The organism is Polaromonas sp. (assembly GCF_043778355.1).
GTDB lineage: Bacteria > Pseudomonadota > Gammaproteobacteria > Burkholderiales > Burkholderiaceae_C > Polaromonas.
In genome coordinates this window covers 1-57671 of record NZ_JAYWHI010000042.1, presented here as the reverse complement: position 1 = coordinate 57671, position 57671 = coordinate 1, and the positions used below count along the sequence as shown (strand labels likewise).

General features: G+C 62.6%; 50 protein-coding genes (1 of these 50 running past the window's edge). 10 read left to right on the top strand and 40 right to left on the bottom strand.

The window, feature by feature from the left end; genetic code table 11:
* The 14 genes from hflX to ACH2CW_RS07465 form a co-directional block, all read right to left on the bottom strand.
* Positions 1-772, bottom strand: partial view of a GTPase HflX gene (gene hflX, locus ACH2CW_RS07530; protein WP_395056705.1) — the 5' portion only. 410 nt of this gene lie to the left of the window's left edge; the window shows 772 of its 1182 coding nt (coding positions 1-772); its start codon is at positions 770-772; its stop codon lies off the left edge, out of view.
* Positions 769-1038 carry an RNA chaperone Hfq gene (gene hfq / locus ACH2CW_RS07525; protein WP_296924448.1) on the bottom strand — a complete coding sequence of 90 codons (270 nt, stop codon included), beginning with the start codon at positions 1036-1038 and terminating at the stop codon, positions 769-771. The genes hflX and hfq overlap by 4 nt, the downstream gene beginning before the upstream one ends.
* A 51-nt stretch (positions 1039-1089) precedes the next feature.
* Positions 1090-2433, bottom strand: coding sequence for a ribosome biogenesis GTPase Der (gene der, locus ACH2CW_RS07520; protein WP_395056688.1), 1344 nt, complete (start codon positions 2431-2433; stop codon positions 1090-1092).
* 34 nt (positions 2434-2467) lie between these two features.
* Positions 2468-3634 carry an outer membrane protein assembly factor BamB gene (gene bamB / locus ACH2CW_RS07515; RefSeq protein ID WP_395056686.1) on the bottom strand — a complete coding sequence of 389 codons (1167 nt, stop codon included), beginning with the start codon at positions 3632-3634 and terminating at the stop codon, positions 2468-2470.
* Positions 3631-4341 carry a YfgM family protein gene (locus tag ACH2CW_RS07510; protein WP_395056684.1) on the bottom strand — a complete coding sequence of 237 codons (711 nt, stop codon included), beginning with the start codon at positions 4339-4341 and terminating at the stop codon, positions 3631-3633. Before ACH2CW_RS07510 ends, bamB begins: the two co-directional genes overlap by 4 nt.
* 91 nt (positions 4342-4432) lie before the next feature.
* Positions 4433-5740, bottom strand: a complete 1308-nt coding sequence (hisS, locus tag ACH2CW_RS07505) for a histidine--tRNA ligase (RefSeq protein ID WP_395056682.1) — start codon at positions 5738-5740, stop codon at positions 4433-4435.
* A gap of 8 nt (positions 5741-5748) precedes the next feature.
* Positions 5749-7020, bottom strand: a complete 1272-nt coding sequence (ispG, locus tag ACH2CW_RS07500; protein WP_395056680.1) for a flavodoxin-dependent (E)-4-hydroxy-3-methylbut-2-enyl-diphosphate synthase — start codon at positions 7018-7020, stop codon at positions 5749-5751.
* On the bottom strand, positions 7020-8015 hold the full coding sequence (locus ACH2CW_RS07495) for a helix-turn-helix domain-containing protein (protein WP_395056678.1): 996 nt from the start codon (positions 8013-8015) through the stop codon (positions 7020-7022). The genes ispG and ACH2CW_RS07495 overlap by 1 nt, the downstream gene beginning before the upstream one ends.
* Entirely contained in the window at positions 8008-8817 is an 810-nt protein-coding gene (gene pilW / locus ACH2CW_RS07490; protein WP_395056676.1) for a type IV pilus biogenesis/stability protein PilW, read from the bottom strand. The genes ACH2CW_RS07495 and pilW overlap by 8 nt, the downstream gene beginning before the upstream one ends.
* Positions 8814-9959, bottom strand: coding sequence for a 23S rRNA (adenine(2503)-C(2))-methyltransferase RlmN (gene rlmN, locus ACH2CW_RS07485; protein WP_395056674.1), 1146 nt, complete (start codon positions 9957-9959; stop codon positions 8814-8816). The genes pilW and rlmN overlap by 4 nt, the downstream gene beginning before the upstream one ends.
* A 109-nt stretch (positions 9960-10068) precedes the next feature.
* Entirely contained in the window at positions 10069-10494 is a 426-nt protein-coding gene (ndk, locus tag ACH2CW_RS07480) for a nucleoside-diphosphate kinase (protein WP_305560126.1), read from the bottom strand.
* Positions 10495-10607: 113 nt separating this feature from the next.
* Positions 10608-12242: a pseudouridine synthase gene (locus ACH2CW_RS07475; RefSeq protein WP_395056672.1), complete on the bottom strand. Its 1635-nt coding sequence runs from the start codon at positions 12240-12242 to the stop codon at positions 10608-10610.
* A gap of 11 nt (positions 12243-12253) precedes the next feature.
* Positions 12254-13003 carry an SMC-Scp complex subunit ScpB gene (gene scpB, locus ACH2CW_RS07470; protein WP_395056670.1) on the bottom strand — a complete coding sequence of 250 codons (750 nt, stop codon included), beginning with the start codon at positions 13001-13003 and terminating at the stop codon, positions 12254-12256.
* A 102-nt stretch (positions 13004-13105) separates the two neighbouring features.
* The gene (locus ACH2CW_RS07465; RefSeq protein ID WP_395056668.1) at positions 13106-14140 is read right to left on the bottom strand and encodes an RluA family pseudouridine synthase; all 1035 of its coding nucleotides are present in this window, start codon (positions 14138-14140) and stop codon (positions 13106-13108) included.
* Between the two features lie 17 nt (positions 14141-14157).
* On the opposite strand from ACH2CW_RS07465, the gene ACH2CW_RS07460 reads away from it, so the two are divergent.
* Complete coding sequence (locus tag ACH2CW_RS07460; protein WP_395056666.1) at positions 14158-14982, top strand: outer membrane protein assembly factor BamD; 825 nt, start codon at positions 14158-14160, stop codon at positions 14980-14982.
* Here the strand turns inward: ACH2CW_RS07460 and ACH2CW_RS07455 are convergent.
* Both ACH2CW_RS07455 and ACH2CW_RS07450 read right to left on the bottom strand, forming a co-directional pair.
* Complete coding sequence (locus tag ACH2CW_RS07455; protein WP_395056664.1) at positions 14945-16951, bottom strand: ATP-dependent DNA helicase; 2007 nt, start codon at positions 16949-16951, stop codon at positions 14945-14947. The two genes, ACH2CW_RS07460 and ACH2CW_RS07455, sit on opposite strands and share 38 nt — an antisense overlap.
* Positions 16951-17154, bottom strand: coding sequence for a DUF465 domain-containing protein (locus ACH2CW_RS07450; RefSeq protein WP_395056662.1), 204 nt, complete (start codon positions 17152-17154; stop codon positions 16951-16953). The genes ACH2CW_RS07455 and ACH2CW_RS07450 overlap by 1 nt, the downstream gene beginning before the upstream one ends.
* 82 nt (positions 17155-17236) lie before the next feature.
* Between ACH2CW_RS07450 and ACH2CW_RS07445 the strand changes: the two genes are divergently transcribed.
* Positions 17237-17995 carry a PP2C family protein-serine/threonine phosphatase gene (locus ACH2CW_RS07445; protein WP_395056703.1) on the top strand — a complete coding sequence of 253 codons (759 nt, stop codon included), beginning with the start codon at positions 17237-17239 and terminating at the stop codon, positions 17993-17995.
* Between the two features lie 13 nt (positions 17996-18008).
* On the opposite strand, the gene ACH2CW_RS07440 is transcribed toward ACH2CW_RS07445, so the two are convergent.
* The 13 genes from ACH2CW_RS07440 to ACH2CW_RS07380 all read right to left on the bottom strand — a co-directional run bounded on the left by ACH2CW_RS07440 (position 18009) and on the right by ACH2CW_RS07380 (position 32866).
* The gene (locus ACH2CW_RS07440; RefSeq protein ID WP_395056660.1) at positions 18009-18653 is read right to left on the bottom strand and encodes a hypothetical protein; all 645 of its coding nucleotides are present in this window, start codon (positions 18651-18653) and stop codon (positions 18009-18011) included.
* Positions 18650-19747 carry a cell division protein ZapE gene (zapE, locus tag ACH2CW_RS07435; protein ID WP_395056658.1) on the bottom strand — a complete coding sequence of 366 codons (1098 nt, stop codon included), beginning with the start codon at positions 19745-19747 and terminating at the stop codon, positions 18650-18652. Before zapE ends, ACH2CW_RS07440 begins: the two co-directional genes overlap by 4 nt.
* Before the next feature lie 20 nt (positions 19748-19767).
* A complete protein-coding gene (gene lpdA, locus ACH2CW_RS07430; protein ID WP_395056656.1) occupies positions 19768-21195 on the bottom strand; it encodes a dihydrolipoyl dehydrogenase in 1428 nt (475 codons plus the stop codon).
* Between the two features lie 10 nt (positions 21196-21205).
* Entirely contained in the window at positions 21206-22483 is a 1278-nt protein-coding gene (gene odhB, locus ACH2CW_RS07425; RefSeq protein ID WP_395056654.1) for a 2-oxoglutarate dehydrogenase complex dihydrolipoyllysine-residue succinyltransferase, read from the bottom strand.
* A 64-nt stretch (positions 22484-22547) separates the two neighbouring features.
* On the bottom strand, positions 22548-25427 hold the full coding sequence (locus ACH2CW_RS07420) for a 2-oxoglutarate dehydrogenase E1 component (RefSeq protein WP_395056652.1): 2880 nt from the start codon (positions 25425-25427) through the stop codon (positions 22548-22550).
* A gap of 236 nt (positions 25428-25663) precedes the next feature.
* A complete protein-coding gene (gene soxB / locus ACH2CW_RS07415) occupies positions 25664-27379 on the bottom strand; it encodes a thiosulfohydrolase SoxB (protein ID WP_395056650.1) in 1716 nt (571 codons plus the stop codon).
* Positions 27380-27498: 119 nt separating this feature from the next.
* Complete coding sequence (gene soxX, locus ACH2CW_RS07410) at positions 27499-28143, bottom strand: sulfur oxidation c-type cytochrome SoxX (protein WP_395056648.1); 645 nt, start codon at positions 28141-28143, stop codon at positions 27499-27501.
* Between the two features lie 18 nt (positions 28144-28161).
* On the bottom strand, positions 28162-28959 hold the full coding sequence (soxA, locus tag ACH2CW_RS07405) for a sulfur oxidation c-type cytochrome SoxA (RefSeq protein ID WP_395056646.1): 798 nt from the start codon (positions 28957-28959) through the stop codon (positions 28162-28164).
* 41 nt (positions 28960-29000) lie between these two features.
* Positions 29001-29312: a thiosulfate oxidation carrier complex protein SoxZ gene (soxZ, locus tag ACH2CW_RS07400; RefSeq protein WP_395056644.1), complete on the bottom strand. Its 312-nt coding sequence runs from the start codon at positions 29310-29312 to the stop codon at positions 29001-29003.
* 151 nt (positions 29313-29463) lie between these two features.
* Positions 29464-29931, bottom strand: coding sequence for a thiosulfate oxidation carrier protein SoxY (gene soxY, locus ACH2CW_RS07395; RefSeq protein WP_395056642.1), 468 nt, complete (start codon positions 29929-29931; stop codon positions 29464-29466).
* 124 nt (positions 29932-30055) lie between these two features.
* Entirely contained in the window at positions 30056-31174 is a 1119-nt protein-coding gene (locus tag ACH2CW_RS07390) for a c-type cytochrome (RefSeq protein ID WP_395056640.1), read from the bottom strand.
* Complete coding sequence (soxC, locus tag ACH2CW_RS07385; protein ID WP_395056638.1) at positions 31158-32489, bottom strand: sulfite dehydrogenase; 1332 nt, start codon at positions 32487-32489, stop codon at positions 31158-31160. The genes ACH2CW_RS07390 and soxC overlap by 17 nt, the downstream gene beginning before the upstream one ends.
* The gene (locus ACH2CW_RS07380; RefSeq protein ID WP_395056636.1) at positions 32483-32866 is read right to left on the bottom strand and encodes an ArsR/SmtB family transcription factor; all 384 of its coding nucleotides are present in this window, start codon (positions 32864-32866) and stop codon (positions 32483-32485) included. Before ACH2CW_RS07380 ends, soxC begins: the two co-directional genes overlap by 7 nt.
* Before the next feature lie 380 nt (positions 32867-33246).
* Between ACH2CW_RS07380 and ACH2CW_RS07375 the strand changes: the two genes are divergently transcribed.
* Positions 33247-34464 (top strand): surface lipoprotein assembly modifier, encoded by a 1218-nt coding sequence (locus tag ACH2CW_RS07375; RefSeq protein WP_395056634.1) that lies wholly within the window; start codon positions 33247-33249, stop codon positions 34462-34464.
* Positions 34465-34502: 38 nt separating this feature from the next.
* A complete protein-coding gene (locus ACH2CW_RS07370) occupies positions 34503-35906 on the top strand; it encodes a FecR domain-containing protein (RefSeq protein ID WP_395056632.1) in 1404 nt (467 codons plus the stop codon).
* A gap of 15 nt (positions 35907-35921) precedes the next feature.
* On the opposite strand, the gene ACH2CW_RS07365 is transcribed toward ACH2CW_RS07370, so the two are convergent.
* Positions 35922-36917: a glycosyltransferase family 4 protein gene (locus ACH2CW_RS07365; protein WP_395056630.1), complete on the bottom strand. Its 996-nt coding sequence runs from the start codon at positions 36915-36917 to the stop codon at positions 35922-35924.
* A 148-nt stretch (positions 36918-37065) separates the two neighbouring features.
* Here ACH2CW_RS07365 and ACH2CW_RS07360 point away from each other — a divergent pair, with 148 nt between their 5' ends.
* The gene (locus ACH2CW_RS07360) at positions 37066-39066 is read left to right on the top strand and encodes a tetratricopeptide repeat protein (protein ID WP_395056628.1); all 2001 of its coding nucleotides are present in this window, start codon (positions 37066-37068) and stop codon (positions 39064-39066) included.
* Positions 39067-39154: 88 nt separating this feature from the next.
* Here the strand turns inward: ACH2CW_RS07360 and ACH2CW_RS07355 are convergent, their stop codons facing one another.
* The 5 genes from ACH2CW_RS07355 to ACH2CW_RS07335 form a co-directional block, all read right to left on the bottom strand.
* Complete coding sequence (locus ACH2CW_RS07355; protein WP_395056626.1) at positions 39155-41101, bottom strand: propionate--CoA ligase; 1947 nt, start codon at positions 41099-41101, stop codon at positions 39155-39157.
* Position 41102: 1 nt separating this feature from the next.
* Positions 41103-42080, bottom strand: coding sequence for an MDR family oxidoreductase (locus tag ACH2CW_RS07350; protein WP_395056624.1), 978 nt, complete (start codon positions 42078-42080; stop codon positions 41103-41105).
* A gap of 234 nt (positions 42081-42314) precedes the next feature.
* Complete coding sequence (locus ACH2CW_RS07345; RefSeq protein WP_395056622.1) at positions 42315-46538, bottom strand: ATP-binding protein; 4224 nt, start codon at positions 46536-46538, stop codon at positions 42315-42317.
* A 118-nt stretch (positions 46539-46656) separates the two neighbouring features.
* Complete coding sequence (locus tag ACH2CW_RS07340; protein ID WP_395056620.1) at positions 46657-47301, bottom strand: isochorismatase family protein; 645 nt, start codon at positions 47299-47301, stop codon at positions 46657-46659.
* Between the two features lie 43 nt (positions 47302-47344).
* The gene (locus ACH2CW_RS07335) at positions 47345-47968 is read right to left on the bottom strand and encodes a TetR/AcrR family transcriptional regulator (RefSeq protein WP_395056618.1); all 624 of its coding nucleotides are present in this window, start codon (positions 47966-47968) and stop codon (positions 47345-47347) included.
* Positions 47969-48072: 104 nt separating this feature from the next.
* Between ACH2CW_RS07335 and ACH2CW_RS07330 the strand changes: the two genes are divergently transcribed.
* The gene (locus ACH2CW_RS07330; RefSeq protein WP_395056616.1) at positions 48073-49713 is read left to right on the top strand and encodes a 4-hydroxyphenylacetate 3-hydroxylase family protein; all 1641 of its coding nucleotides are present in this window, start codon (positions 48073-48075) and stop codon (positions 49711-49713) included.
* 164 nt (positions 49714-49877) lie between these two features.
* On the opposite strand, the gene ACH2CW_RS07325 is transcribed toward ACH2CW_RS07330, so the two are convergent.
* Positions 49878-50342: a DUF2721 domain-containing protein gene (locus tag ACH2CW_RS07325; RefSeq protein WP_395056614.1), complete on the bottom strand. Its 465-nt coding sequence runs from the start codon at positions 50340-50342 to the stop codon at positions 49878-49880.
* Positions 50343-50668: 326 nt separating this feature from the next.
* Between ACH2CW_RS07325 and ACH2CW_RS07320 the strand changes: the two genes are divergently transcribed.
* Positions 50669-51382 carry a hypothetical protein gene (locus ACH2CW_RS07320; protein WP_395056612.1) on the top strand — a complete coding sequence of 238 codons (714 nt, stop codon included), beginning with the start codon at positions 50669-50671 and terminating at the stop codon, positions 51380-51382.
* A gap of 136 nt (positions 51383-51518) precedes the next feature.
* Positions 51519-52406 carry a DMT family transporter gene (locus tag ACH2CW_RS07315; RefSeq protein WP_395056610.1) on the top strand — a complete coding sequence of 296 codons (888 nt, stop codon included), beginning with the start codon at positions 51519-51521 and terminating at the stop codon, positions 52404-52406.
* A gap of 3 nt (positions 52407-52409) precedes the next feature.
* Here the strand turns inward: ACH2CW_RS07315 and ACH2CW_RS07310 are convergent, their stop codons facing one another.
* The 3 genes from ACH2CW_RS07310 to ACH2CW_RS07300 form a co-directional block, all read right to left on the bottom strand.
* Positions 52410-52868, bottom strand: coding sequence for an Lrp/AsnC family transcriptional regulator (locus ACH2CW_RS07310; RefSeq protein ID WP_395056608.1), 459 nt, complete (start codon positions 52866-52868; stop codon positions 52410-52412).
* Between the two features lie 433 nt (positions 52869-53301).
* The gene (locus tag ACH2CW_RS07305) at positions 53302-54579 is read right to left on the bottom strand and encodes an Hsp70 family protein (RefSeq protein WP_395056606.1); all 1278 of its coding nucleotides are present in this window, start codon (positions 54577-54579) and stop codon (positions 53302-53304) included.
* Positions 54576-55109: a hypothetical protein gene (locus ACH2CW_RS07300; RefSeq protein ID WP_395056603.1), complete on the bottom strand. Its 534-nt coding sequence runs from the start codon at positions 55107-55109 to the stop codon at positions 54576-54578. The genes ACH2CW_RS07305 and ACH2CW_RS07300 overlap by 4 nt, the downstream gene beginning before the upstream one ends.
* Before the next feature lie 181 nt (positions 55110-55290).
* Between ACH2CW_RS07300 and ACH2CW_RS07295 the strand changes: the two genes are divergently transcribed.
* Together ACH2CW_RS07295 and ACH2CW_RS07290 are read left to right on the top strand one after the other, a co-directional pair.
* Positions 55291-56268: a tripartite tricarboxylate transporter substrate binding protein gene (locus ACH2CW_RS07295; RefSeq protein WP_395056601.1), complete on the top strand. Its 978-nt coding sequence runs from the start codon at positions 55291-55293 to the stop codon at positions 56266-56268.
* Positions 56269-56444: 176 nt separating this feature from the next.
* On the top strand, positions 56445-57044 hold the full coding sequence (locus ACH2CW_RS07290) for a thioredoxin fold domain-containing protein (RefSeq protein WP_395056599.1): 600 nt from the start codon (positions 56445-56447) through the stop codon (positions 57042-57044).
* A 68-nt stretch (positions 57045-57112) separates the two neighbouring features.
* Here ACH2CW_RS07290 and ACH2CW_RS07285 read toward each other — a convergent pair.
* On the bottom strand, positions 57113-57671 hold a 559-nt coding region (locus tag ACH2CW_RS07285; RefSeq protein WP_395056597.1), incomplete at its 5' end, for an NAD(P)-dependent oxidoreductase.

Genomic DNA, 57671 nt, shown 5'->3' with positions numbered 1-57671 from the left:
CGGTATCGGACAGCGAGACGGAACGCGCGGCATCGCCAAGGTAGAGCTGGCGCGTGGTGGTGTCCAGCGTGGCAAACAGCTGGTCGGCTGCGTAGGCACGGGCCTTGACCAGGGCGTTGAACAGTGTGGACTTGCCCGCATTGGTGTAACCCACCAGCGAGACCGTGAAGGCATTTCTCCGCTCGCGTTGCCGGCGCTGGGTTTGTCGCTGCTTCTTGACCTTGGTGAGGCGTTCCTTGGTGCGCTTGATGGACTCGCCGATCATGCGTTTGTCGAGCTCGATCTGCTTTTCGCCCGGACCGCCGCGCACACCCGCTCCGCCGGTTTGTCGCTCCAGGTGGGACCAGCGCCGCACCAGACGCGTTGACAGGTATTGCAGGCGGGCAAGCTCCACCTGCAACTTGCCCTCATGGCTACGCGCACGCTGGCCAAAAATCTCAAGAATCAGCAAGGTGCGATCGTTGACCGGCAGGGCCAGCACCCGCTCGAGGTTGCGCTGCTGGGCGGGGCTCAGGGACTGGTCAAAAAGGATTTCACTGGCCCCGGTTTCCAGAGCCAGCATCTTGATTTCGTCGGCCTTGCCGCTACCGATAAACAGCGCCGCGTCGGGCGCTCGGCGCTTGCATACCACGCGCGCGACCGGCTGCAGGCCGGCAGTCTGGGCCAGCAGGCCCAGCTCTTCCAGGCCGGCATCAAAATTAGGACCGCCCAGATCAACCCCGACCAGAATGGCCAGGGGGGGCGATGTAGCCGGGGTGTCCAGAGGCCTCAGCTGGCTGGACTTTCCGGAGCTTCGGCCGCCGCGAAATTGACGGCCCGACCGGGGACAATCGTCGAGATGGCGTGTTTGTAGACCATCTGGGTGACGGTATTGCGCAACAGCACAACGTACTGATCGAAAGATTCGATCTGGCCCTGAAGCTTGATTCCGTTGACGAGGTAAATCGACACTGGCACATGCTCACGGCGTAAAGTGTTGAGGAACGGGTCCTGCAACAGCTGACCTTTGTTATTGCTCACGATATTTTCCGTGTTCAAGAGTTGGTAGAACTTCACCTTACCACACGCTATTGGGCCGCATGCAGGCGCTCACGCTGAATCTTTGTCAGCAAAAGGGTTGCTCGACGATTTCATCTGGATCCGCAGCGGCGTGCCTACCAGTTCGAACTCCTTGCGGAAGCGTCCTTCCAGGAAGCGCTTGTAGGCATCCGTCACATGCTCCAGCGAATTGCCATGGACGATGATGATGGGGGGGTTCATGCCGCCCTGGTGGGCGTAGCGCAGCTTGGGGCGGAACATGCCGGCGCGCTGCGGGCTCTGGAACTGCACTGCCTCCAGCAGCAGGCGAGTCAGCACCGGGGTCGACATCTTGCGGTTGGCCGAGGCATGGGCCTGGACGATGGATTTCCAGACCGGACCGAGCCCCTGCCGCTTGATGGCGGAAATATTGTGGATCGATGCGAATTTCAGGAAGGCCAGGCGTGTCTCGACGGAACGCTCCAGTGTTTCGCGCTGGTAGCTGTCCACCGCATCCCACTTGTTGACCGCCAGTACCACGGCGCGACCGCTTTCAAGGATATAGCCGGCAATGTGGGCGTCCTGGTCAGTCACGCCCTGGGTCGCGTCCAGCAAAAGCAGCACCACATTGGCGCTTTCAATAGCTTGCAGGGTCTTGACCACGGAAAACTTCTCGATCGCCTCAAAAACCTTGCCCTTGCGGCGCAGTCCGGCGGTGTCAATCAGTTCAAATTTCTGACCGGCTTTTTCAAACGGCACCGAAATCGCGTCGCGTGTCGTGCCCGGCTGGTCGAAGGCCACCAGGCGTTCCTCACCGAGCCAGGTGTTGATCAGTGTCGATTTGCCGACATTGGGCCGGCCAGCGACCGCGAGCTTGATCACCGTTGGGTCGGCGGGTTCGCCCTCCTCGTCCGGATCCGGCAGGTTCAGGGGTGCGAGCGCCATCTCCACGAGCGTGCGCATGCCCTGGCCGTGAGAAGCGGACACGGCAAGGACCTCGCCCAGGCCGAGTTCGAAAAACTCGGACAATTGAACGCCCTCGGTCATTCCTTCGGCCTTGTTGGCCGTCAGCACCGTCGGTTTTCCGAGCTTGCGCAGATACCGGGCAATTTCGTGGTCCTGGGCGTTCACACCCGCGCGTGCGTCGACCACAAACACGACAACGTCAGCTTCCGCCACCGCCTGGCGAGTCTGCTTGGCCATTTCCTTGTAGATGCCATCGACGGCCTTGGGCTCGAAGCCGCCGGTATCGATGACGATGAATTCCTGCGAACCCAGGCGGCCATTGCCGTAGTGGCGGTCGCGCGTCAGGCCGGCATAGTCGGCCACAATCGCGTCGCGCGACTTGGTCAGTCGGTTAAAAATTGTCGATTTGCCCACATTGGGGCGACCGACCAGGGCGAGAACAGGTTTCATCAATACGTTTCACAGCCTATCAGGCTGGTTGGAATCACTCGGGCGCAAAGCCGTACACATTGCCGGACCGCGTCACCGCGACCAGCGTGTTGGCGGCCAACACAGGAGCAGCCACCACAGGCGAGCCGTCGGTGGTGAGTCGGTTCATCAGGGCGCCATCGGCGCGTGATAACAAGTGGATAAAACCGGCGGAGTCGCCAATCGCGATGGAGCGTCCCACCACCACCGGTGAGGTCAGGCTGCGGTAGCGCAGGCGGTCCGTGTTCCAGGCGCTTTCGCCATCAGCGCGGCGCCAGGCCAGCACCCTGCCGTCGGCCTCGGTACCAAACACCAGGCTGTCATCGCCGTCCACGCCCTGCGCGCCGTTGGCCGGTTTGCTCCACAACAGCGTGCCGCGTTCCGCATCGACGCAGCCAACGCTGGCCTGGAAGGCCCGAGCGCACACGGTGTTGGCGTTGCGGCTCACTGTGCCCACGAGGTCCACCAGGCGTTCGACGTCATTGATGCCGCGCGGCGACGCGATGGGCGCCTCCCAGCGAATGCTGCCATTGAGCGGGTTGAGCCCGGTCAGCCGGCCAGCCAGGCCCACCACCAGCGTATCGCCGACGGCCAGCATGACGCCCGACTGGCGCAGCACCAGCGGCTCACTGGGTCGTTGCTGGGTCCAGAGCTTGCGTCCGGTCTGGCCGTCAAAGGCGTTGACTGACCGGTCGGCGGCCAGCACAAACACCCGTCCACCAGCGACAAAAGGCGAACTGAAAGCCTGCGCCGCCAGTTTTTGGCGCCATACTTCGCGGCCGCCGGCAAGGGCTACCACGTCGTTGGCGCGTGTGACCACAGCGGCGAGCTTGCCATCGCTGCCGACACCGGCAGCAATCGGCGTGCCGATATTGGTGCGCCAGAGATCGCGCCCGGTGCGCGCGTCGAGCGAAGCGACCGTGCCATCTGCGCTGGCAACCACCACCGCGTCACCCGTCACCTCGACTTCGAGCGGAAACCCGACTTCACCAATACGCGCGGTCCAGGCTTGACGAACCGGCACCAACGCAACCACCGGCTGAAGTGCTGCGGGTTGCGGCTTTTTGACCGAACTGCCGAATAATCCGCTGAACATTGAACAGCCGGACAAAAGCGCTATAAAAACAATAGCTGCTGACGCTTTGCCAGAAAGGGCCAGAGGCCTAAAGGACTTTAAAATCACGGCTTGACCTCCGGGGCGGATGCGGGAGAAGCTGCAGCGGCTGCTGCAGGGACGGGCAATGCTGCTGACGGATTGATGCCGAGCGCATTGAGTTTGACTTCGACCAGCCGCCGGTACTCGGTGCGCTCGTCCATGCCTTTCCAGGCTTTTTCGTATTCAGTTCTGGCTTCGCTTTTCTTGCCTTGCGCAGCGAAGATGTCGCCACGCCGGTCTGCCACCAGCGCCGTGAAATCCTTGGGAAAGGTGCCCGACAACTGCTGCAGCGCTTCATCATGGGCTTTGGCTTCAAGCAGCACGCCAGCCAGTCGCAGCTTGGCAATCGCCTGGTAACCCTCATCGGCACTTTTGCCGGCCACCCAGGTCAGGGCGGCTTTGGCGCCATCGATATTGCCCTTGTCGTAATAGGTCTTGGCCGCGAGCAGCCCCGCCTGTTGCGCAAAAGCCGTGCCGCCAAACTTGTCTTTCATATCGGCCAGCGAGCGATCCAGGCGGCTTGCGTCCCCGGAGCTAGCCGCGCGCTCCACCTCGTCATACATGACGGCGGCCTGTGCCTGCTGGCTGCGCTGCCAGTACTGGTAACCGTTCCATGCGGCAAAGCTGCCGAAAATCGCGATCAAACCCCAGGTGATCAGGTTGCCGTATTGCTTCCAGAAGTGCTTGAGTTCGTCAAGTTGCTCCTGTTCTTCCAAATCGAGATGTTTTGCCATAAAACGCTTCTTGTTCTGTCCGGTAGATGTGTGGATGCCTCATGCCATATGCACAAGCACAGGGATTTGTGCTGATTGTAGGGGGCTGCCGTCAGCCGCCCCGGCGAAGACTGTGCGCCCAGGACGCAATATCGTCCAGCGGCTGCAGCGTTTGGACCTGCGCGGCATCGGCCTTTTCACCGCGCAAGAGCTTGACGGCCACGCGCCCCTCGGCCAGTTCATTCTGGCCAAAAATCAGGGCAAACCGCGCGCCGCTGCCATCAGCCTTTTTGAACTGCGACTTCATGCTGCCCACACCGTCAGCGCCGCTGGCGTGCATCTGTACATTGATACCAGCAATGCGCAGGGTTTCACAGGCCGCCATCGCGGTGGGCATGACCTCTGCCGATGGCACGATGGCATAGACGTCGGGCGCAGCCTCGGGCGGCAGCACACCGACCGCCTCGAGCAGCAGCAGCATGCGCTCCACGCCCATGCCCCAGCCGACCGCCGGCGTCGGCTTGCCACCCAACTGCTCGAACAGGCCGTCGTAGCGGCCGCCGCCACAGACCGTGCCTTGCGAACCGAGCTTGTCGGTGATCCACTCGAACACGGTGAGGTTGTAGTAATCCATGCCGCGCACTAGGCGCGGGTTGATCCGGTAGACCAGCCCCGCCGCGTCGAGTACCGCGCGCACCGCGTTCAGGTGTGCGAGCGAGGCCTCCCCGAGAAAGTCCATCAGCTTCGGTGCCGCTTCGACCACCGCCTGCATGGCGGGGTTTTTGGTGTCAAGGATGCGCAGCGGATTGCTGTGCAGCCTGCGCGTGGCTTCTTCATCCAGCACCTCCGCATGCGCCTCGAAGTGCGCGATCAACGCGGCGCGATGGGCCATGCGCTCGTTCGGCTGGCCCAGGCTGTTGAGTTCGAGCCGCACATGCGCCATCGGGATGCCCAGATCGCGCAGCAAGGCGCGGCACATCAGGATCTGCTCGGCGTCCACATCGGGGCCGGCAAACCCCAGTGCCTCAACGTCAATCTGGTGAAACTGGCGGTAACGCCCTTTCTGCGGCCGCTCATGACGAAACAGCGACACCGCCGACCACACGCGCATGGGCCCGTTGTACAAGGCGTTGTGCTCGATCATCGCGCGCACAATGCCGGCAGTGGCTTCGGGCCGCAGTGAGAGCCTGTCACCATTCATGGCGTCGACAAAGGAATACATCTCCTTTTCGACGATGTCGGTCACCTCGCCAAGACCGCGCACGAACAGCGCCGTCGGCTCGACGATAGGCGTGCGCACGTTGGCGTAGCCATAACGCGCCATCAGCGCGCGCACCCTGGCTTCGAACCACTCCCAACGCGCCGAATCGGGCGGCAATATGTCGTTCATGCCTTTGACGGCAGTCAGTTTTTCAGCCATGGAGTTTTTTAAGCGACCTGGGCAATCTGCGTGCCAAAGCGCTTTTCAATATAGTTTTCGACAATGACCCGGAATTCCTGCGCAATACGGTCACCGCGCAGGGTCACACTTTTTTCGCCGTCGATGTAGACCGGCGCCGCCGGTGCCTCTCCGGACCCCGGCAGGCTAATGCCGATGTCGGCATGTTTGCTTTCGCCGGGACCGTTGACGATACAGCCCATCACGGCAACCTTGAGCTTTTCAACACCCGGATATTGTTCGCGCCAGACCGGCATCTGGGCGCGCAGGAAGTCGTCAATTTCCTTGGTCAGTTCCTGGAAGGTGGTGCTGGTCGTGCGGCCGCAACCGGGACAAGCCGTGACGCTGGGCACAAAGCTGCGCAGGCCCAGCGATTGCAGGATTTCAGAAGCGACAACCACCTCCTGGGTGCGTGCTTCACCGGGCTGGGGCGTCAGCGACACGCGGATGGTGTCGCCAATGCCCTCCTGCAGCAGCACGGCCAGGGCCACACTGGAGGCTACCGTGCCCTTGGTACCCATGCCGGCTTCAGTCAGGCCCAGGTGCAAGGCGTAACGCGAGCGTTTTGACAGTTCGCGGTACACCGAAATCAAGTCCTGCACACCGCTGACCTTGCACGACAGGATGATCTGGTTTTTGTCCATGCCCAATTGTTCGGCCAGCACGGCGGAATCAATGGCCGAGGTGATCAGGGCCTCGTACATCACCTGTTTGGCGTCCCAGGGTTGTGGGCGGCGGCTGTTCTCGTCCATCAGGCTGGCCAGCAACTCCTGGTCGAGACTGCCCCAGTTGACCCCGATACGCACCGGTTTGTTCCAGCGCACAGCCGCCTCGATCATTTGGCCAAACTGCCGATCGTGTTTGTCGCCCTTGCCCACATTTCCGGGATTGATGCGGTACTTGGACAGGGCCTCGGCACAGGCAGGAAAATCGGTCAGCAGACGGTGGCCGTTGTAGTGAAAGTCGCCGACCAAGGGCACGTCAATGCCCATGCGATCCAGCTGCTCACGCACATAAGGCACGGCCTGGGCGGCTTCGGGCGTGTTGACGGTGATGCGAACCATCTCGGAGCCAGCCAGCGCGAGTTCCTTGACCTGGATGGCAGTGGCTATGGCATCAACCGTGTCAGTGTTGGTCATGGACTGCACACGCACCGGCGCATCACCGCCCACCGTGACCACGCGCGAACCCCAGACGACCCGTGCCTGGGCGGACACACGTGCCTTGGGCGCAGCCGAGTCGATCGGTAAACAGGCAGCCATTATTTCACCTCGAACCGTGCGACATTGTCTTTGGCGACCGCGCCGAGATCGAAGGCCCGGCCGCGCACCTGGACCTGCGTGGCATCAACCCGGCCGACCACAGCAGCCAGCGGCAAAACACCTGAGGCGCCAGCCACCTCACCGGCGGCCAGAGTGCGGCGCAACACCACCACACCTTTGGCATCAGTGACTTCCACCCAGGATTCACCTTTGGCCGTGAACACGATGAGACCCCCGGCCACCGTCGCGGAGGATGTGGTTGTTTGGACACTTGTGGCGGCTGGAGCGTCGGCGGGGCTTGCAGCCGGCAGAAGAAGCGCAGATCCTGCCGACAAACCGGGCGCCGTCGCCGGCGTGGCAGACATGACACCTGTAGGAGCAGCCGTCACAACCGGACTTTCGGATGACGCGGGGCTGGGGCTTTCCTGTACCTGCGCAGGAGATGCCGAAACACTGGCCGACGTCGCTTGGGGGGTGGACGCAGCGGGGCCCGCCAGCGGCTGGGCCGCCATCTCCTGCTGCTGGACCGCGGGCAAAAAGATCATGACCAACGCACCCAGCAACAGCAGCAGCCCGGCAAGAACCGCCGGCCGTGATACCTGCGCCCACAAAGAGGGACCCGGTCCATCACTTGGAGAGCGAAATGGCGTGTTGATGCTGGTTTTCTGGTGATCAAGGCGCGGCTTACCGGTTTGCGGCAGCAGCGCCAGCACGGGGGCCGCATCCAGTTTGAGTGTGCGGCAAACGCTGGAGGCCAGGGCACGCACAAAAACCGCATCAGGCAACAAGTCCAGCCGGTCGGACTCCAGCGCTTCAAGTTTTTTCACCGGCACCTTCAGCGCGACGGCCAAAGCCGCAATGTGCAGGCCAGCCGCCTCGCGCGCCTGCCTGAGCAGGGTTCCTGCGCTAAGGGGCGTTGCTGTCGACTCGCCTCGCGCCGACTCCTCCATCGGCACCGCAGCATTACCGGGTCCCTGCCCATCAAAATCACTCATTGAAGGCCCCTTTGTCATAAGCGGCTGCCTCGCGCGACGCACCGAAGCGTTTTCTCAATTGATCAGCCAACTGGAGCATGGCCTCCCGATCTCCCAGCCCGCGCTCTACCTTGATACCGAGCCAGAGGGTTTCCGCGTTCGCCAGATTGCTGTTGTTCAGGCGGCGAATGTAAAACTGCGCACGTGTGAGGTCGCCCCGCTGAAACAGCAGGTTGGCCAGGTTGTAGCCAGTCAGGGGATTACCGGCGTCAAGCTCGTAGGAGCGCAACAAACTTCGCTCGGCTTGCGCCGTCTGCCCCGCGCGAATTTGGCAAACACCGAGTGTCATCAGTGATTTAGGCTGTCCACCGTAACCAGGCGCGGCAATCGCGCGTTCAAACATGGCCGAAGACTCACCGTATTTTGCTTGCTGGCAAAGCAGCCAGCCATAGTTGTGCAGCACATCGCCATCGCGCGGATTGAGCGCCAGGGCGCGGCGAAAACTTTCATCGGCCAGCACGTTGTCGTTCAGCCGCATGTAAACCAGGCCGCGCAGGTTGTGGGCATCGGCAAAGGTCGGGTCGGCTGCCAGCGCCTGCTTGAGTTCGTCAAGCGCGACATTGGTCTGGCCTTGCTGAAAATAATTGGCGGCAAGTTCCAGGCGAATGCGCGCGCGCCTGCGCCCATCGGTTTCGTCCGATTCGGTCATGATCTCGGCACGCCCGCCAGCGCCCGAAGCGGCACCCGGACTGGCGCCACAGCCAGCCATCAGCACCGCCACCCAGAAGGCGGAAAGCCAGATCACGCTACGGACAAGCTTCATACACCGACCTCCCTGGAGACTACCTTGATGCCCTTGAGCATACCCTGCCGCTGTGATGCCATGCGTTGTTGCACGCCGGTGCGATCCTGCACGTCGCCGGCCAACTGGCCACACGCAGCATCAATGTCGTCACCACGCGTCTTGCGTACCGTGGTCACGATGCCCGCTTCGATCAGAATCTTCGCAAAAGCCATCACCTGCGGCATGCTGGAGCGCTTGAGTCCAGAAGCCGGGAAGGGATTGAACGGAATCAGGTTGAACTTGCACGACAGACCACTCACCGCATGTTTTTGCATCAGGGCCACCAGTTGCTGCGCGTGTTCGGCCTGGTCATTGACGCCATCGAGCATGCAGTATTCAAAAGTGATGAAGTCGCGGGGTGCGGCGCTCTGGTAGCGACTGCAGGCATCAAGCAGCTCCGCAATCGGGTATTTTCTATTGAGCGGCACGAGGTTGCTGCGCAGGACATCTTCCGGCGCGTGCAAGGACACCGCCAGCGCCACCGGGCAATCCTGGGCGAGGCGATCCATCATGGGCACCACGCCCGACGTCGACACAGTCACACGCCGGCGCGACAGGCCGTAGGCATGGTCATCCAGCATGACGCGCAATGCCGGAAGCAACTGTGAATAATTCTGCAGCGGCTCGCCCATGCCCATCATCACGACGTTGGAAACAACCCGATCACTTCTGCCCAGATGCTGGCGCAGGAAGTGCTCGGCGAACCAGAGCTGGCCAATGATTTCGGCGGTGGTGAGGTTGCGACTGAAGCCCTGGTGTCCCGTCGAGCAGAAGCGGCAGCCGACGGCACACCCAGCCTGCGAGGAAATACACAGAGTGCCGCGGTCGGACTCGGGAATAAAAACCGTCTCGATCACGTCGCCGGCACCGACGTCGAACAGCCATTTGATGGTGCCGTCCGCCGAATCATGGCGTGACACCACCTTCAGGCTCTGGATGTGGGCGGAAGCGGGAAGTTTTTCACGCAGCGATTTCGCCAGATCGGTCATCTGGTCAAAATTTGCTGCGCCTTTCTGGTGAATCCAGCGGAAAAGCTGGGTGGCGCGGAAGCGTTTTTCTCCGAGGCCTTCGCAAAAGGCCGCCAGCCCTTCCAGATCGTAATCAAGCAGGTTGGCGGTCATGGCGTGAAAGCGCGGGCGTCAACCACGCGCCGCGAAGGGCCGCCCCGCGCAAGCGACGGCCCCATCGGGGGGCAGCGTCGTACACGTAGCGACAAGCGTGGGGGCCATATCAGCGCGAATAGATGTTCATGCCCGCGAAGAAGAAGCTGATCTCCACCTGGGCAGTTTCAACGGCGTCAGAGCCATGCACGGCGTTGGCATCGATGCTGTCGGCAAAGTCGGCGCGGATGGTTCCAGCAGCGGCTTTCTTCGGGTCTGTCGCACCCATCAGGTCACGGTGTTTCAGGATGGCGTTTTCGCCTTCGAGCGCGGAAATCATGACCGGACCGGAAATCATGAAGGTCACCAGATCCTTGAAGAACGGACGCTCTTTGTGCACGGCATAAAACGCTTCAGCCTCACCGCGCGACAGGTGCGCCATGCGGGCAGCAACAACTTTCAGGCCCGCGGCCTCAAAACGTGCGTAGATTTGACCAATGACATTTTTTGCCACTGCATCGGGCTTGATGATGGAGAGAGTGCGTTCGATCGCCATGAGATTTCCTTAACCTTGATTTTCTTGGGGATTTATTCAAATCGAATAAAGCCTCTGATTTTAACCCGCCGTCAATCGCCCTGTTGGACAAATGCGTGCATGCGGAGGGGGATTCAGCGGTTTCCGCCCCGGTTTCCACCGCCATTGCCCCGGTTCCCGCCGCCCCGGTTTCCACCGCCTCCGCCACTGCCCCCTGTGCCGCCGCGCCGCTGGCCGGTCCCGCCACCAGCAGGACCATTGCCCCCGCCGCGCCGCGGGCCCTGGGCCTGGCGCTGACGGGTAAAGGTTTCGGCACCGATGTAGCCGAAAGACGTTTTCATCGGGTCGGGCTGTGCACCACCGGGCCCCTTGTCGGCACGGTCGCCGCGGCCACCGCCGTCATCGCGGCGACGTTGGCCCTGGCCTGGATTGCCACCGAAGTTTCCCGGCGGGCCGGAACGCGGGGCAGACCCGCCGTTGCCCCCACCCGGACCGCGGCCCTTGCCGCCGCCGCCACGGCGCCGGTTGGCGTCACGCGGCGCGTCGTTGCGGGGCATGGGCGGCTGAAACTCATGGGGTCCGGTCTCCTCGCCATCGTCCTGGCCCGACGCAGCTTGTTGCTCCGGCGGCCGGGCCGCTCCAGCGTCCGTGCGCCCTCGCCCACCGCGCGACCTGTCGTTGCGGCGTGGACCGCGTGCGGGGCGGGACTCACCCGTGCCGTCTTCAGCCTCAGCCTGCGTTTTAGGCCCGCGCGGGTCGGCGCGTGACTCCGAACGCCCGACCGCACTGGTCAGGGCCCAGATGTCGCGTTCGTCGAGCTCCACAAAAGCTCCGCGCTTGAGACCGCGCGGCAGCACCACGGCGCCGTAACGGATGCGGATCAGGCGGCTGACAGCATGGCCTACAGCCTCGAACATGCGGCGGACCTCGCGGTTGCGCCCTTCGGAAATCGTCACGCGGTACCAGCAGTTGGCACCCTCGCCGCCACCGGCTTCGATGGTGCTGAACTGGGCCAGACCGTCGTCGAGCTGCACGCCGTCAAGCAGGCGTCTTTTCTCTTCATTGTTCAGGGCACCCAGCACCCGGACCGCATACTCGCGCTCCAGACCAAAGCGCGGATGCATGAGTTTGTTGGCGAGCTCGCCGGAACTGGTCAGCAGCAGCAAACCTTCGGTGTTCAAGTCCAGTCGGCCGACCGACTGCCACTTGCCCTGGAACAGCTTGGGCAGCTTGCGAAACACCGTCGGCCGGTTTTGCGGATCGTCGTGGGATACCACCTCGCCAGAGGGCTTGTGGTAGGCGATCACACGCGGCGGCGGCGGATCGATCCGCACCCGGATGGGCTTGCCATTGACCTTGACCGTGTCGCCGAACTGGATGCGCTGGCCGATGTGGGCCGGTTCGCCATTGACAGAAATCCGCCCTTCCAGGATCAGTTGCTCCATTTCGAGCCGCGAACCCAGGCCAGCCTGAGCCAGCACCTTGTGCAATTTGGGCGTTTCCGGCTGGGGCAGCAATACGCGTTTAGCCAACTCCACTGCGACATCTTCCTCGTCAGCGTCGAATTGACCAGTGACCACGTCGTCGAAGCGGTTCGCTGGTGCGCTTGAGGGCGGGGCCTGGCGAGACGGCCTGGTCTCGTCTGCAGCGATTTCATTCGCTATCAAATCAGGAGCTTCCTGCGCTTGCTGGTTATGGGCGGGAGCCTTGTTTGGCTCTTCAATCTGGGGGGCCGGAACGGCCGGAGCCGGATTGTCGTTGGGGTTCATGCGGTGGTCATTCAGGCGTGGGAATCTGGAGAGGCCAGGCCGGCAGGCGGGGCTTCCTGCAAGCTGTCAAAGTCTGCCGGCTCGGCAGGGCTGGCTCCGGCCAACGCCGCCTCTGTTTCGCTGGGGAGCGCGGTTTCGGAGTCGCCATCACTCAGGACATGCGTCGGCGCATCCAATGCCAGTACATCGTCGCCAGCGGGCGATCCCGCCAGGCCGAATTCGATTTGCTCCAGCATGGACGCCTGGCCGGCCGCGTTGTCCATGGCCGGAAGCTGGTCCAGCGATTCAACGCCGAGGTCGTCCAGAAACTGCCGCGTTGTCGCATACAGGCCGGGGCGCCCCACGGTCTCGCGGTGTCCGATCACTTCCACCCATCCGCGGTCCTCAAGTTGCTTGAGGAGCAGGCTGTTGATGGTCACCCCGCGGATGTCCTCCATGTCACCGCGCGTCACCGGCTGGCGGTAGGCAATGATGGCCAGCGTCTCCAGAGTGGCACGGGTGTAGCGCGGCGGCTTTTCGGGATGCAGACGGTCGAGGAACTCACGCATCTCGGGCCGGCTCTGAAATCGCCAGCCGGTAGCCACATGCACCAGCTCCACGCCGCGCCCGGACCAATCGTTTTGCAGGTCCTCAAGCAACAACTTCAGCGTGTCCGCGGTGAGCGCCCCGTTGAACAAAACACCCATGTCGCGAACAGGCAGTGGCTGTTGCGCGCAAATCAGTGCCGTTTCGAGGACGCGCTTCGCATCCGTCGTATTCATGGTCTTGGTTCCGAAAGTAGTCGAGGTCAAGGCGCCTGGCAGCGCAATTCACATCATGCGCAAGCACCTCATCAGGGTGCGCCGTGTGCGGGTAGCAGAAAACTACTGGCTTTGATTGTATCCCAGCCCCATTTCGGCCACGGCGGCGGCCAGGTCAGCCGGTAGCGGCGACAGGAACTCCAGCGCCTCTCGGGTCACGGGATGCGTAAAGGCCAGCCGGCAGGCATGCAAAGCCTGGCGCGCCATCCCGGCGGCGGGCTTTCCGCCATAAACCTCGTCCGCCACCAGCGGATGGCCGATAGCCGCCATGTGGACCCTGATTTGATGGGTCCGGCCGGTCTGCAGCTTGCAGCGCACCAGGCAAAACCCGCCGTCGCTGGCCAGCCTGAAGATGCCGGTGGACGCGGTCTTGCCGGAATGTCGGTCCAGGTCCACCACCGCCATGCGCAGCCGGTTGCGCGGATCGCGGCCTACCGGATCGTCCACCTGGCGCGCGGCCGGGCCTTGCCATTCGCCGTGAGCCAGCGCCAGATATTCCCGGCTGACCGTTCTGGCAGCAATCATGGCCACCAACTGGTCCATCACCTGGCGCTTGCGCGCCACCACCATCAGTCCGCTGGTGTCCTTGTCCAGCCGGTGCACGATGCCGGCGCGCGGCAGCAGGCTGGCCTGTGGATCCCGGCCAAGCAGACCATTGAGAAGCGTGCCGCTCCAGTTGCCGGGCGCCGGATGCACCACCAGCCCGGCCGGCTTGTTGACGACCAACAAGTGTTCATCTTCAAACACAATCTCCAGCGCCATGGTTTCTGGCCGGAAGGCCTGGCTCTGCGGCGTGGGTTTGAGCTCGACCTGCAAGGTATTGCCAGCCTTGACGCGCCCCGCCGACTTGGTCACCGTCACGCCATTGAGTTGCACCGCCCCGGCAGCGATCAGCTGCTGCAGATAGCTGCGGGAAAATTCAGGCACCGCCTGCGCAAGTGTGCGGTCCAGTCGCTCCCCGTGGCTGCCCGCAGCCACCACGACCTGTCGCAACTCGAACCCGGCACCGGCCTCCAGCTCGTCGGCGATCTCGTCCGACAAGGTCTCCTCGGCATTGGCGCTCGATATAATCAATTTGCTTTGTTCAGAATCAGTCATTAACAGGATCAATTGCGATGTTGTCCACCAAATTATCGGTTGTTCCCGCCACCCGCCCTGTTGCCGCAGTCGTGCTGGCCTGCGTTTTTGCGCTTTCTGCCTGCTCCTCGACGACCGTCAAGGACCCCACTGCGGCGTGGAGCCCGAACAAGATTTATGCGGAAGCCCGAGAAGAAGCAAACTCCGGCGCTTACGACAAAGCCATTCCACTGTTTGAGAAGTTGGAAGGCCGGGCCGCCGGCACCCCGCTGGCCCAGCAGGCGCAGCTTGAAAAAGCCTACGCCCAGTACAAGGGCGGCGAGCAGGCGCAGGCGCAGGCCACGCTCGACCGGTTCATGAAGCTGCATCCAGCCAGCCCGGCCATCGATTACGCCCTGTACCTCAAAGGCCTGGTCACCTTCAACGAAAATCTGGGCCTGTTCAGTTTTCTGTACCGACAGGATTTGTCGGAGCGTGACCAGAAAGCCGCCAAGGAATCATTCGACGCGTTCAAGGACTTGTCCAGTCGTTTTCCCGATTCCAAGTACACCGCCGATGCGCGCCTGCGCATGACGTATATCGTCAACTCGCTGGCGCAGTATGAAGTCCATGTGGCGCGCTACTACTACACCCGTGGCGCCTACATTTCGGCCATCAACCGTGCGCAGACCGCCCTCACCGACTACCGCGACGTGCCGGTGCTTGAAGACGCGCTGTTTATCCTGTACAAATCCTACGATGCGTTAGGCATGGTCCAGCTGCGCGATGACGCCAAACGCGTGATGGAAAGAAGCTACCCGAAAAGCGAGTACCTGACCAAGGGTTTCAGATCGGTTGAGACGCCGTGGTACCGCTTCTGGTAAGCAGGTCCAGCCGATCATTGAGCTCGTCTTCTGATGCCAGCCTCTGCATGGCGGGCAAGGCCCGCAGCAGCCGTTTGCCATAACCCATGACGGCCAGCCGGTTGTCACAAACCACCAGCACGCCCTGATCGGTTTCACGTCGAATCAGCCGGCCCGCGCCCTGCTTCAGCGCCACGGCGGCCTCCGGAAGAAAATAGTCGTTGAAAGCGCTTTTACCGCCCGACTCCAGCGCCCGTGACCTGGCTTCCACCATGGGATCGTTGGGCGGTGGAAACGGTAACTTGTCGATAACCACAAGTTGAAGCGCCTCGCCTGGCACGTCAATGCCTTCCCAAAACGATGCAGATGCGACCAGCACACATGCACGCCCCCCGCCATCGCCCCCCTGGCGGAAGCGTTCAATCAGTTCGCGTTTGGGCATCGCACCCTGCACCAGAACCTCGATATCGCCCGCACTGTCGAAAGACGCCTGCAGCGCTTCACCGATGGCGCGCAGGGCGCGCAAGGTGGTGGTCAGCACCATGGTGCGCCCACGTAACCGGCGCGCCCAGCTTGCCGCCGACGATGCCACCGCCGCGGTATGGGCCGGGTCGCCCGGTTTCGGAAAGTTGCGCGGGACGTATATCGCAGCCTGCCGTGCGTAGTCGAACGGGCTGCCAACGCGCAGCACCGACGCCTGCGTCAGCCCGCAAGGCTCGGTGAACCAGCTCAGGCGCTCGTCATCGCCGAGAGTGGCCGATGTGAATATCCAGGACTTCGCAGCCGCCTTATCGTCGGCGAACACACGGGGCTCAATGGCCTTCGCGATGTCCAGCGGCGACTCGACAAGGCGCAGCTGCGTTCCCACGTCCAGCCAGCGAACCGCGCCTGCTTCGGGCGGCGCTGAAAACGCCTCGGCACGTGCGGCCAGTTCCAGCGCGCGTTCGTGCAGTCGGACAAAATCAGGCGCAATTTCAGTGACGCTATCCAGCGCTTCGCAGGCAACCTGCAGTGCGCCACCAAGTGCTGCCAGCGCGGTTGACCACGCTTCGGCACTCAAGCCTTCCGGTACAGCGTCGTTCCAACGCAGTTTACTGCCCGGGAAAGCCTTGCCCACGGACAGGCGCAAATCGCGTGCCGCGTGCTCGGTCGCACTCGCCAGGACCTGCCAGTCCGCCAGCCCGCGCGCCAGTTGCATGCCAGTGGCCAGCATATCGCGCGAAAAATCCAGCAATTGACCTGTCGAGAGGTTCCTGCCCAGAAACTGCACGCCGGTTTCATTGAGCTGGTGCGCTTCATCAAAAATGGCGATGCGCACTGTGGGGAGCAATTCAGCCATGCCCGACTCACGCACCGCCAGATCGGCAAAAAACAGATGGTGGTTGATGACCACCACATCCGCTGCGAGCGCCTCGCGGCGCGCCTGATTGACATGACAGGCACGAAACCGCGGACACGGCGACCCCAGACAATTTTCACGCGTGGATGTCACCCAGGGAATCACCGGCGAGCGTTCGTCCAGGCCCGGCAGTTCTGCCAGATCGCCGGTTGCGGTGCCCCGCGCCCACTTCTCTACCTTGGCGAGCGCGCTCAGCGAGGTGCGCCCGGGAAAGCCCGCATCATGACGCGCCATCTCCATGCGGTGCAGGCACAGATAACTGCCACGCCCCTTGAGCAAGGCGGTGCTGACAGGCACTCCCAAGGCCTTGACCAGCGTCGGCAGATCGCGTCCAAACAACTGGTCCTGCAAGGCCTTGGTTGCGGTCGACAACAACACACGCTCACCACTGAGCAAGGCCGGAACCAGGTAGGAAAAGGTCTTGCCGACACCGGTACTCGCCTCGACCACCAGCGGGTAGCCCCCTTCAATCGCACTCGCAACGGCAAGCGCCATCTCGGTCTGCCCGGTGCGGGGGACAAAGTGCTCGGTGGCGCGCGACAACACGCCCTCAGGGGCGAAGGCCGCCAGGACTTGGGACGCCAGATCCATCAGGCGGGTTCGGGAGGATCCAGCGACTTCTCGATCTCGGCGATCTGGTCGCGCAGCAGCAAGCGCCGCTTCTTGAGGCGCCTGAGCATCAACTCATCGATTGGAATCGCGTGCGATGTGATGTCCACCAGGGCATTGAGGTCGGCATGTTCGATTTTGAGGTCAATCAGGCGGCGCTCCGGGGAGTGTAGATTTATGTCCAAGGTTTTGTGTGCGCAGGCTGCTTCGTCTGATAATACGTCGGTTACGGAGATAAATCGAGTCCCCATGGCTCGGCCACTGAATATGTCCAAAGGTTATCGAATCACAGCGTCCACCGGGATTCACAAGGGAGACCGCGACTATCAGCAGGATCAGGTAGCCCTGCTCAGCCACCCGCGCGTTGCCGGTTGCATGCTCGGCATCGTGGCTGACGGTATGGGGGGACGCAGCGGCGGGCGCAAGGCATCTGACCAGGTCATGATGACCGCCAGGCAATTGTTTGAGCGCTATGCGCCGGCCAGCGATGACACGCCCTTGATGCTCAAGCAATTGGTGGAAGAAGCGCACACCGTGATTCGGCTGACCGCCATTTCTGCCGAACAGGAGCCGCACAGCACGCTCGCTGCATTTCTGATCAATCCCGCCGGTGACTGCCACTGGGTCCATGCCGGTGATTCCCGCGTTTATCATTTTCACGGCGCCAAAATGGTCACGCGCACCATCGACCACTCGTACGTGCAAATGCTGGTGGACCAGGGAGAGATCAGCGAAGACGAAGCCAACGTCCACCCGCAGTCCAATATCCTGATGGGCTGCCTGGGGACCGAGGAAGGCCCACCGGTCACCCAGCATTTCATACCTCAGTTGCGCCCAGGCGATTCATTGATTGCCTGCAGTGACGGCGTGTGGCACTACTTCAGTCCCAACGAAATGGGTTCCGCACTGTCGATGCTGTCACCGCGCGAAGCAACGGAATTTCTGATTCAGAAAGCCCGCTCTCGCGCTCACGGTGGCGGTGACAACCTGTCGCTGGTCATCGTCAAGCTCGAAGCCCTCGAATAAAGTCGCAGGGTCCCTATTGCGGCGTGGGCAGGGATTTGGCGGGCGCATTGGTCTGCTCGCGCTGTTTTTGATCGCGACTGGCTTTGCGCTCTTTCACTTCCTGCTGTTTGTCGTTGTATTTTTCAACTTCGTCAGCAACGGCTGCTTTCTTGTCTGCGCGGGCCTGCGCTCTCTCCTGAGACCCCCTGGCCTTGTTTGCCGCATCGGCGGCATTGAGCGCTTCATTTTGCTTCAGGGTGCCCCGTTCGTCGGCCTTCTGCTGCGTCCGCTCCGCCCGTTCCCGCGTTTCCTGCAAGGCCTGGGCGCGGCGCTCGGACGCCTCCTGCAGGGCTTCGGCGGATGATTTTTCCTCGGTTTTCCGGATCTGGGCGGCGGCTTTTTCCTTGCGCTCCCGGTCATCGAGGGCAATTTCCTGCTGTCGCAACAGGCCCAAGGCTTCACGTCGGCGTGGCTGAACTTCCTTCAGGCAACTGTTGGTAAAGAATTTTTTGTAACAAGCAGCTTCTTCCCTGTCAAACCCGGCCTCCAGGGCCACACGTTCGGTGTTGATACGTTCGCGCTCCTTTTGTGCCGCCGCCGAAAAAAGGTCTTCCCTCGGCTGCGCCGCAGCCATGACACCGAATGTGAGTGCAAGCAGTATAAGAAGTGATTGTTTCATGTCAGGGTAGTGTCCACGTCGCGCCGTTCAGTCGCCAGAAATTCCGCGGATTGCATTTCATTGAGCCTGGAAATTGTCCTTGGGAACTCGTGGGCCAGGGGGCCTTCGGTGTACAACGCTTCGGGCAACACCTCGGCCGACATGATCAGTTTGACACGGCGGTCGTAAAGTACATCCACCAGCCAGGTAAAGCGCCGGGCCTCGGACGCCATGCGCACCGGCATGTAAGGTACATCGCTGAGCAACACGGTATGAAACTGGGTGGCGATCTCCAGGTAGTCGTTTTGTGAACGCGGCCCGCCACACAGGGTCTTGAAGTCGAACCACACCACCCCCCCGGCCTTGCGCCGGGCATGGATCTGGCGGGATTCGATCTGCAATACCGGTGACTCATCCTGGGACTCGGCCAGGCGGTCAAAAGTTTCCTTCATCTCGGCGTCAGCCTGTGCCCCCAGCGGCGTGTGATACAGACGCACCTGCTCCAGCGTGCGTCGCCTGTAGTCCGTGCCGTTGTCCACACTCAGGATTTCAAGGTTTTCCTTGAGCAGCTCAATCGCCGGGAAGATGCGCTCGCGATGCATGCCATTCGGATAGAGATCGTCAGGGCGAAAATTGGACGTGGTGACAAAACCCACCCCGTTGTCAAACAGCGCCGTCAGCAGGCGATGCAGAATCATGGCGTCGGTGATGTCTGCGACGTGAAATTCGTCAAAGCAGATCAACCGGTAACGCTTTGCAATGCGTCTGCCGAGCTCGTCCAGCGGATTGGCCATACCCTGGAGGTCACGCAACTCGCGATGGACCTCCCGCATGAACTCATGAAAATGAAGTCGCGTCTTTCTCTTGAGCGGAACCGCGTTGTAAAAGCAGTCCATCAAAAAGCTTTTTCCGCGCCCAACACCGCCGTGCATGTAAACCCCCCGCGGGATGTCGGGCCGGTTGATCAGCTTTTTAAGCGCATTCGAACGCTGTTCCTTGAAGGCGGCCCACTCGGTGGCGCAACGCTCCAGCTCAGCGACCGCGCGCAACTGCGCAGGATCGCTGGTGTACCCCCTGCTCTTCAGCTCGGACGCGTACTCCGAAGTAACCGACATCGTGGCCTTGACCAGCGCGATCAGAAGTTCAAGGTGCGCTTGTCGACGGCCAGCGCCGCTTCCTTGGTCGCTTCGCTGAGCGACGGATGGGCATGACAGATTCGGGCGATGTCTTCCGAGCTGGCGCGGAACTCCATGGCCACCACGCATTCGGCAATCAATTCGCTGGCCATGGGCCCGACGATGTGCACACCCAGGATCTCGTCGGTGGCGGCATCGGCCAGCATCTTGACCATGCCGGTGGTGTCGCCCAGTGCGCGCGCGCGGCCGTTGGCCATGAAGGGGAAGGTGCCGGCCTTGTAAGCACGTCCAGCCGCCTTCAGCTGCTCCTCGGTCTGGCCGACCCATGCGATTTCAGGGTTGGTGTAAATCACCCAGGGAATGGTGTTGAAATTGACATGACCGTGCTGGCCGGCGATGCGCTCAGCCACTGCCACGCCTTCTTCTTCGGCCTTGTGCGCCAACATCGGGCCGCGCACCACATCACCGACAGCCCAGACATTGGGCAGATTGGTTCTACAGTCCCCATCGACCACAATCGCGCCGCGCTCATCGAGCTTCAGGCCGACGGCGTCGGGTGCCAAGCCAATCGTATTGGCCACCCGCCCAATCGAGACGATCAGCTTGTCCACCTCCAGCGTCTGGGCTTCACCCTTGGCATCGGTGTAGGCAATGCTGACGCCCTTTTTGCTGCTCTTGATCTCACCGACCTTCACGCCAAGCGCGATTTTCAGACCCTGCTTGTCAAAAGCCTTTTTGGCCTCCTTGGCGACCTGCTGATCGACCGCGCCCAGAAAGGTGGGAAGGCCTTCAAGCACTGTCACTTCAGCGCCCAGACGGCGCCAGACCGAGCCCATCTCCAGCCCGATCACGCCCGAGCCAATCAGGCCCAGCTTCTTTGGCACCGCGCCTATGCGCAAAGCACCGTCATTGGACAAAATGTTTTCTTCGTCAAACGGCGCGCCAGGCAAGGCACGCGCGTTGGAACCGGTGGCCACAATGATGTGTTTTCCGGTGATGCTTTCCTCGGCGGCACCGGTCACCTTGATCTCGTACAAGCCCTCTTTGGCCGCAGCAAACGAGCCGCGCCCATGGAGAAAGGTGACCTTGTTTTTCTTGAACAGGTAGACGATCCCGTCGTTGTTCTGCTTGACCACGTTGTCCTTGCGGGCCAGCATTTTGGCCACGTCGAGCTCCAGGCCCTTGACCGCTATGCCGTGTTCGGCAAAGTGGTGACTGGCGTGGTCGTAATGTTCCGACGATTGCAGCAGCGCCTTGGAGGGAATGCAGCCGACATTGGTGCAGGTGCCGCCCAGGGCCGGGCCGCCCTTGGCGTTTTTCCACTCATCGATACAGGCGACGTTGAAACCCAGTTGTGCGGCGCGAATGGCGGCAATGTAGCCACCCGGGCCGCCGCCGATGACGACCACGTCAAATTGTTTGGACATGGGTGGCTCCTTAGATGTCAAACAGCAGGCGGGCCGGGTCTTCCAGCGCTTCCTTCATCGCCACCAGGCCAAGCACGGCTTCACGGCCGTCGACAATGCGGTGGTCGTAGCTCATCGCCAGGTAGTTCATCGGGCGAACCAGGATCTGGCCGTTTTCGACCACGGCGCGGTCCTTGGTCGCATGCACGCCAAGGATGGCCGACTGCGGCGGGTTGATGATGGGGGTGGACAGCATGGAGCCAAACACGCCACCATTGGAGATCGAGAAGGTGCCACCGGTCATCTCTTCAATGCCCAGCTTGCCGTCGCGCGCCTTGGCGCCGTACTCGGCGATCTTCTTTTCGATGTCGGCAAAACTCATCTGGTCGGCATTGCGCAGTATGGGCACCACCAGACCGCGTGGCGAACCGACGGCGATACCGATGTCGAAGTAGCCGTGGTAGACGATGTCATTGCCGTCCACCGAGGCATTGAGCACCGGGTATTTCTTGAGCGCATGCACGGCCGCCTTGACGAAGAAGCTCATGAAGCCGATCTTGGTGCCGTGTTCTTTCTCGAACTTTTCCTGAAAGCGTTTTCGCATCTCCATCACCGGCGCCATGTTGACCTCATTGAAGGTGGTCAGAATGGCGTTGGTCGATTGCGATTGCAGCAGGCGCTCGGCGATACGCGCGCGCAGGCGGCTCATGGGCACGCGTTGCTCGGGGCGGTCGCCGAGATCATTCGCCTTGGCCGGCGCTGCCACTTGAGGCAAGGAAGTGGCTGGAGCGCCTGTCGGAATTGGGCTGGCAGCTATTGATTTAGGAGCAGATCCGGTGGCCACGGCGCCCAACACGTCACCCTTGGTGACACGGCCGTCCTTGCCGGTGCCGGCCACGGAACCGGAAGCCAACTGGTTGTCGGCCATCAGTTTGGCAGCAGCGGGCATCGCGACGCCGGCCATGCTGCCGCCGCTTGCGGCAGGCGCGGGTGCTGACGTCACGGCAGTTGCCGGTGCAGGCGCTGCAGTTGCGGCTGCGGCTGCGGGCGCTGCTGCCGCCACCTTGCCGTCGGTGTCAATGCGGGCAATCAGTTGCTCGGCGGCCACGGTGCCGCCATCGGCGACCAGGATTTCGGACAACACGCCGGCCGCCGGGGCCGGCACTTCCAGCACCACCTTGTCGGTTTCGATCTCGATCAGGATTTCGTCGATGGCGATGGCATCGCCGACTTTTTTCTTCCACTGCAGCATGGTCGCTTCAGCAACAGACTCGGACAACTGGGGGACTTTGACTTCTACGGTAGCCATGTAAATTCTTTCGTTATGTGGGAGATAGACCAGGCACGCGCCAAGCAGCGCGTGCAGCCGTTTCTTATTTGGTCAGGATGAAGCCCTTGAGCTTGCTGAAGGCACCGTCCACCAGCGCCTTTTGCTGCTCCTGGTGCAAGTGCGAATACCCGACGGCGGGCGACGCGGAAGCTGCCCGGCCTGAATAAGCCAACTTCTGGCCGTCCGACATGTTCTCGTGGATGTAGTGCTGCACAAAGAACCAGGCGCCCTGGTTTTGCGGCTCGTCCTGGCACCACACCACCTCGGCGAGGTTCGGGTACTTCCTGAGCTCACTGGCAAACGCTTTGTGCGGGAAAGGATACAACTGCTCGACGCGCAGGATGGCAACGTCGTCCAGGCCTTTTTCCTCGCGCTTTTTGGCCAGGTCGTAATAGACCTTGCCCGAGCAGGCGATCACACGTTTGACCTTGTCGGCTTTGAGCTCTCGACTGTCCGGAATCACGGTCTGGAAGCTGCCCTTGGTGAACTCGCTCAGCGGCGACGTCGCGTCCTTGTTGCGCAACAGCGACTTGGGGGTCATGATCACCAGCGGCTTGCGCAGGTTGCGCACCATCTGGCGGCGCAACACGTGGAAGATCTGTGCGGCAGTTGTCGGTTGCACCACCTGCATGTTGGTGTCGGCCGACAACTGCATGAAACGCTCAAGGCGCGCCGAGCTGTGCTCCGGGCCCTGGCCTTCGTAGCCGTGCGGCAGCATCAGCGTGATGCCGTTGACGCGGCCCCACTTGACCTCACCCGAGGCGATGAACTGGTCGATCACGACCTGCGCGCCGTTGACGAAATCGCCGAACTGGGCTTCCCAGATCACCAGCGTATTCGGATCATTGGAGGCGTAACCGTACTCAAAAGCGAGTACGGCCTCTTCGGACAGGATGGAGTCGATCACCACAAACGGCGCCTGGTTCTCAGCGACGTTTTGCAAAGGCACGTAGGTGCCGGTATCCCACTTCTCGCGGCTCTGGTCGTGAATCACGGCATGGCGGTGTGTAAAGGTGCCGCGCCCGCAATCTTCGCCCGACAGACGCACCGGGTAGCCGCTGGCCACCAGCGAGGCAAAGGCCATGTGTTCGCCCATGCCCCAGTCCACCGGGATGTCGCCTCGACCCATGGCCGCGCGGTCGTCATAGACCTTCTTGACCAGCTGGTGCGCTGTCACGGTGGCGGGAATGGTGCTGACTTTTTCGGCCAGGCGTTTCCACTCGGCCATCGGGATGGCGGTGTCACCGGCATCGGTCCACTTCTTGCCGAGGTAAGGGCTCCAGTCGACCGCGTAATTGCTTTTGAAGTTGGTCACCACCGGGTCAAAGGTGCTCTTGCCGGCGTCGAGTGCGGCGCGCACGGCCTTGACCATGTCATCGCCCAGCGTCTCGCCCATGCCCTGGGCCGAGAGTTTGTCGGCGTACAACTTGCGCGTGCCGGGGTGCTGGGCAATCTTCTTGTACATCAGGGGCTGCGTCAGCGCCGGTGTGTCCTGCTCGTTGTGTCCAAGCTTGCGGAAGCAGATGATGTCGACCACCACGTCCTTTTGGAATTCCATGCGGAACTCCAGCGCCCACTGGGTTGCCAGCACCACGGCTTCCGGGTCGTCGCCGTTGACGTGCAACACCGGCGCTTCAATCATCTTGACAACGTCGGTGCAATACAGCGTCGAACGGCTGTCGCGCGGGTCGCTGGTGGTAAAACCGATCTGGTTGTTGATGACAATGTGCACCGTGCCGCCGGTGGAGTAACCCCGTGTTTCGGCCAGTGCCAGTGTTTCCATGACCACGCCCTGCCCTGCGAAGGCTGCGTCACCGTGCACCAGCACCGGCAGCACCTGCAGGCCTTTGGGGTCGGCGCGGCGGTCCATGCGGGCACGGACCGAACCTTCAACCACCGGGTTAACGATCTCGAGGTGGGAAGGATTAAACGCCAGGCTCAGGTGCACCGGGCCGCCAGGTGTCGTCACGTCGGAGCTGAAGCCCTGGTGGTACTTGACGTCACCGCTGGGCAGATCTTCCGGCGCGGTGTGGTCAAACTCGGCAAACAGATTGGCAGGCACCTTTCCCAGGGAATTGACCAGCACGTTCAAGCGGCCGCGGTGCGCCATGCCGATCACGATTTCCTTGATGCCTATGCTGCCGCCGCGCTGGATCAGCTCGTCCATGCTGGCGATGAAACTTTCGCCGCCTTCGAGCGAGAAACGCTTCTGGCCGACGTATTTGGTGTGCAGGAAACGCTCCAGGCCCTCGGCCGCGCTCAGGCGGTCCAGGATGTGAAGCTTCTTTTCCTTGCTGAAATTGGGCTTGCTGCGAATGCTTTCGAGCTTTTGCTGCCACCAGCGCTTCTGCGCCTGGTCGGTCATGTACATGTACTCGGCACCAATCGTGCCGCAGTAGGTTTCGCGCAGCGCATTGAGCAGCTCGCGCAGGCTCATGGTCTCCTTGCCGAAGAAGGTGTTGCTGGTGTTGAACACCGTTTCCTGGTCGGCATCGCTGAACCCGTAGAAGGACGGGTCAAGCTCGGGAATGTTGTCGCGTTCGGCGCGCTTGAGCGGGTCCAGGTCGGCCCAGCGGGCGCCGACGTTGCGGTAGGCAGCAATCAGTTGCTGGACGGCCGTGCGTTTGCGGCCCATTTCGGAGTCGGCACCACTGGCGACCACCACTTTGGTCTGACCCTGTTTGGCACGCTCGGCAAAGGCATTGACGACCGGCAGGTGCGGCACGTCTTTGGCATTGCTGCCGTCGACGGCAGGGACATTTTGCAGGGCGTCGAAATACTCGCGCCAGTTGTCGGGCACGCTGCCGGGGTTGGCGAGGTAGTTTTCGTACATCTCCTCGACATAGGGCGCATTGCCGCCGAAGAGATAGGTGTTGCCCTGATAGGCCGAATACACGGACGATGCCGCCGGGATTGAACTCATTACGCTGACCTCCGTTTCCCTTGAGGAAACATTAGCTGACCACAACGGGATGTGGCTGGTTGATTAACCTTCCGCGATCACGGCTTGACCGATTGGCGGATGCGACTGTGGCAAGGAAGGGCCTTCAGAAACGCTTTCAATTGTGCCACCGAATGCCCCAACGACAAAACCCGGACCACCACAAAGGCGTCCGGGTATTGTCACAAGGCCGTCAACAGCCTGTGATTTCCAGCGTTTCAGGCCAGGCCGGGATTTCCGGCGACGCCGATCAGGGCCGGCACATTGAGCTTGGGCGGTTTGATGACTTTTTTAGCCTGCAGCCAGGTCTCGACAACTTCCCAGGCTGGCGGTCCGGCATTTTTGCTGGCCTCGGCCACCGGCGCCCAGCCGGCGACTTTGTAGGTCTTGTCGGCATCAATGAGTTTGCCGCCCAGACGCATGTTCTGGATGCGCGAACCCATCTTCGCGCCCGGCTCGCAGGTGTAGGTCAATCCGCCAACCCGCACCATGTCGCCACCCTGCTGGTAGTAGGGGTCGGGGTTGAACAGGTTGTCGCCCACGTCTTCCAGGATGGTCTTGATCATGTCGCCGCGGATGTCGGTCAAGGTGGTCCAGGGGTAGGTGATGGCGGTCTGGTCCATCAGGTGTTCGCGGGTGATGGCCTGGCCCGGCAACAGCGAGGTGCCCCAGCGGAAACCCGGTGAAAACGCAATCTCGGCGCCACGCACGTCCATCAGCGCATCAAGAATCAGCTGGTCAAACGAACCGTTGAAGTTGCCCCGGCGAAACAGCGTACCTTCGGTGACCGCGAGTTTTTCCGAAAGTTTGGCTTCGTAGGGCGCGCGCACGTCGGCAATCAGTTTGCTCATGGCCGGGTCGGCCGCCAGCAGCTTTGAGAACACCGGCAGCAGGCGGTACTTGAAGCCGACGACTTTCTTGTCCTTGACGTCCAGATCCAGCACCCCGAGAAACTTGCCGTTGCTGCCAGCGTTGGTGACGATGGTCTGGCCGCCAGGGTTTTTGACGATCACCGGCACCGGCACGCCATCGTGCGTGTGGCCGCCGAGAATGGCGTCGATGCCAGTCACCCGCGAGGCCATCTTGAGGTCCACATCCATGCCGTTGTGGCTCAGCAGCACCACCGCCTGCGCGCCTTTTGCACGCGCTTCGTTGACGGTTTCCTGCATCTCGCTTTCACGGATGCCGAAGCTCCAGTTCGGTGTGAGCCAGGCCGGGTTGGCAATCGGCGTGTAGGGAAAGGCTTGGCCGATGATGGCCACGGCCACACCATTCATCTCCTTGATGACGTAGGGTTTGAACACCGGGTCACCAAAGTCGCTGGTCTTGACGTTTTGCGCGAGAAAATCGACCTTGCCGGCAAAGTCTTTCTCAACGATGGTCTTGATGCGTTCTTCGCCGTAGGTGAAGTCCCAGTGGCCGGTCATCACGTCCACGCCCAGCAGCTTGGCGGCATCCACCATGTCCTGGCCCTGCGTCCACAGCGCAGTGCCGCTGCCCTGCCAGGTGTCCCCGCCATCGAGCAGCAGCGCGCCAGGTCGGCCCGCTTTGAGCTGTTTGACCAGGGTGGCAAGGTGTGCGAAGCCGCCGACCTTGCCATATTGCCGCGCCGCACGTTCGAAGTTCAGGTAAGTGAACGCATGCGCCTCGGGCGTGTTGGCCTTGATGTGCGCCGCTTTCAAAAGTTGCGCGCCCACCAGGTGGGGCAGCCTGCCCTGCATCGCGCCCACGCCCAGATTGACGGAAGGCTCCCGGAAATAAGACGGCATCAACTGCGCATGGCAGTCTGTCATGTGCAACAGGTGCACATTGCCCGAGCGCGGCACCTCATACAGGCTGGAGGCTTGCGCTGCATTGGCGCTCCGATCCATGGGAAAGCCAACGGCCAGCGCGGCGGACATGACAGAGGAAAACTCGCGGCGAGACAGATTCATGGCGATGCCGATCCTGCCCGGCACGCCAGGCATCTATTAAGTTACTATAAATTTGATAGCTGCCTGCGCCCACTGGACATGGGCTACAGGCAAATATGAGCACTAAACTACCGGAATATTCACTTGTTCACGGGTGATTGCGGGTCCAGCAGCAGCGCCATCACATGCTGCATCTGGGCTTCGCTCAGGATGCCGGCATGACCAAAGCGCGGCATGCCGGAGCAGGCGTTGTAGGCCTTGGCATTCCAGAGCTTGCCCCAGGTGTAGTCGACGATGGGCTTGCTGGCCGCCGCCGCCGGGTCCGCCACGCCACGCAACTTGCCGTAGTTGTACAGGCTGGGGCCGATCGAGCCGAAGGAAAGCTCTTCCTTGCTGATCTGGTGGCAGTTGTAGCAGCTGCCGCCGTTGGCCGAGCCGGCGGCGTCGCTCCAGGTCATGCCACGGCCGTTCTGGGCGATTTTTTCGCCCTCCCGCCAGTCGCCGATAAATTTGCCATCAGAGGGCATCTTCACGGTTTTGAGGTTGGCTTCTTCAATGGCCTTGGCCAGCTTTTCATCCAGCGCAGCGCCCTGGGCTTCCGAGCAGTTTTTGTTGGAAGCGTCCTGGTCCAGCCAGGCGGTTTTGGCGATGCCCTGGTCCCGGAACGAAGACTTCAGCACTTTTTGCGTCGCTTCGGCCACATCCTGCGGGGACGGGCCGGTGGCGCAACTGGCCAGCAGCACGGTCAGGGCCAGCAAACCCGCTTTTTTAGAGGTGTTTTTCATCATGATGTCCTGCTCAATTCAACGCTTGAGGGCGGGCGCAGTGGAAACACCGCCCTTGCCGTTCACGCCCATGTACACACCGAGCGCAATCGTCACGTCCGAGGCATAACCGGGGAACGGAAAACGCTGCTGGCGATAACAGTCGTTCAGGCGGCGCTGCATGCTCCAGAGGTCACCGCTGGAGACCCGGTAGGCGGGCCAGGCGCCGAAGCCATCACCAGCGCCGGGGTTTTTGGTCAGGTTGGGCAGATCCTGCAGGCGCACGCGCTTGTTGTCCTCACCGTGGCAGGACGCGCAGGAAAAGTCGTACGGTCCACCGCGCTGGTAGAACACCTGTTTGCCCACCGCATACATCAGTTTTTCCTGGGTGTGGGCCTGGGGCAGGTTGAACTTCATGCCGCGCGACTCGCCCGAAATATAGGCCACCAGCGATTCGAGGTTTTTTTGTTCGTCGCGTCCGAACGGCGTTTTGGCGATGGTATCGGCGCTGAAGCCCTGCAGCGTTTCCATGCAGGTCAGCAGACGCGACTCCAGGTCCTGCACCCGCGCCGTGTCGGCGAAGTAGCGAGGCAGTTCGACGAAAGCGCCTTTGACGACGCCCGGGCCCTTGCCGAGGTTGCACTGGGTCAGGCTGGCGTTTTTGGGTCCACGCGCCTGCTTCCACAAGGCCTCGCCTTTGGCCTCAAAAAGCTCGGCCGGGTTGCCATCGGCCAACATGGCGCGGTATTCGGCAATTCCTTCAGCCGTGGTCTTTTGTGCTGCTGCCAGCATGGGCAGCAGGCCCAACGCCGCCAGACCCAACAGTTTCCATTTCATCGCTTGCTCCTCATGTTGTTATCCACCCCGCCAACTGCCGGTCAGGAAATGACGGCTTCGTCCGTGCGTTTTTCGCCCTTGTTGTCGGTCCAGTTGACGATGACTTTCTCACCGGCCTTGGCGCCCTTGAAGGCAAACTGCATGAAGGGGTTTTTCGACACGGCCGGTCCCCACTGGGCACTCATGACGGTCTTGCCATTGTGGGTGGCAGTGATGTTCTGGATGAACCAGGCCGGCACGGTTTTACCGGAGGCGTCCTTGCGCTGGCCACTTTCCATCTCGTGGCTGACCAGCACGCGAACGGTGGTCTTGTCGCCCTGGGCCTGGGCCCGGATTCTCATTGGATCTGACATGATTCTTTCCTTCAAATTTTATAAATAGCTTATCGGCGTAGCGAGCGGTTGTCAGCCTAGGCGCGGGTGGCTGGAAACCGGAACGTACTTCAGGTACGTGAGGATTGCCAGACGGGACCCGCAACGACGGATCACAGCCGCGCAGTAGCCGTTACCCGCCGCAACCGCCCAAAGTCACTTTCACTTCTTTCACCGAGTAGAAGAACTTGTCGCCGGCCTTGGCCAGTGCGTACACATTGGACGACTGCCCCATCTTGACGTTGGTCGACACATTGGCGTCGGTGCCGGCGGGAATGTCGAACAGCGCAGCCAGTGCGTTCGGATTCTTCTCGACCACCAGCGCCAGTTGCGTGGTGCCGGCGATGTTGCTCTGCGCGCCGACACGCACCACACTGCCGTTTTCAGCGATTTCCGGCGCCTGCAGGACCAGCTCTTTGCTTTCGGCCGGCGCGGTCGTTGCACCCAGCGCCTTGGCGGCTTCTGCCAGCGTCTTGCTCTCAAATGCGAGCTTGTTCCAGGCTGCAGCGGTTTGCGCCTGGGCGGGCGACAACCCAGCCGAGGCGGCCAGGGCCAGCGCGCCGGCGCCTGTTCCGGTGGCTAGAAAATGACGACGTTCCATGGTCTGAACTCCTTTAGGTATAACTTCAACTCATCTAAAACTTGAACACGATTGGACACAAAACCCGGGGCCCCGAACAGGGTGGTTATCCCGAGCCGCAGTCACCCACAACCCCTGTTCCAGGTCAAAACTCCTTGACCAGCCATTGGGCCAGTCGCCTGGATTCCACCTCACTCAGGGCCTGCGGGGGCATCGGAATGTTGCCCCAGACGCCTTGTCCGCCATCCCTGATTTTGCCCGACAGGTAATTCAACGCGTCGGCATGGTCTTTATATTTGTTGGCTATCTCCTTGAAAGATGGCCCAACCATCCTGTTGTTCATGCCATGGCAGGCGATGCAGGCGTTTTTTTGCAGCAGAGGCATCACGGCGTTGCTCCCCGCAGCACCGGTTGGCGTGTTGTTTGCTACTTTTTCAGGAGCGGCCTGCGCTTGCTGTGCAAGGGCTGGAACCTGTTTTTGTATCAAAATTTCAGACGGTGGGCGGCTCGTGTCAGCACCGCGACTGGCACCGACCAGGCGCGACTGCTCGGCCAGTTGTCCGTGCGCGTTGCGGGCGTAGTCGGGTAAAAAGCTTTTCACGGTCACGTCCTTTTTGCAGTCTCGCACGCAGCTCGAACCCTGCACATCAGGCCGAATCTGACCGCCCAGTTCCCGGCCGGGCCACATCGCATGCGCGGTGGTCATGCCCTTGCGGTTGGGCAAGCGCTCCTGCACCTCGCGGATGTTGGTATCGGACAAAGTGAACTCGGCCGGGACAATATTGCCCAGATTCAGGATGTAGGCTGTGACGGCATAGACCTCATCGGCAGTCAGTGACTTGGGCGCATTCCAGGGCATGGCGCGGTTGATGTAGTCCCACAGGGTGGACAAGGTGGCCACCTTCATCAAGGTGGTGCGCTGGGGCTGGTTGGCGCCCGGCAGCAAGCTGTCGACGCGGCCGGTGCGCATGTCCTGGGCCGAGGTGCCGCCGACAATCGGCGTGAAAATCTCGGCTGATTCGCCAAAGCTGCCGTGGCAGGACGCACATTGCGCCTCCCACAGCACCTCGCCCTGGCGCACCGAGCCCTGGCCTTTGGGCAAACCCTTGAAATCGGGACGCACATCAATGTCCCAGGCCCTGACTTCGGCGGGCGTCGCCGCGCGGCCTATGCCAGGGTACTTTTCTGCCGGCCCTGCTGCAATCGCCGCGCCGACCAGACAACTACCGGCCAGAACCAGCGCAGACTTAAGACAGTTGAACATTGCCGACCTCACCGTTTTCTGTCAGCGCCCAGGACTGGATGGCATTGTTGTGATAGATGCTTCGCGAGGCGCGCACCTTGCGCAATTCGCCGTAGGTCGGCTGGATCTGGCCGGCCTCGTCCGCCGCACGGCTCTGGAAAAACGCCGGTTTGCCGTCCCAGACAAAGTCGGCGTTGAAACGCGTCAGGCATTTGGACAACACCGGCCCCTCCAGACGCGCCGGCTTCCAGTTCTTGCCGCCGTCCACCGACACGTCGACGCGCTTGACCCGACCGCGGCCGCTCCAGGCCAGGCCCGTGATGGTGTGAAAACCCTTTTCAAGCAACACCTGACCGCCGCTGGGCGAGGTGATGACACTCTTGACCTCCTGAATGCTGGTGTACTGCCGGTGCGTACCATCGGGCAACAGGTCCACGTAATGGATGCTTTCGTCCTTGGTGCCATAGGGCATGTCGCCGAGCTCGATGCGCCGCAAATACTTGACCCAACTCACACCCTGCACACCCGGCACCACCAGCCGCAGCGGGTAGCCATTTTCGGGGCGCAGCATCTCCCCGTTTTGTCCATAGGCCACCAGCACCTGGCCGTCCAGCACCATGCTCATGGGAATCGTGCGCGTCATGCCGGAGCCGTCGGCGCCTTCTGCGAGTACAAATTTTGCGCGCTTGAAATCGGCGCCACACATCTCAAGCAGCGTGCGCAGCGGCACGCCGGTGAACTCGCTGCAACTGAGCATGCCATGGGTGTATTGCACCGTCGGCACCGCCACATTGCCCCACTCCATGCCGGTGTTGGCGCCGCACTCGATGAAGTGCATGCGGCTGGTGCTGGGCAGGCGCATGAGTTCGTCCATGCTGAACACTGAGGGGCGCTTGAGCATGTGCTCGTCCGAGCCATTGATCATCAGCCGGTGCCTGGAGGGGTCGATGTCCCACCAGCCCTGGTGATGCCGCTCGAAATGCAGGCCGCTGGGCGTGATGATGCCGAACAGGCCCTGCAGCGGCGCAAAACTCACGCTGGACTGTGGCACCCGTGTCAGGCCAGGACTTTGCCGGCGCTGCAGGTTCTTCTCCCACTCGCTGGGCTGACCATAGCCACTCGCCGCCACCGGCTGGCCGAGACCCTTGCTGTGCGCGGGCAGATTCATGATGGCGGGGTCATCACCCCCCTGCGCCAGCGCCTGGCGCGTCGCCACGGCGCCAGCCGCTGCTGCCATGGCACCAGCCAGAAAACCGCGACGCCCCGCGCGTACCGCCTGGATCTGTTCACGGTCGAGGAAGTTCTCCGGCGCACGCCGGATGAAGCGGCTCAGCATGAGCGGTCCGCCTGCACCGGTGACAGCGCCTCTCCCGGCGCCAGCGTGTCCGGCTCGTCGAGTTCGATCGCAATCTGGGTACACACGCTGCGGCACAGGGCCACAGCTTTCTCGCTGTGGACTCGGTAAATTACCTGCGTGCCCTCCTTGCGCTTGGCCAGCACACCGGTGCGGTACAGCACGGCCAGATGCTGCGACAGGTTGGGTTGCGTCGTATCAATCTCAAGCAGCAACTCGTTGACCGATTTTTCGCGCTCACACAGCGCGCTCAGTACCCGCAAGCGCATAGGCGTCGCCAATACGGCGAACAGCTCTGCCGCGAGCTCAAAAACCCGCCCCTGTTCTGATTTGGCGCCAGCCTGAATCATGGTGGTCATGAAAGCAATCTTTAAATATAAGCAATGACTGATATTAAGACTGCAAGGATCCAACCCGATACCGGGCATACCCTTACCAGGACATCGTCAGCGTTTGCTGTCGCACCGCCAGCGTGCCCACGCCTCAGGACCGGCGCGCTGACGCAACAACGCATGAAGGACTGTGGACTTGGTGCGCAAAAGTCACCGCAAAAAACGACCGCTTTACCTAAGCGCGTGCTATAAAACTTCAGCCAAGCTGTGGTCGTTATTAATTCATAGGTATTATGTTTTTTAGACGGTTGGTCCCCCTGTTCGTCAGCGGATGCGCATCGGCCTTGTTGCTTGCCGGGGTTGCCCACGCGCAAGCAGATGCTTTGGTCCGCGAATCACTGCTTCTTGTGGAGCAGGGAAAAGCCCGGCAAGCCTTCGACCAACTGGCCGCGGTCGAGATCGAGCGTGCCGGTGACCCGGACTTTGACACAGTGCTGGGCATCGCTGCCAACGAAACCGGTCAGTTCACACGCGCGGTATTTGCGCTGGAGCGTGTTCTGTCCGTACAGCCCGGAAACTCCCGCGCCCGCGCCGAACTCGGCCGGGCGCTGTTTGCCCTGGGCGACAACCAGGCGGCACGCCAGGTGCTCCAGGAAACAAAACGCGACGGCATTCCTCCAGAGGCGGCGCGAAAAATTGATGAATTTCTACAAGCCATCGACCGCAACGAGGAAGCGGCGCGGTCGTCGATCAAAGCTTACGCCGAAGCGGGTATCGGCATGGACAGCAACATCAACAGCGGCCCCAGCAATGCCAACGTCGCGGTCCCCTCACTCGGTGGACTGGTTTTGACCCTGGACCGCACAGGCGTCAAGCTCAAGGACAGCTTTTACAGCTTGGGCGCCGGTATCTCCGGCCGGTATGTCATTGACCCGCGCCTGTCCCTGATCGCCAGCGCCTCTGGCAACTACCGCTTCAACAACGACTACAACGACTTCGATACCCGTCAGTTTGATCTGAGCGTCGGTGCCAGCTACAAGGTCGACAAGGACGAATTCACGGCGGCTGCGCAGGTGGGCAGCTTCTCGGCCGACAACCGCGGCGTGAGGGACCAGCGCGGTGTGGTGGGCGAATGGACCCACCGCCCCGATGCGGCCAGCCAGTGGAGCACCTACCTGCAAATATCCACGCTGCGTTATCCCGGCCAAAACCTGCGTGACGCCGAACGGTACGTCCTGGGCACTTCGTACGCCACCGCATTTCGCAGTGGTTTGCTGGCCTTTGGCGGGGTCTATGCCGGGACGGAAAACGAGCGAGCCGCCAGTGTCCCCCACCTTGGGCACCGCCTGGCTGGCCTGCGCGCGGGCCTGCAGCAATCGATCAATGCCGACATCGATGTGTTCGCCAACATGGGGTACGAAGAGCGTCGCTACGGTGGCACCGATCCCTTGTTCCTGAGGACCCGCCGCGACCGGCAGACCAGCCTGAATCTCGGGCTGACCTGGGTCCCGTTTGTAAACTGGCGTGTCACACCGCAACTTTCGCTGCTCAAGACGAATTCCAACATCGCGATTTCCGATTTCAGCAAACGCGTGTTGTCCGTGACAGTACGCAGGGATTTCTAAGCGCTCCGGCTTCACCAAAAGACACTTCAGGCGGACCCATGGAACAACCCTTCAAACTGAAAAGCACCGTTTTGCTGATGGCCCTGGCTGCCGCCTACCCGCTGCAAGCCCATGCGCTGGCGGGTGTTGCCCAGTTCACAGCCGGAGAGGTGAATCTGCGCCAGACCGACGGCCGGACCATCGCACTGGTCAAAGGCGGTGACATCAACAGCGGTAACGCCATCGTCACCGGTACCAACGGCCGGGCGCAGGTCAAATTTACCGACGGCGGCCTGGTCTCGCTGCAACCCAACACCGAGTTCAAGATCGCCAACTATGTGGACCAGAACGACCCCAAGGAAGACCGCTTTCTGGTGGACCTGCTGCGCGGCAGCATGCGCGCCATCACCGGCCTGATTGGCAAACGCAACCGCGACAACTACAAACTCACCACCACCACGGCCACCATCGGCATACGCGGCTCGGGATTCAAGGTCGGCTACAACCCGGACGGCACCCTGGGCATCACCAGCGAACTGGACAAAATCGAAGTCTGCAACCAGAGCGGCTGCATCGGCCTGGTGGCCGGAGAGTCGGTCAGGGTGATCGACAGCGTGACACCGCCGGTGCGGACCAGCACACAAGCGAAGGTCGATACCCCGCCCACCGAGAAGGAGCCCACGGCGGTCGGTGAGAAAGTCAATGCAGCGGGTAAATCTGACATCGTGGAGGCCGTGAAGCCAGCCACCACCACCACAACCACAACAACCTCCACAACCACCACTACCAGTCCCGTCCAACGCACTTTCACCAACATCGCCGTTGCAGCGGTGGGCACCAATGGGTCAACGCTCTACTCACTGACCACACAGTCTGGGGCAACCACGGTATTCAGCGACAACAAGCTGCTCAGCGTGGACAACAATGTGTCGGGTGGTTTTTCCAAATGGTCGGAGACCGGAACACCCGGACCTGCATCCGACTTCAAATCCATCGGCAATGTCAGTGACACCAACTTCATCGGCTGGGGAACCTGGGTTTCCGGCCAACGGGAATATCTGGGTACGGTGATGCTCAACCATGTGCATTACATTGCGGGCCGCCCCACTTCGTCGACTGAAATGGCCTCCCTGATGGCTGGCGGCGGCACGGCAACCTACACGCTCGCTGGCAATACCGCACCGATCAAGGGCGGCGTCGCCGGCACACTTACCGCCGCAAGTTTGTCTGTCAATTTCTCTTCAACGCAATACGTGGTCAACGCATCGGTCACCACATCATTCGCGCCGACCACCCCCATCACGGACAGCGTCACCGTCACATCAACCTCATCCATGTTCACAGGCACCAACGGCTACATCAAAGGCGCGCTCATGGGCACCAATGCCGGCCTGGCGGGCCTGACCTACGCCAAAGACCTGGGGACGGGGCTGATTACCGGCGCGGCTGTTTTCCAGAAATAAGCCCAACGCGCACGGTCAGGCCAGGTAGGCCGCCAGCGCGGCTCGCGTTGCAACTGCACCGTGCACCTGTTCCGCCTGGCGCATTCCCGCCCACCCCATCGCCGCGCGCAGGGCCGCGTCCTTACCCAAATCGATCAATGCGTCCCATGCGGCTTCCTGGGAATCCACCAGGAGCCCGGTCTCGCCGGGAAGCATGACTTCCGTGTATCCCCCATGGCCGCCGGCGACCACCGGCAGTCCGGATGCCATGGCTTCGACGATCACCCGGCCATAAGCCTCGACCGTGGCACCGGTCCGGTAGAAAAAAATATCCAGGCTCTGGTAAAAATCCACCGTGTCTTCGGCGCCGGCGGGCAGCAACTCGACGCCCGCCACCCCGCGCAGCTGATCTGCCAGACAGGTACCGCCGAGGATCCGCACACGCCATCCGCGCGCCGCCAGCATGCGGTAAAGCATGGGGTCCTGCGAATGGTATTTGTCGGGGGTATCGCGGCTGACCCGGCCCACCGTCACCGGCGTCGAGCGGGCCTTGCGTGCGCCCGCTGCCTTCAGAAACGGCTCGATGTCCAAGGGGCTGCGGACCACCCGGCCCGGCAGCCCGGCGGTCAGTTGCAGCGATCTGGAAACAAACACCAGCTCGGGCTCCTGTTTGACCGATTCCCGGAACACCTCGATCAGCGTGAACAGGCGTTCCCAACTGGCCAGATTGCACTGAACGATGACGCGCTCGAAGCGCGCATACCTGAGCCAGAGGCCAGGGGCGACATGCGCGCCTCCCCAAATCAGCACGCCGCCCTGCGGAAACTGCCCCGAAAACGCCTGAATCTGCCGAACGCCCCTCTGCACGTACCAGGGATGCGGCGGCAACACCGACCAGACTGTCACGCGGCGCGTGTGCGCCAGCGCAGCCGCCAGATCAACAAGCTCCCGTTCCGCACCCGCATGGGGGTCGTCAAAGCTGCCGACCAGGTGCAGTAAGGCGGAAGGTGCTGAAGCGGCAGGCAAGTCCATGGTGTGAGGCGAAGTGGGGTTCGTCAGCGAAGGCCTGTGCAGGAGTCTGTCACATAATCAAATCATGATTGCGCCAGACCCTGCCCTGCCTCCGCCGGCAGTTGGCCCAGCACCGGCAACCAGCTTCGGGCAATGGATGAAAGCGGGCATGGACGCGCACGAAAACGGGGACCCTGTCCGGGCGCTGTTGGCCTTTGAAACCGCGCTGGCGCTGGCGCCCGGCAATGTGCAGGCCAGTTCGGCTTGCGCCACGCTGTTGTTTGAGCTGGCGCGGCCGCAGGCGGCGCTGGCCTGCCTGAAAACCGTCGAGCAGCAACTGTTGGCCGATGCGGAAGGTGCGACCAATCTGGCCATCGCCGCATCCGCCTGCGGCGAGCGCGAGGCGGCAAAAAACTATTTGGACACCGCACTCTTGCGCGATGCGGGGCATGCGCGCGCCCTGCATCACCTGGCCCTGATCCACGCACAAGACGGCCAATGGCACGAAGCCATCGAACTCGCCACGCGTTGCCTGGCCGCCGCGCCCCATCAGGACGGGGCCTGGATCACCGTGGCGGACATGCTGCTGGGCGCGCGCCGACATGCCGAGGCAGCCGCACATCTTGACAAAGCCGTGCGCCAGTTCCCTGGCCACGCCCTTCTGTCCGGGCGCCTGGCGCTGGCGCTGGCGCTTTGTGGCGATTTTGAACAATCCGATCCGCTGCTGGCCTCACTGGCCGGCATGCCCTCGCGTGAGCAGCTTCCAGCTGGCGACGCACGCACCCTGTTCAGCCGCCACGCTTTTGACGCGCTTCATGACTGCGACTGGCGGGAGCAGGATCGGCTGCTTGCGCTGGTCCGGCATGAGTTGAGCGCCCTACGCATGGGTGTGCCAAGCCGAGACATGCGTCAGGCCCTGGTCTGCGGCCCGCTGCTCCCGCTTGATGACGATGAGATGCAGCAGATCGCCCGCGCCACATGGGACGTGTTGGTGGCCCAGCCGACCACGCCGGGCCGCCCGTTTTCAGCAGCGGATGTGCTGAGGCGGCAAGGGCCAATCCGCATCGGCATCGCTGCCCGCGACCTGCGAGACGAAGCCGCCACGGCAGAACTTGCCGCGCAGTTGGCTCTGTACGACAGTGCCCGCTTTGAGTTTTATATCTACGCGCCCACGCCGCAACCGCAGGCGGTGCTGGCGCAGGCACTGGCGCCGCATCGCGTGATCGAGATCGCGCACTTCAACGACAACGAAGCCATCTTGCGCATCCGGCTGGACCGGCTCGACATCTGGCTGGACCTGACTTTTGGCTCGCTCGCGTGGCGGCCGGGTATCGCCGCGCGCCGCGTGGCGCCGGTGCAGGTCCAGCATCCTGGCTGGCACGGGCAAGACGCCCAGGGGCCTTTCGAGTACACCCTGTCCGATGTGTTTATGCACCCAGCATCCGGCACAGACAACAAACCGCGCAACGCGCTGGTCCGGCTGCCGCACACGTGCTGGCCAGCAAGCCTCGCCCCGGCAGGTACCCCAGGGCTCACCCGCAGGCAGGCCGGCTTTCCTGCCGACGCGCTGGTGCTCTGCGCCTTCGCGCCAGCGCTTCACATTGACGCCCACAGCTTCGGCGTCTGGATGCGTGTGCTGGCTGCCTTGCCGGACGCCGTCCTGTGGCTGCCGCCGCTGGGCCGCATGGCGCAGGCCAACCTGCGGCGCGAGGCACAGACCGCAGGCATCAAGGAAGGACGCCTGTGTTTTGCCACCGCAAGCACGCGTGAAGAGCGACTGGACAGCCTGGCGCTGGCTGACCTGTTCATGGACACCCTGCGTATCAATGCCCGCCAGGACCTGCTCGACGCCCTGCGCATGGGCGTGCCCGGCATCAGTTGCGCAGGCAGCGGCATGGCAGCCCGTGCGGGCGGCAGCATTCTGCTGGCTGCAGGGCTGGGCGATTGTGTGGCGGACACTGAAGCCGCTTACGTGGACGCCGTGTTGCGGCTGGGACGTGACCGCGCTGTCCTGCAGCAACTGCGTGAGCGCGTGAAAGCCGAGGTGGCGACGGCACCGCTGTTCGACCTGCCGGCGCGCGTGCGTGAATTCGAAGCCGCCTGGATCTGGATGGCTGACCGCGCGCGTGCCGGATGGCCACCCGAGAGCGTTGATCTGCCGGCCCCCTGACCCTGGCATGCTCCTGTTTTGATAGCTGCTTGCGCTTGTTTGCTATGGGCTGGAGGCCATTTTTGCTTGTAAAAAGCTCGCCCTGAAGTCAGCCAGCCAGCACCCGGTCCCGGATTTGCTGTAGCGCGGCCGGGTCGTCCATGGTCGTCAGGTCACCGGCGTCGCGGCCTTCACACACCGCCTGAATTGCGCGGCGCAGCAGCTTGCCGCTGCGCGTCTTGGGCAGCAGCGACACAAAACGCACACGCGACGGCCGGGCCAGCGCGCCCAGGTCGCCATCCACACGTTTCATGATCTCGCCTTCGAGCTTGAGTGCGGCTGCGGCATCAAGCAGCACGCCGCCGTCTTTCGGCACCACAAAAGCCATGGCCACCTGCCCCTTGAGGCTGTCGGCCACGCCCACCACGGCCACCTCGGCCACACCGGCATGGCCAGAGATGCTTTCTTCGATCTCGCGGGTGCCGAGCCGGTGGCCGGCCACGTTGATCACGTCGTCGGTGCGGCCAAGGATGAAGTAGTAACCATCCTCGTCGCGGATGCCCCAGTCAAAGGTGCTGTAGACCATTTTGCCCGGCACACTTTTCCAGTAGGTGTTGACAAAGCGTGCATCGTCCTTCCAGACGGTTTGCATGAAGCCTGGCGGCGTCGGGCCTTCGAGCACCACCACACCTTTTTCATTGGGCTGGGTCAGCTCCTCGCCGGTCGACTCATGCAGCAGCTTGACCCGGTAGCCGTACATCGGGATGCCGGGGCTGCCGAACTTGCTCGGCGTTTGCTCCACGCCGTTGGCCACCGTGAGCAGCGGCCAGCCGGTTTCGGTCTGCCAGTAGTTATCGATGATGGGCACGTTCAAGCCCTCGCTGATCCAGCGCGCCGTCGGCTCGTCCAGCGGCTCACCGGCCAGGAACAAGGCGCGCAGGCTGGACAGATCGTACTTTTTGAGCAGCGCCGGGTCTTGTTTCTTCAGCACGCGCACCGCAGTCGGCGCGCTGAACATGGCCGTCACCTTGTATTTCTCGACCAGCCGCCACCAGATGCCGCCATCGGGTTGTTTGTCCAGACCCTGGGTCGGCAAACCTTCGTACATCAGCGTGGCCATGCCGGCAATCAGCGGGCCGTAGATGATGTAGCTGTGGCCCACCACCCAGCCGATGTCGCTGGTCGAAAAATAAGTCTCGCCGGCGCGGCCATCGAAGATGTGTTTCATGCTCGCTGCCAGCGCCACCGCGTAACCGCCGGTATCACGCTGCACACCTTTGGGTTTGCCGGTGGTGCCGCTGGTGTAAATGGTGTAGCTGATGTCGGTCGAGTCCAGCCATTCGCAGGGCACTTGCGCATCCATGTGGGCAGCACGCAAGTCGGTCCACAGCTGGTCGCGTTCGGCAACCATGGCCATGGGCGCCAGCGCGCGGTCCGTCAGCAGCACCGCCTCGGGTTTGTGGCTGGACAGGCGAATGGCTTCGTCGAGCAGCGGCTTGTAGGGCACGATCTTGCCGCCGCGCGAACCGGCGTCGGAACTGACAATCACTTTGGGCGTTGCATCGTCAATGCGCGAGGCCAGCGAGCCGCTGGCAAAACCACCAAACACCACGCAGTGGATCGCGCCCAGCCGCGCGCAGGCCAGCATCGCAAACGCCGCCTCCGCCACCATGGGCATGTAGATCAGCACGCGGTCGCCTTTTTGCACACCCAGTGCCTGCAGGCTGGCCGCCATGCGCTGCACTTCGCGGTGCAGTTCGGCAAATGAATAGGTTTTCTCCGCGCCGGTTTCGGTCGAAACGTAAATCAGCGCGGCCTGGTCAGCCCGGTCTTTGAGGTGCCGGTCTACCGCGTTGTGGCAGAGGTTGGTCTTGCCGCCCTCGAACCAGTGCACAAAGGGCGGATTGTCGAAGTTGCAAACCCGGGTGAAAGGCTGCTGCCAGTCGATCAGTTGGGCCTGTTCAATCCAGAAGGCATCGGGCTGATCGATAGAGCGTCGGTAGAAGTCGGCGTAGCTGGTCATGGGTCTGTCTCCGTGATTATTTTTGCGCTGCAACTCAGATTTTGACGACGATGCGCCCGCGCACCTTGCCGGCCATCAAGTCCGCCGCTTTTTCTGCGGCCTTGTCCAAGGACACCTCCTCGACGATGGCTTCGAGCTTGACCGGGTCCAGGTCAACGGCGAGCCGGTCCCAGGCGGCCTGCCTGCGCGCCAGCGGCGCCATCACACTGTCGATGCCGGCCAGCGTCAGGCCGCGCAGGATGAAGGGCATCACGGTCGCTGGAAAGTCCGCGCCTTGCGCCAGTCCGCAGGCCGCCACCACGCCGCCGTATCGCGTTTGCGCGCAGGCATTGACCAGGGTGTGTGAACCCACCGCATCCACCACCGCGGCCCAGCGTTCTTTTTGCAGCGGTTTGCCGGCGGCCGCAAGTTCCTGGCGGTCAATGACGGACGCCGCACCCAGCTGCTTCAAATAGCTCTCTTCACTGGCCTTGCCGGTCGCTGCCACCACCTTGTAGCCCAGCTTGCCCAGCAACGCGACGGCGACGCTGCCAACACCACCGGTGGCGCCCGTCACCAGCACCTCACCGTCGCCCGGCGTCAAGCCGTGTTTCTCCAGCGCCAGCACACACAGCATGGCGGTGTAACCCGCCGTGCCAATCGCCATGGCCTGGCGCGTGCTGAACGCTTTGGGCAACTTCACCAGCCAGTCGCCCTGCAAGCGCGCGCGTTCGGCCATCAGACCCCAGCGCGTCTCACCCAGACCCCAGCCGTTGTGGATGAATTTGTCGCCGGCTTTCCAGGCCGCATGGGTGGATTCCAGCACCGTGCCAGCGCCGTCAATACCCGCGACCATCGGCCAGGTGCGCACCACCGGGCCTTTGTTGGTGATCGCCAGGCCGTCTTTGTAGTTGAGCGTCGAATAGTCGACCTGCGCCAGCACGTCGCCAGCGGGCAGTTGCGCCTCGTCGATATTGACAACAGTCGCCGAAAAGCCGGCCTCGGACTTGTTGAGTTGCAGGGCTTTGAACACGTTTGTCTCCGTTTATGCTGAAACTGAATTCATAATTATGGATGACAGACTTGCGGCAGGCTGACGCCTGAACCGTCCACGCATGCAATCCGGTGACTCACCACCACGGCCAGCCGGGCTCACTCCAGTAACGGCCGGCGCCACTCGCGCTAGCGAAGCCGGTCGTCGAGGCCATGGCCCACGGCGCTGAAATGTATCTTGCTTAGCGTTGGGTTCGGCCGCTGGGCGGCCGACTCAAGCCCTCGTCGCAGGCACCCCGATCAGCAGTTTTTGGAGGGCCGCATGGTCTACCGGCTTGACCAGATGCGAGTCTATGCCGGCTTCCAGCGATCGGCGTTTGTCCTCATCCTGGCCCCACCCGGAAAGGGCGATCACCACAATGCTCTTGCCCCACGCCAGCTGTCGGAGTCGACGGCACACCTCGTAGCCGTTGAGCTTGGGCATTCCGATGTCCAGCAGTATGGCGTCGGGCTTGAATAGGGCCGCCACATCCAGCGCCTCCTGGCCGTCATGTGCCGTTCGCGTCTGGTGGCCCTCAAGCATCAGCAACATCGCCAGGCTCTTTGCTGAGTCGAAGTTGTCGTCCGCCACCAGAATGCGCAGGCTTGCCGCGGGGCGGGCGGGGTGGGCTTCGTCGGCAGGTTTGTTCCCGACGAGGGACAAGGCCAGCGGCAGGCGCACCACAAACTCGCTGCCTTTGCCAAGGCCGTCGCTGCGCGCTTCAACCGCCCCACCGTGCATCTGGACGAGCTGCTGCACGATGGACAGGCCGATCCCCAACCCACCCTGCGACCGTTCCAGGTTGCCGTCAACCTGCGTGAACATTTCAAAGACACGCGAGAGCATGCGCGTCGGGATGCCTATTCCGTTGTCCGCGACTGAGACGACGGCTTCAGCTCCCATCAATTGCACAGCCAACTGCACCCGACCGCCACGTTCAGTGAACTTGGCGGCATTGTTCAACAGATTCGAGAACACCTGGGTCAACCGGGTCAGGTCAGCGTCCACGTAGATCGCCTCCGGTGGAACTTCAATGACCAAGCCATGCCCGGCATTTTCAATGGCCGGTCGGCTGGCCTCGACGGCCCGTTCAATCACTCTGGCCAGTTCGATGCGCTCCTTGCGAAGATCGATCTTGCCCCGGCTGATGCGGCTCAAATCCAGGAGGTCATCGATCAGATGCACCATCTGGCTGACCTGGCGTTCCATCATCAAGCGGACCGTCTCGATTTTTTCCGTGTCGCCGCGTGTCAGACGCAAGATCTGCAAGCCGTTGCGAATCGGGGCAAGCGGGTTCCGCAGTTCATGGGCCAGCGTGGCAAGAAACTCGTCCTTGCGCTGGTCTTGCTCTCGAAGACGGGCGACCAGCCGCTCTCTTTCTTCCTCGCCCAGCTTCCGGTCGGTGATGTCGGCCACAGTGCCGTCGAAACTCTTCACACGCCTCGTCGGGCCGGTCTCCTCAAAGCTTGACCGCCCTTTCGCAAAAACCCAGCGCAGCGATCCGTCCGAGTGGGTGATTCGATATTCGATGGCGTAGGGAGCGGGGTCGTCCAGCCGCGTGGCCGCCGCCACAGCCTCAAGCACTGCGCGCCGGTCGTCGGGGTGAATGACGGCGACCGCCTGCAGGTAGTCCGTCCACTCCTCGGTGGTGCCGAAGATGGCGCGGTACCGCGCATCGGTCTTCGTGGCACGGGTCACCGGATCCACGTGCCACGTCCCGAGTTCGGCGGCGTCGAGGGCCAGCCGTCGCCGCTCCTCGCTTTCGCGCAGCGCCTCCTGGGCCTGCTTGCGGGCGGTCACATCGCTGGCCATGCCCAACCACTCGACGACTGTGCCCTCATCGTCCATAAGCGGGATGGCCCGGGAGAACGTCCACCCGAGCGTACCGTCGATCCGCAAGATCTGGTGCTCCAGCTCAAAGGGGCTTCGGGTCCGGACGGCCTCCCGGACGGCCTCGATGACGCGCTGCTGATCGCCCGGCTGAATGTACTTCTCCAGCCATGAGCGTTCCGGCTCGTGGGTGTCGGCGATGAACTCGCGGCCCTGGAGCTGACGCATCTCGGTCCAGTCCGCGTTCATCCGGTACACAACATCCGAACTGGCGCTGACCAACGCCCGAAACTGTGCCTCGCTGGCCCGCAGCGCTTCGCTCGCCTGCAGCCGTATGCGGGCTATTTTCAAGTGGGCAGACACGCGGGCCAGCAACTCTTTGGCACTGAACGGCTTGACCAGGTAGTCGTCGGCCCCTTCCCGCAAGCCCTCGATCCGGCTTTCCTCCCCGGCACGGGCAGACAGCATGATGACCGGAACGCCGCTCGTCTGAGGGTCGGCGCGCAGCGCCTGCAACAAGCCGAAGCCGTCGAGCCCGGGCATCATGACGTCGGCCAGGACGAGGTCCGGCGAATGCTGTCGTACCGCCGCCAATGCCGCCTCTCCGTCCGGCACGGCCTCGGTGCGGTAATGCGGGGCAAGCAGACGGACGACGTACCGCCGCATGTCTGCGTTGTCGTCGACCACCAGCACCAGAGGCCGGTCTTCGTCGGCAAGCGCGGGAGTCGAGGGTGGGCTTGTCGGTTCGTCTCTCGGCAGAGGTGGCGCAATGCCCATCGCCGGGCGCGGACCGGAGTCGGGCAGCCAGCCCAGCGCCTCCTCGACGAACGGACTGACGAGCGCGGTCTGCTGCGCAGCGGCGCGGCTGTTGCCGACCTGATCTTGCGGTAAATGCCGCGAGCCCAGTGGAATCGAAACGGTGAACGTCGACCCGCGCCCGACTTCGCTTTCGGCGCTGATCAGGCCACCGTGCAGCTTGACCACTTCCTGCACGAGGGACAGCCCGATGCCGCTGCCCTCGTGCGTACGTCCGCGTGCATTTTCGACCCGGTGGAACCGTTCAAACAGCAGCGGGATTTCCTCCACGGGAACGCCGGTACCTGTGTCCCGCACGCACAGTTCTGCGGTGAGCTCGGTCTGCCGCATCGAAACCGAGATTTCGCCCTCGAAAGTGAACTTGAAGGCGTTCGACAGAAGATTAAGGACGATCTTTTCCCACATCGACCGGTCCACAAACACCGGCTCGCTGAGCGGCGGGCAATCGAGGCGCAGTTGCAGCCCGGCCTTCTCGCAGGCCGCGCGGAAGTTACTGGCGAGATCGGCGGTGAAGTAAGCGAGCGCCGTCGGCTCATACGCCGCTCGGACGCGACCAGCCTCAATCCGCGAAAAATCAAGCAAGCTGTTAACGAGGCGTTGAAGGCGCAAGCCGTTGCGGTAAACGACTTCAAGGCGCTCCCGTTGCAGCGGCGGCAACGGCTCGCTGGACGCGGCCAGGGCGTCTTCGACCGGCCCCAGCATCAAAGTCAATGGCGTGCGGAACTCGTGGCTGACGTTGGAAAAAAAAGCGATCTTGGCCCGGTCCAGATCGGCCAATGCTTTCGCGCGTCGCCGTTCGTCCTCAAACGCCCGGGCATTCGCGACAGCAGCGGTCACGGCGGACGTGAGCAAGTCGTAGAAGTCCCGGTACGCCTCGTTCATCGGCAAGCGCGGACTGATTCCGGCAATCAGGATGGCGGCGGGGCGGTCGGCTCCTGGCGGGATGATCGGCAGCGCGAATGCTGCATTCGGTGGCTCGAGAAAACGGCCCGCCGGGCCGATCCGCCCGGCGAGATTATCAATTTGCACGGCCGCCCCGGAACGAACCACTTCTTCCAGCGGCCAGAACGTCGGTTCCCCCTGTCCAACATACACCGTGCTCGCGCTGGCGACCGACTCCGCCTGGAGGCCTGTCGCACCGACAAGCCGGGCCCGTTCAACATCGGGCTCCAGCACATAAAGCAGGGCGAACGGCAGATCGAGGTCGTACCGAGCGAGGGTCTGCGTGGAGAGGGAAAGCGCTTCGCTGACGGACTTAGATTTGCCGGTCTGGGCGGCAAGATCACGCAGCGCCCGCGTCCGCCGCTCGCTGAGCATCTGGGCCGTCATCTCGATGACGGGATGGAACAGGCCGCCGACCCGGCCAGCCTCGTCCCGAATGGGGCTGAATGAGAACGTGAAAAAGGTCTCCTCCACGTACCCGCGCCGTTCGAGAAAAATTTGCTGGGCCTCCAGAAAGGCCTTGTTGCCGGCCAAGGCCGCGTCGTGCGCCTGACCGATGACCGGCCACGCCTCCTTGAAGCACTCTGAGAAGTTCTGCCCCATCGACCGGGGGTGCTTGTCACCGATGATGGCCCGATAGGCGTCGTTGTAGAGCTGGACGAGGCCCGGCCCCCAGATGACGCAGATGGGCAGGTCCGAGGCCAGGCAAATGCTCACGGTCGTGCGCAGACTCTGCGGCCACCCGGCAACCGACCCAAGCGAGGTCTGTGACCAATCCATAGCCCGGATCAGACTGCCCATCTCTCCACCACCCGCCAGAAAGGCAAAAGAGTCCGAGGCGGGAGATAACTTGTCACCAGGAAAATTCATGCGCGTCTTGCAAGTTGGGGCTGGTGCAATGGGTAAGGACCGGACTCAGGCTTTGATTTAACCCTCAGAACCACAATTTGACACGACATACGGTCGAATAACCTCTTTCGCCCCGTTTTCAGGCATCACCCTGCTTCACCAGTTCAAGCACTTGCCGGAACGCCGGGTGCTCGGACGTACCCAGCCATTCAAACGCCACCATCTCGGTCGTGACCAGCTCCGCGCCGGCGCCGGCCAGGCGGTCGAAGGCTGCGTCGCGGTTGCGTTCGCTGCGCGAGCTGCAGGCGTCGGTGACGACCCAGACGTCAAAGTCTTCGTCGAGCAGGCCGAGCGCGGTCTGCATCAGGCAGACATGGGCTTCGCAGCCGGCGATGACGATGGTAGCCCTGCCCTCGCCCTCTTCTTCAACGGGTTTTTGCAGATGTTTGGACAGGCTGCGGGCGTTGCCGCGCGGCGGGCCGGCGGGCGCCTTGCGCACCGGCGGGCGCAGCCACTCGCCCAGGCCGTCGGCCACGCCGTTGAAGTGCATCTTCGCGAGGATTTTTCCGCCGGCCGCTTCGATAGCGGTTTGCACTGCGGCCACGTTGGGGCCCAGGCCGTCGGGGTTTTGCGCGGTGCCCCAGACCGGCACCTGCAGCACCTGGGCAATGCGTGCCAGGCGCACGGCGTTGGCAACAATCAGTTCATTCTCAAAAATGGCAGGCATCAGGCGGGCCTGGTAGTCCACCAGCACCAGTTGGGAGTCATCGGCATCTAGCAGCATGGAAATCCTGAAAATAGTTAAGAGGTGAAAAGCTTCGACAGACTCAATCTGAACCGGTGTGCAGACGCTCGACCAGATTGATCAAGTAGGCGTCAAACAACATCATGGCATCCTGCCCAAACATGCGGATGCGGCCGGTGTGCTGCAGCAGCAAGAGGCCGACGCCATGGGCAAACAGCGCGGTGTTTTCGCGCAAGGCATCTTCCGCGCTCAGGCCCATGGCCCGCAGCGCCGCTTCACACGGTTGCAGCGCGTCATGCAGGCGGTCATTGAGCTGCTCGTTGAGTTCGGCGGTCAGGCCGCGCGGGCGCATGCCCTGCACCAGGTAAAAGCCGAGGTCCAGGTCGCGCGGGTTGGCCGCATAAAAGCCGAACCAGGCATTGGCCTTGGCCTCCAGCAAGTCGCCGGGCGATACAACGCCATCGCCGGCAGCGTCCACCGCGGCATTGAGGCGCTCCAGCGACTCGGCCAGCAGCGCACCGTAAATTGCCTCTTTGTTGTCGAAGTAGGAGTAAATCGCGCCGGGCGTGTAGCCCGCCTGCTTGGCGATTTCACGGATGCTGGCGCCCTCAATGCCCAGGCGCTCAAACACCGCGCGTGCGGCGTCCAGCACACCGGCGCGGCGTGAATCGGTTTGAGCCTGCTGGCGTTGCAATCTGGCGGTCATGGCCTGAATATAAACGCAAACAGCCCTGGATCCTGAACGGATTGAACACTTGATCATTGAATTGAACAGTGTTCAAATTGCTGAAGATCCACAGGAGAACGACAATGAATGCCCCCGCCCCCACCACCCTGATGTCCGGCGACGACTTCCGCGAGTCGCTGCGCCGCTACAAGCCACGCGTCTTCCTGGACGGCCGGCAGGTGGACAGCGTGGCCGACGAGCGCGGCTTCGGTCCCGGCATCAATGCCATTGCGCTGACTTACGACCATGCCTTGAAGGCGCAGTACGCGCCGCTCATGACGGCCGTACAACACACCAGCGGCAAAGTGGTCAACCGATTGAGCCACATCAACACCAGCAGCGGCGACCTGCTCAACAAGCTGGAAGCCGTGCGCCTGGTCTGCCAGGAAACCGGCTGCGCCCAGCGTTACCTGACCCACGACGCGCTGAACGCGATTGGCCAGGTGTCGGCGCGCATTGACGACGCACGCGGCACCACTGAAAACACCGCACGTTTTCTCAACTACCTGCACCGCGTGCAGGACCAGGACCTGACCCTGGGCGTGGCCATGACCGACGCCAAGGGCGACCGCAGCCGGCGGCCGCACGAGCAGGCCAATGTGGACAGTTATGTGCATGTGCTTGAGCGCAATGCCAAAGGAATTGTCATCAGCGGCACCAAGGCCATCGTGACCGGCGCGCCCTATGTGCATGAACTGCTGGTCATGCCCTGCCGCAACATGGGCCGGGAAGACGCCGACTTTGCGGTCTGCTGCGCGGTTCCGGTGGATGCACCCGGCATCACCATCATCGCGCGGCCGGCAGGTCGGCCCGGTGAAAAGGTCGAGCATGGCGCGGCGCTGTTCAGCCGCAAATACGGCCAGAGCACCGGTGTGGTCATGTTCGACAAGGTGTTGGTGCCCTGGGACAGCGTGTTTTACGCCGGTGAATGGGAACACTCCGGCCACCTGACCTACAGCTACGCCACCCACCACCGCCACACCTGCATAGGCGCGCGCGCGGGTTTTGGCGACCTGCTGATCGGCGCCGGCGCGCTGATGTGTGAGGCCAATGGATTTGACCCCGGCAAAGAAACCCACTTGCGTGAGCAGATGGTCGAACTGATCACCATCACCGAAAGCTTTTTCGCCTGCGGGGTGGCGGCCAGCGTGTATGGCAAACCTGATGAACACAGCAAAACCTTCATGCCCGACCCGGTGTTTTCAAACATCGGCAAGCTGCTGCTGGCGACCAAAATTTACGACATGCACCGGATTGCGCATTACGTCAGCGGCGGCCTGATCGTCACCCTGCCCGGCCCCGACGAGGACCACAACCCCGAGACCGGCGCCAAATTGTCCGAAGTGCTGCGCGCCAACCCCGACGTGCCCTATGAGCAGCGTATCGAGACCGCGCGTTTTATTGAAGACCTGACGGCCGGTTACCAGGGCGGCTGGTACAGCGTGATCAGCCTGCACGGCGGCGGCTCGCCGGCGGCCATGAAGCAGGAGATTTACCGCAACTACCCGGTGGGCTCCAAGGTGCAGTTGGTCGAGCGCATCCTGGAGCGCGGCATCAACGCCGACGGCAGCGGCGACGGTGTGCCGCACGACCCGGCGCGGGCCATCACCAAAAACCGCCAGCCCGGCAAATGCTGCGACACCGGCTGCACCACGCCGGGCCAGCCGGTGATGATTGACCTGCCTGCGGTGCAGGCCACGCTGCCGTCACGGCGGCTGAACTAGAGCCCCCACGCTTGTCGCTTCGCGTACTGCGCTGCCCCCCCCTCCCCCCGAGGGGGCTGTGCTTGCTTGGGGCAGCCCTGCGCAGCGCACTTCAAAGCTTAATTCGCTACTTTTTTGATAGCTGCATGCGCCCGCATGTTATGGGCTGGAGGCCTTCTTGACCGCTAATTCGGGGGTTGCGCCGGCAACTCCGCAAATTTGAGCAACCGGGTCGCCAGCAGCGTTTCGGCCAGAAAACACAGCAGCGCCAGCAGAAAGCAGGCCACGCCGGAAAGAAAGCAGACAGTGGCGATCTTGAGAATGGGCAGGTCGCTGGTCTCGCCGAGAAACAGCAGCATGATGGTCAGGCCGATCAGGATGGCGCAGAAGGTCAGCAGCGCCAGGCAGCCATTGACCAGCCATCCGCGGTGCCGCAGCTCGCCGAGTTCTGCGTACATCTTGCTGGCCCGTGTCTGCTCCACCCCACCGCTTTCAAGCCGGTTTTCCAGAAAACGTGCGCGGTCGATGATGCGGGCCAGCCGTCCCGCCACGGCAGCGATCATGCCGGAGACGGCCGTCAGCAAAAACACCGGCGCCACGGCCAACTGGATGCCGTGGGTCACGGTGGACAGGTCGGGCGCAAAATTCATACGGGCTCCGCATCAAGAGAAAGACTGTGCATTCTGTCACGCCCCCTCTAAACTGGGGGTGTCGTCTGACACGCAGGCCGGGGTCACGCCGTCACACTGCAGGGCTGTCCGCGCTATCTTCAGGGGGGCGAACAAGCCTTCTGCGCGCTTGTGCCTGGTCAGCCGGCGCTTGAGGCGGTGATAGGATGATTTGGAATTTTTCTTCAGTGGGTCCTGCCCTCAACTTTTTTGACAACCATGCTTTTGACAACCATGCATTTGTACCGAACAACCGGCACGCCAGGCACCCGTCGCGACGCGCCACTGATGAACCTCGGCGGGGCGGCATGACCGATCACAAGCTTCACCAGGCCCCTGCCGCGGCACCGGCGCACACGCGCGAGGAAACGCTTTCGGTGGAGGCTGCGCGTTATGCGCTGCTGCGCCGCGTGGCCCCCGCCTTGCGCCACCACCTGGCGGGAACGCTGCAGCCCATCGGTATGGTGGCGGCCATCATGGACAGGCGTTTGCAGGCCGCGCAACCCGATCTCACGGCAATACGCGAGAGCAGCAAGTCCATCAGCACCCTGACGCGCTCGGCCGCCGGTGCCAGCATGGGGCTGCTGACCTGGCTGGCCCCCAAAGAAAACAGCGTCGGCCCGCTTCACGCCAGCGTCGAGGAATGTGTCGGCATGCTGGCCACCGAGCTGGCTTTTCGTGGATTCAGTGTGTCCAACACCATCGCGAGCTCCGACATGGCGACGTCGGTCTTCGCGCTGCGCAGCGTCTTCACCGCGGCGCTGATTGCCCTGACCGATGCCGCGCTGACACCGTCCAGCATCGTGATCAGCAGCGAGGCGGTCGACGGCCAGCTTCGCGTGGTGATCAGCGTCAGCAGCGAGCCCGGCGCGGTGGCCGCCGAAGAACCGCAGTCCTACCGAAAACTTGGCTGGGACGATGTGCAGGCCCTGGCCACGGCCGAGCAGGTCGGCCTGAGCCATGCGGCAGGCCGTGTCGACATGCAGTTCACCGCTGCGGAGAATGCCGACGTCACGGTTTGAGCGGAACGCCACAGCGCTCCTTCTACGCTACTGATTTGATAGCTGAAAGCCTTTTCCAGACAGGGGCTGGAGAGCGTTTTTGTTACAATTTCGGGGTCTGCCCGGCCTTTGCTGCGGTCGGCGCACCACCTCACCCATGCACAAGAGCGGAATCCTTCTCCACATCGCCGGCCTGTGGCTGCTCTCCACACTCGACGCCTCCGGCAAGTGGCTGGTACTGGCCGGGGTGCCGGTGCTGATGGTGTCCTGGATGCGGTATGCGGTGCACACCGCGCTGATGACCGCCATCGTCCTGCCCAGTCGCGGCACGGCGATTTTCAAAACACAGTCGCTGCCGCGCCAACTGGTCCGCGGCTTCTTGATGATTGCCACCACGGTGCTGTTTTTCTCGGTGCTGGCGCGGCTTCCGCTGGCCGAGGCCACTGCCATCAACTTCATGGCGCCGCTGTTTGTGATGGCGATGGCGCCCTGGTTGCTCAAGGAGGCGCACCGCCTGCACCGCTGGCTGGGGGTGCTGGTCGGTTTTGCCGGCATGCTGGTGGTGGTGCGTCCCGGTGCGCAGCTCGACCCGGTCGGTGTGGCGCTGGGCCTGGGGACGGCGTTCACCTTTGCCCTGTTCCAGATCGCCACGCGGCGGGTGGCGCATGACGACCCGCTGACCACCAACTACTATGGCGGCCTGTTTGGCACGGCCGCGCTGTCGCTGGCGCTTCCCTGGTTCTGGGTCACGCCTGACCTGCCCGTCTGGGGCTGGGTGTTGCTGGTGTCGACCGGTGTCACCGGCTTCTTCGGCCACTGGCTGCAGGCGGCCGCCTTCAGTAAAAGCCCGGCGACGCTGCTGGCGCCCTTCAGCTACATGCAGATCATCAGCGCTGCCGTTCTGGGCTGGCTGGTGTTCGGCCAGGTGCCGGGGCAAACCACGGCACTCGGTATCACGCTTATCTGTCTGGCCGGGCTCGGCGTGGCGCTGACCGAAGCACGTATGGCCTGGGTGCGCACGCAGGCGCTGCGCGAGCGCACTTAGCCTTCAGGCCGGGAACAGCGGAAGGTCGGCTTTTTTGAGGGTGCGCAGCACAAAACTGGACTTGCTGTGGCGTATGCCCTTGATCTTGTAGAGCCGCTCGCGCAGCAGCCGTTCGTAGTCCTGGGTACCGCTGACCGCAATACGCAGCAGATAGTCGTAGTCGCCCGACACCAGGTAGGCCTCGATCACCTCCGGAATTTTCGCTAGCGTTTCACCGAATTTTTCCAGCGTGTTGTCGGAGTGGCTGTCCAGCGTGACCTGCACCAGCACGGTGTCGGCCAGGTCCAGTGCTGCGGCATTGATGCGCACGGTGTAACCCTCGATCACGCCGGACTCTTCCATCTTTTTGATGCGGCTCCAGCACGGCGTGTGGCTCAGGCCGACAGCCTGGCCGATCTCCTGCAGGCTGGCCCGCGCATTGCCCTGCAGCACGTGGAGGATTTTTCGGTCTATTTTATCCATACAGAATTATTTCCTTCATTTTCTTTTTAATGAAGCAATTATTACTGATATAAAGCCGAACTGAAAGAAATACGGAAGCACTTTCTCCGCTGTGGGGCGGATACTTGCTGCTGGCAAACGGACTTACCGGCCCGTGTTGCAAGGCAAACGCCCCCGCAGGTTACCGCCGGCGGGGGCGTCTGGGCAGGGAGTTATGGCTTGTCATCCCGGACCTGATCCGGGATCCATGCGGCAAGAACTGGCGACGCGTGTAATCCACCATGGATTGCGGGGCCGGGCCGTAGCGTCATGCCGCCGAAGGAGCATAGCGAAGGCCAGGCATTTGGGCTCGCTGCACGCTGCAGCCGCGCGCACGGACGCGCCGCGAGCCCCGCCCGCAATGACAAAAAAGCGGACAACAAACGCGGGTCAGGTCCGCAATGACAACTCCTGCTCAGCCGAACTTGCGCAGCGCATCGAGCGCCAGGCCGGTGCCGATGCTGCCGAACAGATCACCCTCGACGCGACGCGCCTGCGGCAACAGCGCTGCGATCCGCGCACGCAGCAGCGGCACACTGCTGGAGCCGCCGGTAAAAAACACCGTGTCCACCGCGCCTGCCAGTACGCCCGCTTCACGCAACAAGCGGCTGACGCTCGCACCAATGTCGTCCACCAGCACCGAGATGGCCCGATCAAAGTCCGGTCGGTGCAGCAGCAGCGTCTGTCCCGGTGTGATGCGGCCCAGGTCCATGCGGGTTTCAGCCGTGCCCGACAGCGCCATCTTGGCGTCCTCGACCTGCATCGCCAGCCAGTGGCCGGCACGCTGCGCCACCAGGGCCTGCAGACGCGCCAGTTTCTCCGGTTCTGCAGCCTCGCGACGCAGTTCACTGATCTGCGCCGCTGACTTTTTGGTGTACGCAAAATTGATGGTGTGCCAGGTCGCGAGGTTGAAGTACGGTGCCGACGGCATCAGCAAACCGCTTTTGAGATGACTGCCCAGGCCCAGCGTGGGCATCACACTGGCCAGACTCAGGTACTTGTCGAAGTCGGTGCCGCCAATGTGCACGCCGCCGCTGGCCAGGATGTCGTCACGCCGGTCGGCCCGGCCCGCGCGCTCCGGCGCCAGCCGCACCAGCGCGAAGTCGGAGGTGCCGCCGCCGATGTCCACCACCAGCACCAGCTCCTCACGTGTGACCTGTGATTCGTAGGCAAAGGCCGCAGCAATCGGTTCGTACTGAAAGGCAATCTCGCTGAACCCCACGGCATGGGCGATACCGGCCAGGGTGTCCTGCGCCTGCCGGTCGGCTGCGGGGTCGCCATCGACAAAAAACACCGGACGGCCGAGCACCGCGCGCGTGAAGCTGCGGCCGGCCGCCTGCTCGGCGCGGCGCTTGAGTTCGCCGATAAAGTGCGCCAACAGCTCGCGAAACGGCAAGGCGCGGCCGGCGACTTCGGTCTGCTCGTCGATCAGCGCTGTGCCCAGCAGGCTTTTGAGCGAGCGCATCAGGCGGCCTTCGTCACCGGCCAGGTAGTCGGCCAGCGCGGCACGGCCGTAGCTGATATGCGCGTCTTCGGCATGAAAAAACACCACCGAAGGCAAGGTGGGCTTGCCACGCTCCAGCGCCAGCAGGCCGACCTGGCCGGGCGCGTCGGCGCTCGCGCAGGCCGCCGTGGAGTTGGAGGTGCCGAAGTCGATGCCGCAGGCGCCGTTCGAGCCCACCGTGGCCGTCAAGGTCTGGCGAAGCCGCTGTCGGCCCAGGCCGTGGCGCTGGCCCGGCTCAGCTTGAAGGCCGGCGGTACGCGCACCTGCGCGAGTTGTTCGCCGGCTTCATCATGAGCGCTCAGCGTGGCCGAGGGGTTGTCCTCATCCGGCTCAATGTCCAGCGACACCGTGATACGTGCGCCGCGGCAATCGACATCGAGGCTCTGGTGCAGCGTGGCATGGAGTTGCTGCTCGTGCCGCCGCACAAACTCCGAGGCGGTCTTGACCAGCGTGATAAAGGCGGTGCCGTCCAGCGGCTTGGGGTTTTTCTTGTCGCGCCCCATGGTCCAGGGGCCGATCAGCGCGGGCTCGGGCTCGCCGTCCTTGATCATGGCCACCGCCCAGCCGTCGTCGTCCTCGTTCTTGATCACGCGGGCGGTCCAGCCGTCGCCGCTCCACAACCGGGCTTGCTGCACTGGGCTGTCGTTTTCGGGAAAGGAGGCGGGATCAGGGGAAGCAGGGGGATCGGCGGGGGAAGCGGAGGGGGCGATGTCGGTCACAGGCAGTCAATTTGGTGAGGCAAAAGCGCGGGTTGGCGAGCCTGATTTTAACGTCTGCCCGGTGACCGGCTGCGCAGGTTCCACACTGCAGAATTTACGCCCCGCGTAAACCTTGATGACAGCCAGCCCTCCTCTGGATACCCTTGAGCAACGAGTTCTGCAACACCTTCCCGGAGATACCATGACCCAACGCCGCGACTTCCTCACCACCGCTGCTGCCGCCGCCGCCGGCATCGCCCTGCCCTCACTGGCCAGCGCCCAGGCGCCGGCCTTTCCTTCACGCCCGATCCGGTATATCTGCCCCTGGCCCGCCGGCGGTTCAACCGACGCGGTGATACGCGCGCTGGCTGAAAGCGCCGGCAAGACCTTGGGCCAGACCATCATTGTCGACAACAAGCCCGGCGCCGGCGGCATGCTGGGCGCCAACGAAATGATGTCTGCCAAGCCCGACGGCTACACCGTCACCCAATTGCCGCACGGCGTGTTCCGCATTCCGCACATGCAAAAAGTGCAGTACGACCCGCTCAAGGACTTCACCTGGATCGCCTGCCTGACCGGCTACACCTTCGGTCTGGTGGTGCCTGCCGATTCGCCGATCAAGAGCATCAAGGACCTGGTGGCTTACGCCAAGGCCAACCCTGAAAAATTCACCTACGGCTCCACCGGCACCGGCACCAGCCCACACCTGGCGGTCGAGGAGTTTGCCCAGCGCGCTGGCATCAAACTCACGCACGTGCCGTTCAAAGGCAACGCCGACAACATGCAGGCGATCCTCGGTGGCCACGTGATGGGCGCCAGTGACGCGACGGGCTGGGGCCCGCATGTGGAATCCGGCAAGCTGCGTCTGCTGGCCACCTATGGCAGCAAGCGCACCAAACGCTGGCCCAATGTGCCCACGCTCGATGAGCTGGGTTACAAAACCGTGTCGGACTCGCCGTTTGGCGTCTGCGGTCCCAAGGGCATGGACCCGGCGGTCGTCGCCACACTGCACGAGGCTTTCCGCCGCACCCTCAACGATCCGGCCGTGCTCGCCACGTTTGACAAATACGACCAGTCGGTGATTTACATGAACACCTCGCAGTACACGCGTTTTGCCCGTGAAACCTTCGCGGCCGAAAAAGAAACCATCGAACGGCTGGGAATGACGAACAAGGGCTAAATCCCTGTTCCGTTCAAATAGCAGGCAATCTGCTGCAAGCCACGACAGGTCAGCCTCTCGTGGCTTTTTCACATATTTATCCACAAGGTGACCCACAGCAGGTGGGGACAAGTGGGGGCGGCGCAGGCAGGCCGCCGGTGCTGCGCTATGCTTGCAGGCCCCACTGCAAGGCGCCCATGAACTTCACCTTTCCCGCAAAAATTTCCCCCACCATCCTGATCGCTGCCAGCCTCTTGCTGGCCGGCTGCAAGGACGCCCCCGACGCGAACAAGCCGACCGCTGCAGCCGCACCCACCACCGTGTCCGTGGCCGCCGTGGCGGCCGAAGCCAAAGGGTTCAGCGTTGGTTCAGCCGTCAGCGCACGCACCGTGTATGTATTTTTTGACGCCCAGTGCCCGCATTGCACCGCGCTCTGGGAAGCAGCCAAACCGTTGAAGCCGCAGGCTCGTTTTGTCTGGATACCGGTCGGCATCCTCAACGCCTCCAGCACCGCGCAGGGCGCCACGCTGCTGGCGGCGAAGGACCCGGTCGCCGCGATGGATGAACATGAGGCCTCGATGACGGCCAAGGGCGGCGGCATCAGCGCCGGCAGCGCCCTTGACGCGCAAAAAGCCGACGTCGCCAAAAACACCGAGCTGCTGACACGTTTCGGCTTCGCCTCGATTCCGACCATCATCGGCAACCATGCCGAGACCGGCGCCCTGGTCACCCAGGAAGGGGCCCTGCCGACGGCGGCGCTGGCGAATCTGTTGGGTCTGAAGGTTCCGGCACCCTGATTCGAGCCAAATCGAGCTGCAGCCCTTTATCAAAAAGGCTCAACAGCTCCTGATTTAATAGCAAAAACCTAGAACAACACGCGACTGCGGATGGTACCCGGCACGTCGGCAAGTTTGGCCAGCGCCATGTCCGAATGCGCAGCGTCAATGTCGATCACCACATAGCCGACGGCCTCGTTGGTCTGCAAAAACTGCGAGGCAATGTTGATGCCGTTGCCGGCAAACACCTGGTTGATTTCGGCCAACACGCCCGGCACGTTGCGGTGAATATGCAGCAACCGGTGTTTGCCCGGATGGGCTGGTAGCGCCACCTCGGGAAAGTTGACCGACGAGGTCGAGGTACCGTTGTCGCTGTACTTGACAAGTTTTTCGGCGACCTCGATCCCGATGTTGGCCTGCGCCTCCATGGTGGAGCCGCCCACATGCGGTGTCAGGATCACGTTGTCGAGACCGCGCAGCGGCGAATCGAAGACGTCCTTGTTGCTCTTCGGCTCGACCGGGAACACATCAATCGCCGCGCCCAGCAGCTTGTTGCTGCGTAGCGCCTCGGCCAGCGGTTCGATCTCGACCACGGTGCCTCGCGAGGCGTTGATAAACACCGCGCCAGGCTTGATGGCGGCGATTTCG

Coding starts and splice junctions, on each gene's coding strand:
- der (WP_395056688.1), bottom strand. CDS start 2,433: ATGAAACCTGTTCTCGCCCTGGTCGGTCGCCCCAATGTGGGCAAATCG.
- ACH2CW_RS07510 (WP_395056684.1), bottom strand. CDS start 4,341: ATGGCAAAACATCTCGATTTGGAAGAACAGGAGCAACTTGACGAACTC.
- hisS (WP_395056682.1), bottom strand. CDS start 5,740: ATGGCTGAAAAACTGACTGCCGTCAAAGGCATGAACGACATATTGCCG.
- ispG (WP_395056680.1), bottom strand. CDS start 7,020: ATGGCTGCCTGTTTACCGATCGACTCGGCTGCGCCCAAGGCACGTGTG.
- ACH2CW_RS07495 (WP_395056678.1), bottom strand. CDS start 8,015: ATGAGTGATTTTGATGGGCAGGGACCCGGTAATGCTGCGGTGCCGATG.
- pilW (WP_395056676.1), bottom strand. CDS start 8,817: ATGAAGCTTGTCCGTAGCGTGATCTGGCTTTCCGCCTTCTGGGTGGCG.
- rlmN (WP_395056674.1), bottom strand. CDS start 9,959: ATGACCGCCAACCTGCTTGATTACGATCTGGAAGGGCTGGCGGCCTTT.
- ndk (WP_305560126.1), bottom strand. CDS start 10,494: ATGGCGATCGAACGCACTCTCTCCATCATCAAGCCCGATGCAGTGGCA.
- ACH2CW_RS07475 (WP_395056672.1), bottom strand. CDS start 12,242: ATGAACCCCAACGACAATCCGGCTCCGGCCGTTCCGGCCCCCCAGATT.
- scpB (WP_395056670.1), bottom strand. CDS start 13,003: ATGAATACGACGGATGCGAAGCGCGTCCTCGAAACGGCACTGATTTGC.
- ACH2CW_RS07465 (WP_395056668.1), bottom strand. CDS start 14,140: ATGACTGATTCTGAACAAAGCAAATTGATTATATCGAGCGCCAATGCC.
- ACH2CW_RS07460 (WP_395056666.1), top strand. CDS start 14,158: ATGTTGTCCACCAAATTATCGGTTGTTCCCGCCACCCGCCCTGTTGCC.
- ACH2CW_RS07455 (WP_395056664.1), bottom strand. CDS start 16,951: ATGGATCTGGCGTCCCAAGTCCTGGCGGCCTTCGCCCCTGAGGGCGTG.
- ACH2CW_RS07445 (WP_395056703.1), top strand. CDS start 17,237: ATGTCCAAAGGTTATCGAATCACAGCGTCCACCGGGATTCACAAGGGA.
- ACH2CW_RS07440 (WP_395056660.1), bottom strand. CDS start 18,653: ATGAAACAATCACTTCTTATACTGCTTGCACTCACATTCGGTGTCATG.
- zapE (WP_395056658.1), bottom strand. CDS start 19,747: ATGTCGGTTACTTCGGAGTACGCGTCCGAGCTGAAGAGCAGGGGGTAC.
- lpdA (WP_395056656.1), bottom strand. CDS start 21,195: ATGTCCAAACAATTTGACGTGGTCGTCATCGGCGGCGGCCCGGGTGGC.
- odhB (WP_395056654.1), bottom strand. CDS start 22,483: ATGGCTACCGTAGAAGTCAAAGTCCCCCAGTTGTCCGAGTCTGTTGCT.
- ACH2CW_RS07420 (WP_395056652.1), bottom strand. CDS start 25,427: ATGAGTTCAATCCCGGCGGCATCGTCCGTGTATTCGGCCTATCAGGGC.
- soxB (WP_395056650.1), bottom strand. CDS start 27,379: ATGAATCTGTCTCGCCGCGAGTTTTCCTCTGTCATGTCCGCCGCGCTG.
- soxX (WP_395056648.1), bottom strand. CDS start 28,143: ATGAAAAACACCTCTAAAAAAGCGGGTTTGCTGGCCCTGACCGTGCTG.
- soxA (WP_395056646.1), bottom strand. CDS start 28,959: ATGAAATGGAAACTGTTGGGTCTGGCGGCGTTGGGCCTGCTGCCCATG.
- soxZ (WP_395056644.1), bottom strand. CDS start 29,312: ATGTCAGATCCAATGAGAATCCGGGCCCAGGCCCAGGGCGACAAGACC.
- soxY (WP_395056642.1), bottom strand. CDS start 29,931: ATGGAACGTCGTCATTTTCTAGCCACCGGAACAGGCGCCGGCGCGCTG.
- ACH2CW_RS07390 (WP_395056640.1), bottom strand. CDS start 31,174: ATGTTCAACTGTCTTAAGTCTGCGCTGGTTCTGGCCGGTAGTTGTCTG.
- soxC (WP_395056638.1), bottom strand. CDS start 32,489: ATGCTGAGCCGCTTCATCCGGCGTGCGCCGGAGAACTTCCTCGACCGT.
- ACH2CW_RS07380 (WP_395056636.1), bottom strand. CDS start 32,866: ATGACCACCATGATTCAGGCTGGCGCCAAATCAGAACAGGGGCGGGTT.
- ACH2CW_RS07370 (WP_395056632.1), top strand. CDS start 34,503: ATGGAACAACCCTTCAAACTGAAAAGCACCGTTTTGCTGATGGCCCTG.
- ACH2CW_RS07365 (WP_395056630.1), bottom strand. CDS start 36,917: ATGGACTTGCCTGCCGCTTCAGCACCTTCCGCCTTACTGCACCTGGTC.
- ACH2CW_RS07360 (WP_395056628.1), top strand. CDS start 37,066: ATGGACGCGCACGAAAACGGGGACCCTGTCCGGGCGCTGTTGGCCTTT.
- ACH2CW_RS07345 (WP_395056622.1), bottom strand. CDS start 46,538: ATGAATTTTCCTGGTGACAAGTTATCTCCCGCCTCGGACTCTTTTGCC.
- ACH2CW_RS07340 (WP_395056620.1), bottom strand. CDS start 47,301: ATGCTGCTAGATGCCGATGACTCCCAACTGGTGCTGGTGGACTACCAG.
- ACH2CW_RS07335 (WP_395056618.1), bottom strand. CDS start 47,968: ATGACCGCCAGATTGCAACGCCAGCAGGCTCAAACCGATTCACGCCGC.
- ACH2CW_RS07330 (WP_395056616.1), top strand. CDS start 48,073: ATGAATGCCCCCGCCCCCACCACCCTGATGTCCGGCGACGACTTCCGC.
- ACH2CW_RS07325 (WP_395056614.1), bottom strand. CDS start 50,342: ATGAATTTTGCGCCCGACCTGTCCACCGTGACCCACGGCATCCAGTTG.
- ACH2CW_RS07320 (WP_395056612.1), top strand. CDS start 50,669: ATGACCGATCACAAGCTTCACCAGGCCCCTGCCGCGGCACCGGCGCAC.
- ACH2CW_RS07315 (WP_395056610.1), top strand. CDS start 51,519: ATGCACAAGAGCGGAATCCTTCTCCACATCGCCGGCCTGTGGCTGCTC.
- ACH2CW_RS07310 (WP_395056608.1), bottom strand. CDS start 52,868: ATGGATAAAATAGACCGAAAAATCCTCCACGTGCTGCAGGGCAATGCG.
- ACH2CW_RS07295 (WP_395056601.1), top strand. CDS start 55,291: ATGACCCAACGCCGCGACTTCCTCACCACCGCTGCTGCCGCCGCCGCC.
- ACH2CW_RS07290 (WP_395056599.1), top strand. CDS start 56,445: ATGAACTTCACCTTTCCCGCAAAAATTTCCCCCACCATCCTGATCGCT.